This is a genomic window from Streptomyces sp. NPDC042102, from assembly GCF_055582305.1.
This window is the reverse complement of record NZ_JBVJDL010000003.1, coordinates 165570-222303: the sequence shown is the minus strand read 5'-3', so window position 1 is coordinate 222303 and position 56734 is coordinate 165570. Positions and strand designations below refer to the sequence as shown.

The 56734-nt window shown below is 70.7% G+C and carries 49 protein-coding genes, 4 tRNA genes and 1 pseudogene (2 of these 54 only partly in view); 17 read left to right on the top strand and 37 right to left on the bottom strand.

The window, feature by feature from the left end:
* The 4 genes from rplD to ACZ6KO_RS14265 form a co-directional block, all read right to left on the bottom strand.
* Positions 1-107, bottom strand: the 5' end (the start) of a protein-coding gene (rplD, locus tag ACZ6KO_RS14280; protein WP_469304289.1) for a 50S ribosomal protein L4. It extends 544 nt beyond the left edge of the window; only the first 107 of its 651 coding nucleotides appear in the window; the start codon lies at positions 105-107; the stop codon falls past the left edge of the window.
* A gap of 5 nt (positions 108-112) precedes the next feature.
* Complete coding sequence (gene rplC, locus ACZ6KO_RS14275) at positions 113-757, bottom strand: 50S ribosomal protein L3 (RefSeq protein ID WP_150209236.1); 645 nt, start codon at positions 755-757, stop codon at positions 113-115.
* A 14-nt stretch (positions 758-771) separates the two neighbouring features.
* Positions 772-1080, bottom strand: coding sequence for a 30S ribosomal protein S10 (gene rpsJ / locus ACZ6KO_RS14270; protein ID WP_003948644.1), 309 nt, complete (start codon positions 1078-1080; stop codon positions 772-774).
* Positions 1081-1611: 531 nt separating this feature from the next.
* On the bottom strand, positions 1612-3429 hold the full coding sequence (locus ACZ6KO_RS14265; protein WP_469304288.1) for a hypothetical protein: 1818 nt from the start codon (positions 3427-3429) through the stop codon (positions 1612-1614).
* A 416-nt stretch (positions 3430-3845) separates the two neighbouring features.
* Between ACZ6KO_RS14265 and ACZ6KO_RS14260 the strand changes: the two genes are divergently transcribed.
* Positions 3846-5552 carry a hypothetical protein gene (locus tag ACZ6KO_RS14260; RefSeq protein WP_469304287.1) on the top strand — a complete coding sequence of 569 codons (1707 nt, stop codon included), beginning with the start codon at positions 3846-3848 and terminating at the stop codon, positions 5550-5552.
* Positions 5553-5630: 78 nt separating this feature from the next.
* Here the strand turns inward: ACZ6KO_RS14260 and ACZ6KO_RS14255 are convergent, their stop codons facing one another.
* The 6 genes from ACZ6KO_RS14255 to rfbB form a co-directional block, all read right to left on the bottom strand.
* Positions 5631-6530: a glycosyltransferase family 2 protein gene (locus tag ACZ6KO_RS14255; RefSeq protein ID WP_469304286.1), complete on the bottom strand. Its 900-nt coding sequence runs from the start codon at positions 6528-6530 to the stop codon at positions 5631-5633.
* 6 nt (positions 6531-6536) lie between these two features.
* Positions 6537-6950 (bottom strand): DUF2304 domain-containing protein, encoded by a 414-nt coding sequence (locus tag ACZ6KO_RS14250; protein WP_401452365.1) that lies wholly within the window; start codon positions 6948-6950, stop codon positions 6537-6539.
* A complete protein-coding gene (locus tag ACZ6KO_RS14245) occupies positions 6950-7636 on the bottom strand; it encodes a glycosyltransferase family 2 protein (protein ID WP_469304285.1) in 687 nt (228 codons plus the stop codon). Before ACZ6KO_RS14245 ends, ACZ6KO_RS14250 begins: the two co-directional genes overlap by 1 nt.
* A 68-nt stretch (positions 7637-7704) precedes the next feature.
* Positions 7705-9036 (bottom strand): lipopolysaccharide biosynthesis protein, encoded by a 1332-nt coding sequence (locus ACZ6KO_RS14240; protein WP_469304284.1) that lies wholly within the window; start codon positions 9034-9036, stop codon positions 7705-7707.
* The gene (gene rfbD, locus ACZ6KO_RS14235; protein ID WP_469304971.1) at positions 9033-9902 is read right to left on the bottom strand and encodes a dTDP-4-dehydrorhamnose reductase; all 870 of its coding nucleotides are present in this window, start codon (positions 9900-9902) and stop codon (positions 9033-9035) included. Before rfbD ends, ACZ6KO_RS14240 begins: the two co-directional genes overlap by 4 nt.
* 47 nt (positions 9903-9949) lie before the next feature.
* On the bottom strand, positions 9950-10927 hold the full coding sequence (gene rfbB / locus ACZ6KO_RS14230; protein WP_469304283.1) for a dTDP-glucose 4,6-dehydratase: 978 nt from the start codon (positions 10925-10927) through the stop codon (positions 9950-9952).
* An 82-nt stretch (positions 10928-11009) separates the two neighbouring features.
* On the opposite strand from rfbB, the gene rfbA reads away from it, so the two are divergent.
* Together rfbA and rfbC are read left to right on the top strand one after the other, a co-directional pair.
* Positions 11010-11885 carry a glucose-1-phosphate thymidylyltransferase RfbA gene (gene rfbA, locus ACZ6KO_RS14225; protein ID WP_469304282.1) on the top strand — a complete coding sequence of 292 codons (876 nt, stop codon included), beginning with the start codon at positions 11010-11012 and terminating at the stop codon, positions 11883-11885.
* Positions 11882-12481: a dTDP-4-dehydrorhamnose 3,5-epimerase gene (gene rfbC, locus ACZ6KO_RS14220; RefSeq protein ID WP_469304281.1), complete on the top strand. Its 600-nt coding sequence runs from the start codon at positions 11882-11884 to the stop codon at positions 12479-12481. Before rfbA ends, rfbC begins: the two co-directional genes overlap by 4 nt.
* A 72-nt stretch (positions 12482-12553) precedes the next feature.
* Here rfbC and ACZ6KO_RS14215 read toward each other — a convergent pair whose 3' ends face one another.
* Positions 12554-13726, bottom strand: a complete 1173-nt coding sequence (locus ACZ6KO_RS14215; RefSeq protein ID WP_469304280.1) for a hypothetical protein — start codon at positions 13724-13726, stop codon at positions 12554-12556.
* 131 nt (positions 13727-13857) lie between these two features.
* On the opposite strand from ACZ6KO_RS14215, the gene ACZ6KO_RS14210 reads away from it, so the two are divergent.
* Positions 13858-14370, top strand: coding sequence for a hypothetical protein (locus ACZ6KO_RS14210; protein ID WP_469304279.1), 513 nt, complete (start codon positions 13858-13860; stop codon positions 14368-14370).
* Positions 14371-14490: 120 nt separating this feature from the next.
* Here ACZ6KO_RS14210 and tuf read toward each other — a convergent pair whose 3' ends face one another.
* The 4 genes from tuf to rpsL form a co-directional block, all read right to left on the bottom strand.
* Entirely contained in the window at positions 14491-15684 is a 1194-nt protein-coding gene (gene tuf, locus ACZ6KO_RS14205) for an elongation factor Tu (protein ID WP_469304278.1), read from the bottom strand.
* Positions 15685-15834: 150 nt separating this feature from the next.
* Positions 15835-17967 (bottom strand): elongation factor G, encoded by a 2133-nt coding sequence (gene fusA / locus ACZ6KO_RS14200; protein WP_469304277.1) that lies wholly within the window; start codon positions 17965-17967, stop codon positions 15835-15837.
* 39 nt (positions 17968-18006) lie between these two features.
* On the bottom strand, positions 18007-18477 hold the full coding sequence (rpsG, locus tag ACZ6KO_RS14195; protein ID WP_109778523.1) for a 30S ribosomal protein S7: 471 nt from the start codon (positions 18475-18477) through the stop codon (positions 18007-18009).
* Between the two features lie 2 nt (positions 18478-18479).
* Positions 18480-18851 (bottom strand): 30S ribosomal protein S12, encoded by a 372-nt coding sequence (gene rpsL / locus ACZ6KO_RS14190; RefSeq protein WP_007265893.1) that lies wholly within the window; start codon positions 18849-18851, stop codon positions 18480-18482.
* A 345-nt stretch (positions 18852-19196) separates the two neighbouring features.
* Here rpsL and ACZ6KO_RS14185 point away from each other — a divergent pair, with 345 nt between their 5' ends.
* From ACZ6KO_RS14185 to ACZ6KO_RS14155, 7 genes are all read left to right on the top strand, one after another.
* On the top strand, positions 19197-21710 hold the full coding sequence (locus tag ACZ6KO_RS14185) for a YfhO family protein (protein ID WP_469304276.1): 2514 nt from the start codon (positions 19197-19199) through the stop codon (positions 21708-21710).
* Positions 21711-21794: 84 nt separating this feature from the next.
* The gene (locus ACZ6KO_RS14180) at positions 21795-22505 is read left to right on the top strand and encodes a Crp/Fnr family transcriptional regulator (RefSeq protein WP_469304275.1); all 711 of its coding nucleotides are present in this window, start codon (positions 21795-21797) and stop codon (positions 22503-22505) included.
* A 145-nt stretch (positions 22506-22650) separates the two neighbouring features.
* Entirely contained in the window at positions 22651-23472 is an 822-nt protein-coding gene (locus ACZ6KO_RS14175) for a hypothetical protein (RefSeq protein ID WP_469304274.1), read from the top strand.
* Positions 23469-25685: a hypothetical protein gene (locus ACZ6KO_RS14170; RefSeq protein ID WP_469304273.1), complete on the top strand. Its 2217-nt coding sequence runs from the start codon at positions 23469-23471 to the stop codon at positions 25683-25685. The genes ACZ6KO_RS14175 and ACZ6KO_RS14170 overlap by 4 nt, the downstream gene beginning before the upstream one ends.
* 55 nt (positions 25686-25740) lie before the next feature.
* A complete protein-coding gene (locus ACZ6KO_RS14165) occupies positions 25741-27381 on the top strand; it encodes a hypothetical protein (RefSeq protein WP_469304272.1) in 1641 nt (546 codons plus the stop codon).
* Positions 27378-27950 carry a Pycsar system effector family protein gene (locus ACZ6KO_RS14160; RefSeq protein WP_469304271.1) on the top strand — a complete coding sequence of 191 codons (573 nt, stop codon included), beginning with the start codon at positions 27378-27380 and terminating at the stop codon, positions 27948-27950. The genes ACZ6KO_RS14165 and ACZ6KO_RS14160 overlap by 4 nt, the downstream gene beginning before the upstream one ends.
* Positions 27951-27973: 23 nt before the next feature.
* Positions 27974-29620: a M48 family metalloprotease gene (locus tag ACZ6KO_RS14155; RefSeq protein WP_469304270.1), complete on the top strand. Its 1647-nt coding sequence runs from the start codon at positions 27974-27976 to the stop codon at positions 29618-29620.
* Between the two features lie 83 nt (positions 29621-29703).
* On the opposite strand, the gene ACZ6KO_RS14150 is transcribed toward ACZ6KO_RS14155, so the two are convergent.
* The 11 genes from ACZ6KO_RS14150 to ACZ6KO_RS14100 form a co-directional block, all read right to left on the bottom strand.
* Positions 29704-33603: a DNA-directed RNA polymerase subunit beta' gene (locus ACZ6KO_RS14150; RefSeq protein WP_469304269.1), complete on the bottom strand. Its 3900-nt coding sequence runs from the start codon at positions 33601-33603 to the stop codon at positions 29704-29706.
* Positions 33604-33698: 95 nt separating this feature from the next.
* The gene (gene rpoB / locus ACZ6KO_RS14145; protein WP_469304268.1) at positions 33699-37181 is read right to left on the bottom strand and encodes a DNA-directed RNA polymerase subunit beta; all 3483 of its coding nucleotides are present in this window, start codon (positions 37179-37181) and stop codon (positions 33699-33701) included.
* Positions 37182-37758: 577 nt separating this feature from the next.
* Positions 37759-38142 (bottom strand): 50S ribosomal protein L7/L12, encoded by a 384-nt coding sequence (gene rplL / locus ACZ6KO_RS14140; RefSeq protein ID WP_469304267.1) that lies wholly within the window; start codon positions 38140-38142, stop codon positions 37759-37761.
* A gap of 110 nt (positions 38143-38252) precedes the next feature.
* Positions 38253-38783 carry a 50S ribosomal protein L10 gene (gene rplJ / locus ACZ6KO_RS14135; protein WP_401452325.1) on the bottom strand — a complete coding sequence of 177 codons (531 nt, stop codon included), beginning with the start codon at positions 38781-38783 and terminating at the stop codon, positions 38253-38255.
* A 271-nt stretch (positions 38784-39054) separates the two neighbouring features.
* Positions 39055-39882 carry an SCO4651 family lipoprotein gene (locus tag ACZ6KO_RS14130; RefSeq protein WP_469304266.1) on the bottom strand — a complete coding sequence of 276 codons (828 nt, stop codon included), beginning with the start codon at positions 39880-39882 and terminating at the stop codon, positions 39055-39057.
* Positions 39883-39926: 44 nt separating this feature from the next.
* The gene (locus ACZ6KO_RS14125; RefSeq protein WP_469304265.1) at positions 39927-40823 is read right to left on the bottom strand and encodes an SCO4651 family lipoprotein; all 897 of its coding nucleotides are present in this window, start codon (positions 40821-40823) and stop codon (positions 39927-39929) included.
* A 177-nt stretch (positions 40824-41000) separates the two neighbouring features.
* Positions 41001-41729 carry a 50S ribosomal protein L1 gene (gene rplA / locus ACZ6KO_RS14120; RefSeq protein WP_469304264.1) on the bottom strand — a complete coding sequence of 243 codons (729 nt, stop codon included), beginning with the start codon at positions 41727-41729 and terminating at the stop codon, positions 41001-41003.
* Positions 41730-41841: 112 nt separating this feature from the next.
* Positions 41842-42276, bottom strand: a complete 435-nt coding sequence (gene rplK, locus ACZ6KO_RS14115) for a 50S ribosomal protein L11 (protein ID WP_469304263.1) — start codon at positions 42274-42276, stop codon at positions 41842-41844.
* A 170-nt stretch (positions 42277-42446) separates the two neighbouring features.
* The gene (nusG, locus tag ACZ6KO_RS14110; RefSeq protein ID WP_469304262.1) at positions 42447-43355 is read right to left on the bottom strand and encodes a transcription termination/antitermination protein NusG; all 909 of its coding nucleotides are present in this window, start codon (positions 43353-43355) and stop codon (positions 42447-42449) included.
* Between the two features lie 84 nt (positions 43356-43439).
* On the bottom strand, positions 43440-43721 hold the full coding sequence (secE, locus tag ACZ6KO_RS14105; protein WP_401452313.1) for a preprotein translocase subunit SecE: 282 nt from the start codon (positions 43719-43721) through the stop codon (positions 43440-43442).
* A gap of 105 nt (positions 43722-43826) precedes the next feature.
* Positions 43827-43899, bottom strand: a tRNA-Trp gene (locus ACZ6KO_RS14100).
* A gap of 192 nt (positions 43900-44091) precedes the next feature.
* Between ACZ6KO_RS14100 and ACZ6KO_RS14095 the strand changes: the two genes are divergently transcribed.
* Together ACZ6KO_RS14095 and ACZ6KO_RS14090 are read left to right on the top strand one after the other, a co-directional pair.
* Positions 44092-45318 (top strand): pyridoxal phosphate-dependent aminotransferase, encoded by a 1227-nt coding sequence (locus ACZ6KO_RS14095; protein WP_469304261.1) that lies wholly within the window; start codon positions 44092-44094, stop codon positions 45316-45318.
* Between the two features lie 156 nt (positions 45319-45474).
* The gene (locus ACZ6KO_RS14090; protein WP_469304260.1) at positions 45475-46494 is read left to right on the top strand and encodes an adenosine deaminase; all 1020 of its coding nucleotides are present in this window, start codon (positions 45475-45477) and stop codon (positions 46492-46494) included.
* 18 nt (positions 46495-46512) lie between these two features.
* On the opposite strand, the gene ACZ6KO_RS14085 is transcribed toward ACZ6KO_RS14090, so the two are convergent.
* The 9 genes and pseudogenes from ACZ6KO_RS14085 to ACZ6KO_RS14045 form a co-directional block, all read right to left on the bottom strand.
* On the bottom strand, positions 46513-46929 hold the full coding sequence (locus ACZ6KO_RS14085; RefSeq protein ID WP_469304259.1) for a hypothetical protein: 417 nt from the start codon (positions 46927-46929) through the stop codon (positions 46513-46515).
* A gap of 3 nt (positions 46930-46932) precedes the next feature.
* Positions 46933-48003 (bottom strand): annotated as a pseudogene (locus ACZ6KO_RS14080) (UDP-N-acetylmuramate dehydrogenase); the annotation flags it as partial.
* Positions 48004-48049: 46 nt separating this feature from the next.
* On the bottom strand, positions 48050-49501 hold the full coding sequence (locus ACZ6KO_RS14075; RefSeq protein ID WP_469304970.1) for an MFS transporter: 1452 nt from the start codon (positions 49499-49501) through the stop codon (positions 48050-48052).
* Between the two features lie 211 nt (positions 49502-49712).
* Positions 49713-50267, bottom strand: coding sequence for a TetR/AcrR family transcriptional regulator (locus ACZ6KO_RS14070; protein ID WP_469304258.1), 555 nt, complete (start codon positions 50265-50267; stop codon positions 49713-49715).
* Between the two features lie 118 nt (positions 50268-50385).
* On the bottom strand, positions 50386-50814 hold the full coding sequence (locus tag ACZ6KO_RS14065) for a MaoC family dehydratase (protein ID WP_469304257.1): 429 nt from the start codon (positions 50812-50814) through the stop codon (positions 50386-50388).
* Between the two features lie 3 nt (positions 50815-50817).
* Entirely contained in the window at positions 50818-51270 is a 453-nt protein-coding gene (locus tag ACZ6KO_RS14060; RefSeq protein ID WP_401452295.1) for an FAS1-like dehydratase domain-containing protein, read from the bottom strand.
* Between the two features lie 103 nt (positions 51271-51373).
* Complete coding sequence (gene rpmG, locus ACZ6KO_RS14055) at positions 51374-51538, bottom strand: 50S ribosomal protein L33 (RefSeq protein WP_003956487.1); 165 nt, start codon at positions 51536-51538, stop codon at positions 51374-51376.
* An 88-nt stretch (positions 51539-51626) separates the two neighbouring features.
* A tRNA-Met gene (locus tag ACZ6KO_RS14050) sits at positions 51627-51699 on the bottom strand.
* A gap of 48 nt (positions 51700-51747) precedes the next feature.
* Positions 51748-51820, bottom strand: a tRNA-Thr gene (locus ACZ6KO_RS14045).
* Positions 51821-52137: 317 nt separating this feature from the next.
* Between ACZ6KO_RS14045 and ACZ6KO_RS14040 the strand changes: the two genes are divergently transcribed.
* Positions 52138-53388, top strand: a complete 1251-nt coding sequence (locus tag ACZ6KO_RS14040; RefSeq protein WP_469304256.1) for an amidohydrolase family protein — start codon at positions 52138-52140, stop codon at positions 53386-53388.
* Between the two features lie 43 nt (positions 53389-53431).
* Positions 53432-54088: an SDR family oxidoreductase gene (locus ACZ6KO_RS14035; protein WP_469304255.1), complete on the top strand. Its 657-nt coding sequence runs from the start codon at positions 53432-53434 to the stop codon at positions 54086-54088.
* A 93-nt stretch (positions 54089-54181) separates the two neighbouring features.
* Here ACZ6KO_RS14035 and ACZ6KO_RS14030 read toward each other — a convergent pair whose 3' ends face one another.
* Both ACZ6KO_RS14030 and ACZ6KO_RS14025 read right to left on the bottom strand, forming a co-directional pair.
* Complete coding sequence (locus ACZ6KO_RS14030) at positions 54182-54616, bottom strand: DUF3574 domain-containing protein (RefSeq protein ID WP_469304254.1); 435 nt, start codon at positions 54614-54616, stop codon at positions 54182-54184.
* 171 nt (positions 54617-54787) lie between these two features.
* Positions 54788-54869: transfer RNA gene (locus tag ACZ6KO_RS14025), tRNA-Tyr, on the bottom strand.
* Positions 54870-55039: 170 nt separating this feature from the next.
* Here ACZ6KO_RS14025 and ACZ6KO_RS14020 point away from each other — a divergent pair.
* Together ACZ6KO_RS14020 and ACZ6KO_RS14015 are read left to right on the top strand one after the other, a co-directional pair.
* Positions 55040-55528: a YajQ family cyclic di-GMP-binding protein gene (locus ACZ6KO_RS14020; protein WP_469304253.1), complete on the top strand. Its 489-nt coding sequence runs from the start codon at positions 55040-55042 to the stop codon at positions 55526-55528.
* A gap of 137 nt (positions 55529-55665) precedes the next feature.
* Positions 55666-56734, top strand: the 5' portion of a protein-coding gene (locus tag ACZ6KO_RS14015; RefSeq protein WP_469304252.1) for a SulP family inorganic anion transporter. Its footprint extends 371 nt past the window's final position; the window shows 1069 of its 1440 coding nt (coding positions 1-1069); it begins with the start codon at positions 55666-55668; the stop codon falls past the right edge of the window.

Below are 56734 nucleotides of genomic sequence, written 5' to 3'. Positions count from 1 at the left end.
ACCTGGTGGATCAGCGGAACGCTGACCTTGGCGTCGAAGATCTCGGCCGGGAGCTCGACGGTCCCGGTCTTGTCGCCTGCGGGCGACAGAATGTCAATGGTGCTCATAGTCCTCAGGCCCCCTTGGCCGCAGTGCGGACCAGGACGAGGCCGCCGTTCGGACCAGGAACCGCGCCCTTGATGAGCAGCAGGCCCTTCTCCGCGTCAACGGCGTGAACGGTCAGGTTCTGGGTGGTGACCCGCTCGTTGCCCATGCGGCCAGCCATGCGGAGGCCCTTGAACACACGGCCCGGGGTGGCGCAGCCACCGATGGAACCGGGAGAGCGGTGCTTGCGCTGCGTACCGTGACCGGCACCCAGACCACGGAAGTTGTGGCGCTTCATGACACCGGCGAAGCCCTTGCCCTTGCTCTTGCCCGTGACGTCAACCTTGACGCCGGACTCGAACACCTCGGCAGTGATCTCCTGGCCGAGCGTGTACTCGCTGGCGTCGGAGGTACGGAGCTCCACCAGGTGGCGGCGCGGGGTCACGTCGGCCTTGGCGAAGTGGCCCTTGAGGGGCTTGTTCACCTTGCGCGGGTCGATCTCGCCGAAGGCGATCTGAACCGACTCGTAGCCGTCGATGTCGTTGGTACGGACCTGGGTCACGACACAGGGCCCGGCCTTGACGACGGTCACCGGGACGACACGGTTGTTCTCGTCCCAGACCTGGGTCATGCCGAGCTTCTCGCCCAGGACGCCCTTGATCTGCTTTGCCATCTTCTCGACGCCTCTCAGAGCTTGATCTCGATGTCGACGCCGGCCGGAAGGTCCAGGCGCATCAGCGAGTCAACGGTCTTGGGCGTCGGGTCGAGGATGTCGATCAGGCGCTTGTGCGTGCGCATCTCGAAGTGCTCGCGCGAGTCCTTGTACTTGTGCGGCGACTTGATGACGCAGTACACGTTCTTCTCAGTGGGCAGCGGCACCGGGCCCGCGACCGACGCACCAGTGCGGGTCACCGTCTCGACGATCTTCTTCGCCGAGGAGTCGATGACCTCGTGGTCGTAGGCCTTGAGCCGGATGCGGATCTTCTGTCCCGCCATGGCTACTCAGTAGTCCTTTGTCTAGTGAAAACGCTCTGGTACTCGGCCGGCTGCGCTCTCGCGCCGCTTCTCTCCGACCCACGCGGTCGGGCGTGTCGCACTCCCGCCAGAGAAAATTCCCATACGGAAATTCCCTGCTCAGAGGGGATGCGGTCCAGACCCGGTCCGCGGTTCGGGGGAGAAACACCCACCGAGTGCCTGGCGAGTACCCCGCCCACGCTTCCCGGAAGATTCCCGTACGTCCGCCCCATTGCTGCCCCGAGGGGCAGGTAAAGGCGACGAGTACTGTGGGACTCGCTTCCGGTCCTCCCGGCGGGAGGCGCGCAGCATCGGCACTCAACCGAGCAACCCCGACAGTCTGCCATACGAGACACGTACTGCGCCAATCGGGGCCCTAGACAATACCCGCCTGCGGGGACACGTCAAACCGCGCCACGCAGGGCCGCGGGGCTTCCGCCACACGGGCCGCGGCGGCCGAAACGGCGGGGGGGACCCGGTTCGTACCGCGCCCGCCCCGCCGCTCCGCCTCGGCTACTTCGGGTCCTCGAACGGCGCCCGGCGGCCGCAGACCTTCGGCCAGTCCTTGGCGGCGACGTTCGCGCACCAGATGTGGCCGTCGTCGGCGCTGGGCTTCCAGTCCTGGATGATCGGCTCGGCGCACTTCTTGACCGGGGAGAAGCGCGGGCACGTGCCGTTCGGCTTCTTGATCGTGTGGGCGCGCCAGGCGTCGATGCCCATCGTGTCCTGCGAGTTGTTCGCGGCCTCGGCCGCCGGCATGTAGCGGTTGACCGACCAGGAGGCGCCCATGGTCGCGAACAGCGCGGTCACGCAGATCAGGCCCGCCACCAGCTGCTGGACGACCCGCCGCGGCACGACCGGGGCCGCGCCCGCGTCGGCGCCGCGCCGCAGGGTGCGCTCGGCCCAGCCGGAGCCGCGCCGAACCGTGATCATCAGGCCCAGCACGGCCAGGATCATCAGGCAGTACATGATGATCCAGGTGGTCCGGGGGTAGAGCTGGACGGCCTTCTCGTGCGCCATGTGGGAGGCGAACCAGAAGCGGGCCAGCCACGCGCCGACCAGGACCGCCGCCGTCGTGCGCACGACGATGCTGCGCAGCCCCAGGCCGATGCCCAGGCCCACGCCGAGCAGCAGGAGCAGCGTGAAGGCGCTCTGGCCGGCCATCTCGCCCGCCACCGGCCAGGTCTCGTACGTCAGCGTGCCCGCGCGGTCGGAGGCCCAGCCCATGACGTACGCGGGGTCGGCGTAGACCGACAGGTAGGCGTAGCGGTCCGGGGTCTGGGAGCCCAGCCGGATCATCTGGTACAGCAGCGGGGCGCCGACGACGCCGGCCGTGACCACGGTGGCGCCGAGGTAGGCGCCGGCCCGGCCGCGGGCGGCCGCGCCACCGCGCCAGGGGAAGACGAACAGGGCCAGCAGGAACACGCCGGGAGCGGCCCAGACGTACCAGCCGGAGTACCAGAGGAAGAGGATGCCGAAGACCAGGCCCAGGCCCGCGCCGCGCAGCAGGGCCGCGCGCACGGAGCGCCCGGCGGACCGCCGGATCTCGCGCATGAAGTAGGCGAGCAGCGGCAGCAGCACGATCATGACGACGTGGCTGTACGGGCGGATCGGGTCGAGGAAGAGCACGGCCGAGGGGACCGCGATCAGCAGGGCCCAGAAGGGGCGCAGCAGCAGCCGCCAGGCCAGGTACGCCATCGGCCCGGCCAGGGCGCTGAAGAAGATCTGCATGTCGTGCAGGGCGAAGCCGGCGCTGCCGATGCCGTCGTAGCGGATCTTCGCCCAGGCGGCCATCAGGGCCGGGAAGCCGGGCGGGTAGATGCCCGACATGCCTTCGCCGTGCAGGAAGGAGTTGGCCATGGCGATCAGGACGCTCGGGTCGCCCTCCTGGCCGCCGAGCGGCCAGGGGGTGCCGCGCAGCGCGACGACGATGCCGCCGGCGATCACGCCGGTGGACAGGCCGGCCAGCGCGGCGCAGACCAGGCGCTTGACGGTCTCGTGGCGCCGCAGCGCGCCGCGGTAGGCCGTGTACAGCAGCAGCGCGAGCAGCGGCAGGGCGAGGATCGCCACGTACTGCTGGAGCTTGGCGAGGCCGCTGACCTGGCCGATGCGGTTCATCGGGTTCACGCTGATGTGCCGGGCCAGGAGCGTGTAGCCGAGGGCGGCGCCGACGCTGACCAGGATCTCGGCCAGGGCGCGCACCCAGCGCCGGGACATCCACGAGGCCGCTCGGCCGCGCGGGGCGGAGTCGGCGGGGCTGCCGTCCGCGCTCCCGGGCCGGCGCTGCGCCGTGGCGGCCTCTCCGACCGCCTCGGGGGCCAGGTTCGTCATCTCAGTCCATTTCCGTCGCGACGTCACCGCGAACAGCGTGCTGCGGCCGTATGTCTGCTGCTGGCCGCCCCGGTACGGCCGCCGTGGTGGCGGCTGGGGCGGCTGGGCGCGGTCTCGGCGCCCGCGCGCCGCGCGCGACGGGGTCGCCGGCGCAGCATGGAGCACGTGCATCCGGGAGGCGCGTGGAAGCGGCTCCCCGTGGCACGTGTGCGCACGACCTTGGCGTCCCCCCGCGGCAACCGTACCAAGTGCCGGCGGCGCTCCGGCGGCCCGTGCGTGCACGGTGGGTGCCGCCGCCCCCCGGCCGGGACCCGCCCGGACCCGCCGGGGCGGCGGCCGGCGGGGGCGGCCGTCGGGGCGGCCGGGTGCCGGGCTCGGCGCGGAACGGCCGGATACGGCCGGTAGGCTCGGGGCACATGACAGTCACCGCGCCCCCGGCAGCACCGGGCGCAGAACGCCTGGTCCCGCGCCCCGCCCCGCGCCGCGGCCGCAGCCGTTCCACCCGTACCTTCGCCGTCACCCTCGCCGAGGCGGGCACGGCGGTCTTCGCCGCCCTCCTGCTCACCTGGCTGAGCACGAGCCTGCGCGAGAACCCGATGGAGCGGATCGGGCAGGTCAGCGGCCTGGCGGCGATCCAGCTGCGGCTGCTGGCGCTGCTGACGGTGACCGTGCTGCTGTACGCGGCCCTGGCCCGGCGGATGCCGGGGGTGGCCGTCCGGCTGGGCGCGGCGGCGGTGGCCGGTCTGGCCACGGGCGTGACGGCGGCCGGCAGTGTGGTGGCCCTGCGCGGCACGGTGTGGCCGATGTACGCGAACTGGGGCGACGCCGGGACCCTGCAGGGCTGGGCGTACGACGTGATGGACGGAGTGGCGCTGCCCCCGTCGTACCCGCCGGGCCTGCCGTACCTGCTGGCGTGGACCGCCGAGCTGGCCTTCGGCGGCGATGTGGCCAAGGCCATGAAGTGGCTGATGATCGGGTTCCTGGCGCTCTGCGGGCCGGCCGCCTACCTGGCCTGGCGGATGCTGCTGCCGCCGCTGTGGGCCCTGGGCATCGGGGTGACGGCCTCGCTGCCGCTGGTCGAGCCCTACAAGCCGTACTCCCCGCTCGTCCTGATGATCGTGATCCCGGTCTTCGCCAAGCTGGTCGACACCACGCAGCGCTCGGCCCGGCTGGGGCGGCGGCGGGCGATGGTGACGGGCGGCGTGCTCGGTGCGGTGCTCGCCGTGCTGTTCCTGCTGTACGCGGGCTGGTTCGTGTGGTCCGCCGTGGGCGTGGTCGTGCTGTTCGCGGTGGTGCTCGTGGGGCTGGCGCGGTCGGGCGGGGCGCGGGCGCTGCTGGACGGGCTGCTGGTGCTGGCGTCCTCGCTGGGTGTGTTCCTGGTGCTGGCCGGGGGCTACATGACGCGGTTGCTCGGCGTGAGCGGTTCGACCAAGGACAACTTCTTCTACTTCGACACCCTCAGCGACCCGGCGTACTTCGCGATGTGGGGTGCCTCGATGCCGGGCCCGCTGCGCAGCATCGGCTGGCCGCCGCCCGGCGAGCTCGGCGGGGTCGGGCTCTTCACCCTCGTGCTGGTGGCGGGGCTGGGCGTGGCGGTGGCCCTGGGGCTGCGGCAGCCCGCCGTGCTGACGCTGGCGGCCTGCACGGCCAGCGCGTTCGCCCTGCGCTACTGGTACGCCTCGCACATGGCGCGCGACCAGGCCGTACAGCTCTATCCGCGGACCAGCCTGCAGATCGTGTACTGCCTGATCGCGCTGACCGGGCTGGCGGTGTACCTGGGGGCCGGGCGGATCCGGGACTGGCTGCGCACCCACGAGGCGCTGGTGCCGGGCCTGGGCCGGCGCGGTGCCGCCGTCCCGCGGCGGCGGGCCGGTGTGATCGGCGCGCTGTGCGCGCTGGGGCTGCTCTTCGGTACGGCGGGTTCGGCCACGGCCGACGCGTACATGCCGCGCTCCCCCGCCGAGAACTCCACCGGGCAGCTGGCGTGGACCTCGCACAACGTGCGGCAGCCCGACGGGACGTGTCCGGAGTTCGCCGTCAAGGGCGCGATCCAGGGCGACTGCGCGGTGTACATCCCGCCGGTGCGGGGCGGGAACGAGTCGTCTCCCGGGCAGCGCCGGTAGCGCAGACGCGAAAGGGGTGTGCCGCCGGTCCCGGGACCGGCGGCACACCCCTTTCCGCTGTGTCGGCGGCGCGACGGCTCAGCGCGCGCCGGGGGTGAAGGCGTGGCGGGCCAGGACCTTCACGCCGTCGCGCTGACCGCGCTTGAGCGCGCCGGGCAGCATGGTGATCGCGTGGAAGCGGGAGCCGTGGTGGATCCGGGCGGCGCGGGCCGCCTTGCGCCAGCCGCGGGCGTCCATCCGGTCGGCGACCGCGTGGAAGTAGCGCTCGGCCTCGGCGAAGCGGGTGCCGGAGAAGGCCTGCACCGAGGACTCGCTGACCGCGTGGCGGCGGTACTGGAAGACGGTGGTGGTCTGGTCGACGACCATCCGCTCGCCGGCCTCCAGCAGGTCCACCACGAGGGCGAGGTCCTGGATCACCGAGTAGTCGTCGCGGAAGTTGACGGCCCGCAGGGCCTCGCCGCGCCAGCTGATCGAGGGGAAGTACAGCCAGTTGCCGCGCAGCAGGCTGGTGGCGAGTTCCTCGCCGCCCATCACGCGGCGGCCCTTGACCTGCGGGGCGTACAGCCAGTGCTTGACGTTGTCCGCGAGGCCGGAGGTGACCTTGCCCTCGCCGTCGATCACCTCGACGCCGGGCTGGACCATGCCGATGCCCGGGTCGGCCTTGATGAGGGCGCGGACGGTCTCCAGGTAGTGCGGGTGCAGCAGGTCGTCACAGCCCATGATGACGACGTAGTCGGCCTCGGAGAGCTGGACGCACTTCTGGAAGTTCTTGGTGATGCCGAGGTTCTGCTCGTTGCGGGTGTAGTGGACCCGTTCGTCGCCGAGCTGCTCGAACCAGCCGGGGACCTCCGGCTCACGGCCGTCGTCGATCACGACGAGCCGGAAGTCGGGGTCGGTCTGCGCCAGCACGCTGCGCACGGCGTCCTGCATCATCGCCACGTCCCCGTAGTAGGGGAGCATGAAGTCGAAGGTCACCACGGGCGCTCAGGCCTTCACGGAGTCGGAGGGCTTCGCCGGGGCCGGGACGGCGGCGCCGTCCTCCGCGCCGAGGCGCTCGTCGTTGTGCCGCAGGCCCTCGTTGATGGCCACCGTCCGCGCGAGGTCGGTGATCTTCTTCTCCAGCGAGCGGAAGCGCAGGAAGGTGTTGAGGGTCAGGAAGCCCATCGCCAGCACCATGACGTACAGCACGAGGTCGGTGCCGCGGCCGACGCCGAGCTGCTGGGCGACCCAGGTGACGTCGGTCGGGCGGAGCACCGCGTACACGTTGACGACGACGAACAGCGAGAACGCGATGCGCTTCCAGGCACGGTTCTTGGCCTGGCTCCAGGTCCGTATGAAGACCAGGGCCATCGACACCGAGCCCGCGATGAGCAGCAGCTGGATCCAGAAGTACTTCATCAGCGGCCACGCTCCCGCATCGTGATGTCGAAAATGATGTTGACGCCGTTGATCAGGGACTGGCCCTTGGCGCGCGAGTACTCGGTGTAGAGGATGTCCACCGGCACCTCGGCCACCCGCAGGTCGGAGCCGGCCAGGAAGCCGACGATCTCCGAGGCGTGGGCCATGCCGTTCATGGTGATCCGCAGCTGCTCCGCCGCGTCGCGGCCCAGCACCCGCAGGCCGTTGTGCGCGTCGGTGAGCTTGAGCTTGCGCGCGGTCGGGCTGACGGCCGCGGCCGTGCGCAGCACGACCCGCTTGATCCACGGGACCTGGTCGTTCTGCACGATGAAGCGGGAGCCGAGCACCACGTCGACCTCGCCGCCGCGCAGCACCTCGACCATCTTCTCCACGTCGTGGGTCTGGTGCTGGCCGTCCGCGTCGAAGGTGGCGAAGTACTTCGCGCCGGGCTGGGCGAGCGCGTACGTCAGGCCGGTCTGCAGGGCGGCGCCCTGGCCGAGGTTGACGGGGTGGCGGACGAGGTGGGCGCCGGTGGTGGCGATGTGCTGGGCCGAGTCGTCCGTGCTGCCGTCGTCGACGACGACGATGTTCGGGAAGGTCTTGCGTGCTCCCTCCACGACGTCGGCGATCACCTGACCCTCGTTATAGGCCGGTATGACCAGCCAGACGTCGTCGTATTGGGTCACGGTAGCTCCAGCGGAATTCGGCACGTTCGTGTGCGCGGTGATCGGTGTGGCATCAAGGGCCGGCTCGGTCATCTGCCGACCGCACCGGCGCCCAGCGGGCTTGCGGCATCCCTGTGCCCGTCCCCCTGCGCGGCAGCCGCGGCCGCTCCGGGGAAGCTCAGCCTCAGCGCCGTCAGCATACCGAGGACGGTGGCGAGGGAGCCGAGAGCGTAGGCGAGGATCACCCGCAGGGCCACGTCGCCCGGCGCGAAGGTGATGCACACCAGTACTACGGTACCGATGGCCCAGCACAGCAGTTGCAGGTTGTGCCGTCTGAATACCATCAGCGCCTGTCCGAGAACCATCGCGAACATGTACGCGACGGTGCCCGCGGACAGCAGGAAGAAGTCGAAGGATCCGAGCGCCGGACGGGCGCCGAAGAGCACCTCGATGAGCCAGGGGCCCAGCGCCGTGGCGGGCACCCCGCCGGCCAGCCCCAGCAGTCCGACGACCACGCCGATCCGGCGCAGCATCGACCAGAACGCCGCCCGGTCGCCGGCCTCGAACGCGGCGCTCAGCCCGCTCAGCAGCGAGGCCTGGAGCGAGCCGAAGACGAACAGCGGCACCCGGGCCAGGACCAGCGCGCTCAGCAGCGCCGCGATCAGCGCGCTGTCGGTGGGGGCGAGCAGCTTGGTGCTCATCACCGCCGCGTTGACGACGACCTGGGCCAGCAGGGTCGAGCAGATCAGCAGGCCGAGCCCGCCGGTCAGCTCGCGCCAGCCGGCCACGTCCCCGGGTCCGCTGGCGCGCAGCAGCGCGGGCAGGGTCACGAGGACCGAGACGACCGGTGCGACGGCGAGCACCAGGCTGAAGGCGAGCGCCGAGTGCAGCCCGGCCAGCGCGCAGCCGAAGGCGAGCACGATGCGCAGGCCGCCGTCGACGGCGAGCTGGGTGCCGTACGCGCCGAAGCGGCCGAGGCCGGCGAGGACGCCGCGGGTGAGGTAGCAGACGGCCATGCCGGTGAAGGCGGCGCCGAGCGCGGCCACCAGGCCGCGGTCGCCGTGGAAGAGCAGGTCGGCGACGGGGCCCGCGGCCAGGCCCAGGGCGAGCAGGGTCGCGCCGAGGATCCCGGTGGTGAGCAGGGCGGCCCGGCGCAGTACGGGGGCGGCGCCCTGGCCGTTGACGACGCGGGCGGCGACGATCCGGGTGAGCTCCTGCTCGATGGGGAAGAAGAGGCCGATGCCGACCGACATCACGATGGTCCACAGCACGGAGACGTTCGCCATGGCGTCCGTCGAGAGGCTGTGTCCGGCGACACCGAGGTGGACGTACGAGGCGGCGCCGAGCACGACGGTGCCGCCGGCCACCGCGACGGTGCCCGGCGGCAGCGCCGCGGTGATCCTGGTCAGCAGGGACTTCATCCCGTGCTGCCGTTCCGGGCCGCTTTCGCGAGCGCGACGAAGCCGGGGGTGGCGAGCGCCTCGGCCAGCTGGTCCCGCCAGTCGGGCAGCGGAGCCAGGCCGGCCTCGGCCCAGCCGTCGTGCGCGAGCACGCTGAAGGCGGGGCGGACGGCGGGGCGGACGAACGCCTCGGAGGTGGTCGGCCGGATCCGCTCGGGGTCCAGACCGCTCAGCTGGTAGGTCTCACGGGCCAGTCCCATCCAGGTGGTCCGGCCGCTCGCGGTGCCGTGGTAGATCCCGCCCATGGCCCGGCCCTCGAGGGCGGCCAGGCCGAGCTCGACCAGGTGGCGGGCCAGGGCGCAGGACCAGGTGGGCTGGCCGTGCTGGTCGTCGACCACGTCGAGGGTGTCGCGCTGGGCGGCCAGCTTCAGCATGGTGGCGACGAAGTTCGGCCCGTGCTCGCCGTACAGCCAGGCCGTCCGTACGACGTAGCCGTCCTGCGGCAGAGTTGCGGTGACGGCCTGCTCGCCGACGAGCTTGGAACGCCCGTACGCGTTGACCGGGCCGGTCTCGGCGTCCTCGCGGTACGGCTCGGTGGCGTCGCCGGGCAGCACGTAGTCGGTGGAGACGTGGATCAGGCGCACGTGGGCGGCGGCGCAGGCCTCGGCGAGGACGCGCACGGCGGTGCCGTTGACGGCGGTGGCGGCCTCCTCGGCGGTCTCGGCGCCGTCGACGTCCGTCCAGGCGGCGCAGTTCACGACCACGGTGACGCCCTCGACCGCGGCCCGGACGGCGGCCGGGTCGGTGATGTCGAGGTCGGCGCGGCTCAGGCCGACGGCCTCGATCCCGGCGCGCTTCAGGACGGTCAGGACGTCCTGGCCGAGCATCCCGCCCGCGCCGGTGACGAGCCAGCGCCCGGCCGACGAGTTGGTCCTCACTTCTGCAGCGCCGCCTTCGCCTTCAGCGGCTCCCACCAGGCGCGGTTCTCGCGGTACCAGTCGATGGTGGCCTTGATGCCGTCCTCGAAGGTGACCTGCGGGGCGTAGCCCAGCTCGGCGCCGATCTTGCTGATGTCGATGGAGTAGCGCAGGTCGTGGCCCTTGCGGTCCTCGACGTGCTCGACCATGTCCCAGCCGAGGCCGGCGGCCTCCAGCAGGACGCCGGTGAGCTCCTTGTTGGTGAGCTCGGTGCCGCCGCCGATGTTGTAGACCTCGCCGGCCCGGCCCTTGCGCATGGCCAGGTCGATGCCGCGGCAGTGGTCGGAGACGTGCAGCCAGTCGCGGACGTTGCCGCCGTTGCCGTACAGCGGGACCTTCCTGCCGTCCATCAGGTTGGAGACGAACAGCGGGATGACCTTCTCCGGGAACTGGTAGTGCCCGTAGTTGTTGGAGCAGCGCGTGACCACCACGTCCATGCCGTGGGTGCGCGCGTACGCCAGGGCCAGCAGGTCCGAGGACGCCTTGGAGGCGGAGTACGGCGAGTTGGGGACCAGCGGCCACTCCTCGGTCCAGGAGCCCTCGCTGATCGAGCCGTACACCTCGTCGGTGGAGATGTGGACGAAGCGGCCGACGCCGTGCTTGCGGGCGGCGTCGAGGAGCACCTGGGTGCCGACGACGTTGGTCATCACGAACGGACCGGCGCCGGCGATCGAGCGGTCCACGTGGGACTCGGCGGCGAAGTGCACCACGACGTCGTGACCGGGCATGACCTGGTCGACGGCCTCGGCGTCGCAGATGTCGCCCTTGACGAAGCGGTAGCCGGGGTGGTCGGCGACCGGCGCGAGGTTGGCCTCCACGCCGGAGTAGGTCAGCTTGTCGAAGACCGTGATCCGTGCGGACGCGTCGGCACCGAGCTGCTGGCGGACGAATTCTGAACCGATGAAGCCGGCGCCGCCGGTCACGAGGATGCGCATAATACGAAGAGTCTAGCGGCCCGCTGAACGTCACACTCCGGCCCCGGCCCGCCCCCTCGCGCCCCTCGCTTAGGGTTCTCCCATGCGTGGAATTCTCTTGGCCGGTGGTACCGGATCCCGACTCTGGCCGCTGACGCGGGCAGTCTCGAAGCAGCTCCTGCCCGTCTTCGACAAGCCGATGATCTACTACCCGCTGTCCACCCTGGTCATGGCCGGGATCAGTGAAATCCTGATCATCACCACCCCCGAGGACCGCGACCAGTTCGAGCGACTGCTCGGCGACGGTTCGCAGTTCGGCCTCAAGCTGGAGTACGCCGTCCAGGAGCGCCCGGAGGGCATCGCCCAGGCGTTCGTCCTCGGCGCGGACTTCATCGGCGACGAGCACGTCGCCCTGATCCTCGGCGACAACATCTTCCACGGCAGCGGGCTCGGCACCCGGCTCGCCCAGCACACCGACGCCAAGGGCGGCCGGGTCTTCGCGTACCCGGTGGCGGACCCGACGGCGTACGGCGTCGTCGAGTTCGACGACAAGGGCCAGGCGATCTCCATCGAGGAGAAGCCGGCCAAGCCCAAGTCCCGCTACGCGGTGCCGGGTCTGTACTTCTACGACAACCAGGTCGTGGAGATCGCGCGCGGCCTGAAGCCCAGCGCCCGCGGCGAGCTGGAGATCACGGCCGTCAACGACGCCTACCTCCAGGCCGGTGAGCTCAATGTCACCATCCTCGACCGCGGTACCGCGTGGCTCGACACCGGAACGTTCGTCTCGATGGTGCAGGCCTCGGAGTTCGTGCGCGTGATCGAGGAGCGCCAGGGCTTCAAGATCGGCTGCATCGAGGAGGCGGCCTGGCGGGCCGGCCTGATCGACTCCGCGCAGCTGCGCGCCCTCGCCGAGCCGCTGGTGAAGAGCGGTTACGGCGACTACCTGCTGCGTCTGCTGGACGAGGAGAGCGCCCGATGAAGATCCGCCCCCTGTCGATCGACGGTGCCTTCGAGCTCACCCCGCAGCTGCACGGGGACCCGCGCGGCCTGTTCACCGAGTGGTACCGGCACGACAAGCTGGCCGAGGTCGTCGGCCACCCGCTGAAGCTGGCGCAGGCCAACCTCTCGGTGTCCGCGCGCGGTGTGGTCCGCGGCATCCACTTCGCCGACGTCCCGCCCGGCCAGGCCAAGTACGTGACGTGCGTGCGCGGCGCCGTGCTCGACGTCATCGTCGACCTGCGGGTGGGCTCCCCGACCTTCGGCCGCTGGGAGGGCGTCCGGCTGGACGACGTCGACCGCCGCGCGGTCTACATCTCCGAGGGCCTGGGCCACGGCTTCTGCGCGCTGAGCGACGACGCGACGCTGTCCTACCTCTGTTCGGAGACGTACAACCCGACGGGCGAGCACGCGGTGCACCCGCTGGACCCCGACCTCGGCATCGAGTGGCCGGCGGACGTCCCGCAGCTCTCGGCCCGCGACGAGGCCGCCCCGTCCCTGGCCGAGGCGATCGCGTCGGGCCTGCTGCCGGACTACGCGGCCTGCCAGGAGTTCACGGAGTCCCTGCGGACGGTCTGACACCCGCCGCCGTACGAGGAGAAGGGCCGCACCCGGCTGGGTGCGGCCCTTCTCACATGGGACCCGCGGGCCTCAGGACCGGGACAGGGCCCCGCACCCCTCCTCGGTTCCGTCGCGGGCGATGTCCTTGCTGCGGTCGTACGGGTCCACGGGCGGCCCCGACGGCTGCGGACCCGTGTTCGGGCTGTCGCTGAAGGAGGGGTGCAGGAAGCCGTCGAAGTCGGAGCAGGACGAGTTGAGGACGTCGTAGCTGTAGTCACCCAGCTGCATCGTGCCCTCCGTGACCTGCCAGCGGGCCGGGTCGGCGAACGCGAACGTCATCTGGCGGCGCACGATGGAGCGCCGGACCTCGCTCGCGCCGGCCTTCACCTGCACGAGCGGGTAGACGAACGTGTAGTCCGCCGCCACGTCGAACTGCCCGGGCTTCGGGCCGTCCTTGACCGTCATCCGGCCGCGCACCTTGACCACGTCGCCGGCGAGCCTGAGTTCGGCCGGATCGATCCGGGTGAACATCTGGAGCGGATCCGTCTCCTTGGCCGGCCGGTCCAGTGCCCGCTCCAGGCGGTCGACGGTCTCGCGCTGGCGCGGGTCGATCATCTTCAGCACGGCCTCGGGGCGGTCCCCGCGCAGGGTGGCCGGGTCCAGGTTGGACAGCACCAGGAACTGCTTGACCTGCGTCAGCCCCTGCGCGACCTGCTCCTTGGACACCCCGCCCGCGGCCTGCGCCTCGGGCACCTCGATCCCGGCGGCGCCGTCGGCCCACTGCACGGCGGGCGATCCGCGGAAAGGTTCCTTCAGCGTGGGCCGGTCCGGATCCGTCCGCTCGGGCGGCCCGGTGGGCCGTACGGACTCGGCGGGCAGCGGGCCCTGACTGCCGCTCCCCTGCCCGGCCTTCCCGGTGATCCGGTCGATGACCAGCTCCGGCCGTACGGCGATCAGCGCCAGCCCGGCGATCAGCACGATGACCACGGCCGCCTTCAGCCGCCGGCCGCCCTTCTCCCTCGGCGCCGGCCCGGTCCGCCACCCCGGCGGCTGCTCCGGCTCGTTCTTCCGCCCGAACCACGTCCGCCCGGCGGCCCGCGCCCGCTCCTCGTCCTCGCGCCGCAGCCGCTCGGTCACCATCCGCGCCCGCGCGGACGGCTCCTTGGGCGCCGCCCCCGCCCCGAGCTCGGCCTGCCGCAAGAACTTGTCCCAGTCGTCATCACTGACCGACGACCCCCCACTGCCACCCACGGTGTCCCCCACGTAGCTCATTCACCCCATGCGCTGCGCAGGATCTCACACCCCACCGACATCCCACTGAACAGACCACCCGGACGAGTGGTCATATGCCAGAGGAACGTTCCTGAACCTTCAGTCCGCCCTACCTTTCGGACATGGCCATGGGTGCCGACTCGGCAACGCACCTCTCCTACGCGGAAATGCTGGAGATCGGCCTGGGCGACTCGCCGGCCGGAGACACCTGGAGGAATCTGATGGGCGTGACCAGCTACTTCCCCGGCCGAGGGACCCTCATCGAGAAGGCCATGCTCGAAGGAGCGGCCAGGGGCATGGCCGAAGGCAAGGCCGAGGGACTCGCCGAAGGGCTCGCCGAGGGACTCGCCGCGGGCAAGGCCGCGGGGCTCGCCGAAGGCAAGGCCGAGGGACTCGCCGCGGGCAAGGCCGAGGGACTCGCCGAAGGCAAGGCCGAGGGTCAGGCGGCCGGGCTCGCCCAGGGCAAGGCCGAGGACATCCTCCGCCTGCTCGACGGTCGCGGGATCGCCGTCTCCCTCGACATCCGCGTGCTCGTCTCCGCGTGCGCCGACATCGACGTCCTCGACCACTGGTTCGACCGGGCCATCACGGCGACCACCGCCGAGGAGCTGTTCGGCGACGAGCCCGACGCCTAGTCACCGCCCGGCAACGACGAAGGGCCCCGTCCCGCCGCGTGAGCGGTGGGACGGGGCCCTTCGGTCAAACATGGTGCTCGCTCGCGCGAGCCACCAGGCCGGACCCGAAGAAGTCGGAACTTACTTCGTGATCTTGGTGACCTGGCCGGCGCCGACCGTACGACCACCCTCACGGATGGCGAACTTCAGGCCCTCCTCCATGGCGACCGGCTGGATCAGCGCGACCGTCATCTCGGTGTTGTCGCCCGGCATGACCATCTCGGTGCCCTCGGGGAGGGTCACGACGCCGGTCACGTCCGTGGTACGGAAGTAGAACTGCGGGCGGTAGTTGTTGAAGAACGGGGTGTGACGGCCACCCTCGTCCTTCGACAGGATGTAGGCCTGGGCCTCGAACTCGGTGTGCGGCGTGACCGAACCGGGCTTGATGATGACCTGGCCGCGCTCGACGTCCTCGCGCTTGATGCCACGGAGGAGCAGACCGACGTTCTCACCGGCCTGGCCCTCGTCGAGCAGCTTGCGGAACATCTCGATGCCGGTGACCGTGGTGGTGGTCTTCTGCTCCTTGATGCCGATGATGTCAACGGTCTCGTTGACCTTCAGGACACCACGCTCGATACGACCGGTGACGACGGTGCCACGACCGGTGATCGTGAAGACGTCCTCGACGGGCATGAGGAACGGCTTCTCGGTGTCACGCGGCGGGGTCGGGATCGCCTCGTCGACGGCGGCCATGAGGCCGAGGAGCTTCTCGCCCCACTCCTTGTCGCCCTCGAGCGCCTTGAGCGCGGAGACCTGGACGACCGGAACGTCGTCGCCCGGGAACTCGTACTCGGAGAGGAGCTCACGAACCTCGAGCTCGACGAGCTCCAGGATCTCCTCGTCGTCCACCATGTCGGCCTTGTTCAGGGCGACGACGATGTACGGAACGCCGACCTGGCGGGCCAGGAGCACGTGCTCCTTGGTCTGCGGCATCGGGCCGTCGGTGGCGGCGACCACGAGGATGGCGCCGTCCATCTGCGCGGCACCGGTGATCATGTTCTTGATGTAGTCCGCGTGACCCGGGCAGTCGACGTGGGCGTAGTGACGCGCCTCGGTCTGGTACTCGACGTGCGCGATGGAGATGGTGATACCGCGCTGGCGCTCCTCAGGAGCCTTGTCGATCTGGTCGAAGGCCGAGGCCTCGTTCAGGTCCGGGTACGCGTCGTGCAGCACCTTGGTAATGGCGGCCGTGAGGGTCGTCTTACCGTGGTCAATGTGACCGATGGTGCCGATGTTGACGTGCGGCTTAGTCCGCTCGAACTTCGCCTTCGCCACTGGGGTCCTCCTGGGGAGTGGTTCTGTACGCCTTACTCATCGGCGCCAGGTGATCTTTGCTGGAATGCCGGCCCCGGGGGCGGAGAGAACGGTTGTTCCCGTCCGCCCCTGGGACACCGGTGACAAGCCTAAAGCGTGTACTCGGAAGAGTTACTCGCCCTTGGCCTTCGCGATGATCTCCTCGGCGACGTTCCGGGGAACCTCGGCGTAGGAGTCGAACTGCATCGAGTAGCTTGCGCGACCCGAGGTCTTGCTGCGGAGGTCGCCGACGTAGCCGAACATCTCCGAAAGCGGCACGAGGCCCTTGACGATCTTGGCTCCGTGACGGTCCTCCATGGCCTGGATCTGGCCACGGCGGGAGTTGATGTCACCGATGACGTCACCCATGGACTCCTCCGGCGTGGTGACCTCGACGGCCATCATCGGCTCGAGGAGCACGGGAGAAGCCTTGCGCGCGGCCTCCTTGAAGGCCTGCGAACCGGCGATCTTGAACGCGAGCTCGGAGGAGTCGACCTCGTGGTAGCCACCGTCGAGAAGCGTGACGCGGACGCCCGTCATCTCGTAGCCGGCCAGGATGCCGAACTGCATGGCCTCCTGCGCACCGGCGTCGACCGAAGGGATGTACTCCTTCGGCACGCGGCCACCGGTGACCTTGTTCACGAACTCGTACGCCGGACCGTCGGCGTCCGTGATCGGCTCGATCGCGATCTGCACCTTGGCGAACTGACCGGTACCACCGGTCTGCTTCTTGTGGGTGTAGTCGTGACGCTCGACGGCCTTGCGGATCGTCTCGCGGTACGCGACCTGCGGCTTGCCGACGTTGGCCTCGACCTTGAACTCGCGCTTCATACGGTCGACCAGCACCTCGAGGTGCAGCTCGCCCATACCGCCGAGGATGGTCTGGCCCGTCTCCTCGTCCGAGTGAACGTGGAAGGAGGGGTCCTCCTCCGCGAGACGCTGGATGGCGACACCCAGCTTCTCCTGGTCACCCTTGGACTTGGGCTCGATGGCGACCTGGATGACCGGAGCCGGGAAGTCCATGGACTCCAGGATCACGGGGCTCTTGTCGTCGCACAGCGTCTCACCGGTGGTGGTCTGCTTCAGGCCCATGACGGCGACGATGTCGCCGGCGCCCACCGCGTCGATCTCCTCACGCTTGTTCGCGTGCATGCGGTAGATCTTGCCGATGCGCTCCTTCTTGCCCTTGACGGAGTTCAGCACCGAGGTGCCGGCCTCCAGGCGGCCCGAGTAGACCCGGACGAAGGTGAGCTTGCCGAGGTGCGGGTCGCTCATGATCTTGAACGCGAGCGCGGCGAGGGGCTCCTCGTCGGACGGCTTGCGCTTCACGACCACCTCGGCGTCGCGGACGTCGTGGCCCTCGATGGCCTCGATGTCCAGCGGCGACGGGAGGTAGCGGACGACGGCGTCGAGCAGGGGCTGGACGCCCTTGTTCTTGAACGCCGTGCCACAGAACACCGCGGTGATCGTGGGCTCGCCCTTGCCCTTGCCGGAGCCGAGGATGATACGGCGCACGGCGGCGTGCAGCTGCTCCTCGGTCGGCTCCTCGCCGCCCAGGTACAGCTCCATGATCTCGTCGTCGTTCTCGGCGACGGTCTCGACGAGCTTGCCGCGCCACTCCTCGGCCAGCTCGGTGTGCGTGGCCGGGATGTCGACGATGTCGTACATCTCGCCCTTGGTGGCCTCGGCGGACCACACGAGGGCCTTCATGCGGACGAGGTCGACCACGCCCTTGAAGTCCGCCTCGGCACCGATCGGCAGCTGCATCACGATCGGAACCGCACCGAGGCGGTCCTTGATCATGTCGACGCAGCGCATGAACTCGGCGCCGGTACGGTCGAGCTTGTTGACGAAGCAGATACGCGGAACGCCGTAGCGGTCCGCCTGACGCCAAACGGTCTCGGACTGCGGCTCCACACCGGCGACACCGTCGAACACGGTGACGGCACCGTCGAGGACGCGGAGCGAACGCTCCACCTCGACCGTGAAGTCGACGTGCCCCGGGGTGTCGATGATGTTGATGGTGTGGTCGACGTCCTCGAGCGGCCAGTGGCAGGTCGTCGCGGCGGACGTGATGGTGATGCCGCGCTCCTGCTCCTGCTCCATCCAGTCCATCGTGGCGGCGCCGTCGTGGACCTCACCGATCTTGTACGACACGCCGGTGTAGAACAGGATGCGCTCGGTGGTGGTCGTCTTGCCCGCGTCGATGTGCGCCATGATGCCGATGTTGCGCACCTTGGCAAGGTCAAGCGAAGTGGTAGCCATGTCGGCTCAGTCTTCTCTCGGTCTCGATGTGGGTTGCGACTACCAGCGGTAGTGCGCGAAGGCCTTGTTAGACTCGGCCATCTTGTGCGTGTCCTCACGCTTCTTGACGGCCGCACCGAGGCCGTTCGAGGCGTCGAGGAGCTCGTTCATCAGGCGCTCGGTCATGGTCTTCTCGCGGCGGGCGCGGGAGTAACCCACGAGCCAGCGCAGCGCCAGGGTCGACTGGCGACCCGGCTTGACCTCGACCGGAACCTGGTAGGTCGCGCCACCGACACGGCGGGACTTGACCTCGAGGGACGGCTTGACGTTCTCCAGCGCGCGCTTCAGCGTGATGACCGGGTCGTTGCCGGTCTTCTCGCGGAGGCCCTCCATGGCGCCGTAGACGATGCGCTCGGCGGTGGAGCGCTTGCCGTCCAGGAGGATCTTGTTGATGAGCGAGGTCACCAGAGGAGATGCGTAGACCGGGTCGATGATGACCGGGCGCTTCGGGGCGGGGCCCTTACGAGGCATTCTTACTTCTCCTTCTTGGCGCCGTAGCGGCTGCGGGCCTGCTTGCGGTTCTTGACAGCCTGGGTGTCAAGCGCACCGCGGATGATCTTGTAACGAACACCCGGCAGGTCCTTCACACGGCCACCACGCACGAGCACGATCGAGTGCTCCTGCAGGTTGTGTCCCTCACCCGGAATGTAAGCGGTGACCTCGATGCCGGAGGTCAGACGCACACGCGCGACCTTACGGAGCGCCGAGTTCGGCTTCTTCGGGGTGGTCGTGAACACACGCGTGCAGACGCCACGGCGCTGGGGCGAAGCCTCGAGCGCGGGCGTCTTCGTCTTCTCGACCTTGTCCTGCCGGCCCTTACGGACCAGCTGCTGGATCGTAGGCACTACTTCTCCGGTTTCTGTGTGCCGTTCGTAAAACTAACCTGGAACTTCTCCGACCCACGCGGTCGGGTGTGTCGGACTCGGTCGGCTCCGCGAGATGCGGGAGACGTACACGAATCGCGGTGGCCGGTCCGGCCCCCCTGCGGTTGATGGACACGCACGAGAGCCCAGGCACACCCCAGGCACAAGGTCTGAGCGTACCTACCTCACAGAGGTAGGTCAAAACAAATGCCCAGCACGAAAACACACCACGCGCAAGCCGAACGGGCGCCCGACTCCGCCCCACCTAGACTGGCCCGTTGCACCAGGTCCGCGCAACCGATCAGCAGGGAGCAGACATTGGGGACCGTGGCAGCGGAGTCGGCGGCCGTCGGCACCCCGCCCACCGACCGTGCAGCGACCACGGGCCGCGGCGGTACGCCGCCCGGCCGCCCGCGGGGGCTCGGGAGACGGTCGCGCCGGCTGTACGGACCCCTCCTCGCCGCGGTGATCACCGCGACGGCGTCCTGCGCGGCCTGGGCCTGGCGCGGCACCTATCCCTTCGGCCCCACCGGCCGGGCCATCAACGACCAGGCCAACCAGTACGTGCCCTTCCACCGGGCGCTGTGGGACCTGGCGCACGGGCAGGCCGCCGGTGACGTGCTGTTCAGCTGGCGGAGCGGCTTCGGCCAGCAGTTCCTGGCGGACTACGCCACCTACCTCGGCAGTCCGCTGTCCTGGCTGACCGTCCTGGTCCCCCGGCACCACGTGGACCTGGCCGTCTTCGCGCTGACCCCGCTGACCATGGCCCTGGCGGCCGCGCTGATGACGGTCTACCTGGGCCGGCTGGTGCCCGGGCCGTGGTGGCAGCGGGGGGTGCTCGGGGCGACGTACGGGCTGTGCGGGTGGGCGCTGAGCGACGCCTCGTACATCCCGATGTGGCTGTGGGGCCTGGCCGCGCTGCCGATGCTGGGGATCGCCGTGGAGTGGTGCCTGCGGGAGCGGCGCTGGCCGGCCGCGGCCGCGCTCGTCGCGCTCGCCTGGTCCGGCAACTTCTACACCGCGATGATGGCCACGATGGCGGCGGCCGTGCTGCTGGCCGTCCGGCTGACCGTGCTGGACCTGACCGGGCGGCAGCGGCTGCGGGCCCTGTGGCGGGCCGGTACGGCGACGGGCACCGGCATCCTCCTGACCCTGCCGCTGCTCCTGCCGTCGTTCCTGGCCAGCGGCGCCGCGCAGCCGACGAGGGCCGCCTCCTTCGACCCGGTCCGGCTGGATGCCTTCCTGACCGGCATGCTCCCGGCCACCCATCTGTGGGGCGGCCGGCCCCGGCTCTACGTCGCCTCCCTCGGTCTGATCCTGGCCGGGGCGTTCGTCCTGAACAGCGCGATCGCGGCGCGGACCCGGCTGGTGTGGGCGGCGGCGGTCGTGGCGGTCGCGGCCTCCTTACAGATCCCGGCGACCCAGTACGTCTGGCACGGCCTGGCGGTGCCGAACGGCAATCCCTACCGCGAGGCGTTCGTCTTCAGCGGGCTGCTGGTGATCGTGGCCTGGCTGGCGCTGGCGAACCGCCCGCGCCCGCTGCACGTGGCGGTCCCGGCCGCGCTGCTGGTGGTGGCGGCCTTCGTACTGCGGCACACCGACGACTTCGACGGCCACACCTGGTACGCCGTCCTGGGCGGCGGCGCCCTCTCGCTGCTGGCCCTGGTCCTGCTCGCGCTGTCCGGGCGCCGCCGCGCCCTGCTCCCGGTGGCGGCCGTGCTGATGACCGGCGTGGTCCTCGCCGAGTCCACGCTGGCCGCGGCCGGCGCGGACGCGAGGCGTTCGCGCGAGAACTGGGCGGGCACCGCGGTCACCGCGAGCGCCTCCATCACCCACCACCTCGCGGCGGTCCGGGAGGCGGGGGGCTGGCCGGCGTACCGCACCGACTCGGGCAGCCCGCAGACCTCGTACAACGACGCGCTGGCGCTGCGCGCCGAGGGCCCGCAGTACTACAGCAGCTACCTGCCGGAGGCGACCTTCCGGACCCTGGAGCCGCTGGGCTACGGCTTCAAGAACGACGGCCGGACCTTCTTCGGCGCCGACAACCCGGTGCTGGACGCCATCTTCGCCATCGGCGCCCGGGTCCGGCCCGGCACCGCCCCGGACTCCTGGACCGCCACCCGCTTCCCCGCGCCCCCGCTGGTCACGGTCCGCAGCGCGCCCTTCACCTCGGCGCTGCCGGCCGACAGCGTCTACGCCCGCCAGGAGAACGTCCTGGGCAGCGCGGTGTACCAGGTCCCGGCCGTCACCCGCGGCGGCTCCGGCACCGAGCGGACGTACGCCGCCGCGTGCACGCCCGGCTCCGAGGCGTACTGGTTCTCCCCCGCCCTGGAGGGCACCGCGCTGGCCGGCGGCAAGGAGTACCGCCTGGAGGAGCGGATGACGGGCGTGATCGCACTCGGCACCGTTCCCGCCTCCGGGCGCGTCGACGTCACGGTGCGCACCGGAAGCGCGGGCGACGCGGGCGCGCACCCGGTGGGCTGCCTGGACCGGCCGCGGCTGGACGCGGCCGTGCGGCGGCTGACCGCCACCGGCGCCACCTCCGTACGGGCCGGCGGCCACGGCATCGAGGCCACCCTGCCCGCGGGCGCGGCCGGCACCGCCGTGTTCGCGATGACCGACGTCCCGGGCTGGACGTGCTCCGCGCCCGTGAGGTCCTTCCACGGGCTGGTCGCCGTCGACCTGGCCCCCGGCACCGGGAAGGTCTCGTGCACCTTCGCGCCGCCGGGGCTGCGCGCGGGGCTGGCCGGCGGCGCCCTGGCGGCGCTGGTGCTGCTGTCGGTGACGGTCGCGGGCCGCCGCCGGAGCCGGCGCACCGAACACGCCGTGCACACCGGGTGACGGGCCGGTTCCAATTCCGGTATTCCGGTGACCGCGCGCGCCCCTCGGTCAGTACATTGACCCGCCTGATGAACGGGGGGCGGCATGGCTGCGGCAGCACATCTCCCGGGCGACGGCGGGCTGGACGACCGGGTCCCGTTCCTCGCCCGGCTCGAACACGAGGACGGCACGGCGTTACGTGAGCTCGGCCGCGAGCTCACGTTCGCACCCCGGGCTCCGCTGATCCACCAGAACGACGCTTCCAGCCACGTCCTGCTGATCCTCACCGGCTGGACCAAGGTCACCGCCTCCGCCGCCAACGGCTACCAGGCCCTGCTGGCCCTGCGCGGGCCCGGCGACATCCTCGGGGAGTCCGCCGCCCTGACCGGACGGCCGCGCTCGGCCACCGTGACCGCGCTGGAGCCCGTACGCGCCGTCGCCGTCGAGCACGAGCGCTTCCGCGACTTCCTGGCCCGCTCACCGCGGGTCTCCCTCACCCTGCTCGGCCTGGCCGCCGACCGTACCCGTGCCGCCGACCAGCGGCGGCTGGAGTTCGCCTCCATGGACGTACGCGCCCGTCTCGCCGTCCTCCTCCTCGACCTGGCCCGCACCCACGGCAGACGCACCGACGAGGGCGTGGAGCTGACGGTTCCGCTGACCAAGGAGGAGCTGGCGGGGGCCGTCGGGGCCTCCCGCGAGATGGTCCAGCGCAAGCTCAAGGAACTGCGCGACCGGGGGGTCGTGATCACCGGGCGCCGGGCGCTGGTGATCGTACGGCCGGACATCCTGCTGCGCATCGCGGGCCGCGCGCAGTGACCCGTCGGTGCGGCGGTGACCCGTCAGTGCACTCGGTCACAGTCCGAGTGCGTCATCGGTCCTTAACCGCGGACCCCTGCCGGGCGCAGGCTGTTCCCGCACCCCACGCGTCCGGCCCGGCCGACGCCCCACACGAAAGGCGATCATGACCGACCCGGTGAGCCGCAATCTGCTCCTGTTCGACATCGAGCGGTTCAGCGACCGCGACGACATCCAGCAGGGCTACTTACGGCGCATGCTCTACGGCGTCGTCGACAGCCTCCTGCGGACGGCCGGCATCGACCAGACCCAGCACCTGCGCGCCGATCGCGGCGACGGCGTCCTGGTGATGATCGACGCCAACGCCCCGCTGCCGGCGCTGCTGCGGGCCCTGCTGCACGACGCCGCGCACGAGCTGCGCGCCGTGAACCGGCTGGCCTCCAGCTCGGCCCAGATCCGCCTGCGCGCGGTGCTGGCCACCGGTTTCGTCGCCGTCGACGAGTTCGACGGCTGGGTCGGATCCGATCTGAACACGGCCTGCCGGCTCCTGGACGGCGGCCCACTGCGAGCGGCGCTGCGCGAGCGCGCGGACGACTTCGCGCTCTGCGTCTCCGACCCGGTCTACGCCGGGATCGTCCGCCACAACCACCCGGGGATCCCGGCCGAGGAGTTCTGCCCGGTCGACATTCCCAGCAAGAACGGCCGGCTGCACGCCTGGCTGTACGGACCACTGCCGACGGGGGCCCCGGCGCCGGAGCCTGAGGGGGACTCCGGCGCCGGGACGACCACGGCGGCCGCCACCGCGACCGGCACCGCCGCGACCGGCACCACCCCGCCCGGACCCGCGCCGGCCGCCGCGCCCGCGCCCGCGCAGAGCGGCGCGACCGTCCACGGCAATGTCACCGGTGGGGTGATCGGTGTGAACCAGGGCTCCATCGGGTCCATCGGCAACATCTCGGGCATCACCCTTCCGGGTGAGAAGCGGTGAGCGGCGAGGACCAGTCCCCGGCCCCGGCGGGCGGCGCCGGGGCCGGGGCCGCGGGTGCCGGCCCCGGGGCGGGAGCCGGACCCGCGGCCGCCGGCGCGGGAGGCGGGGCCGCCGGTGAGCCGGCGCCCCGGCCCGAGGGCGAGCGCGCCGACGCGGAGACCCCGCCCGAGGACGAGCCCGGCCAGGACGCCTGGCTGCTGCGCCAGGACCTGAACAACCACAGCCCCCGCGTCATGCGGATGGCCGGCGGGGTCTCCGGCGGGATACTCGGCGTCAACCAGGGCACCGTCGGCGCCATCCACGTCAGCAACTACCACCTGGGCTCGGGCACCGGCGCCCAGGTGACCGGCGAGATCCCCGAGGAGACCCTGCGGCGGCTGGCCGCCGGCTTCGTCACCGCCGGCACCCCCTTCGACGCGCTGCTGGAACGGTTGCGCAACGAACACGTGCTCGTGCTCACCGGCGTCCCCTCCACGGGCCGCCGCACCGCCGCCCTCACCCTGCTGCACCGGCTCGGCGCCGCCCCCGTCCACGCCCTGGACCGGGGCACGTCCCCCGCCGAACTCGTCGAACAGGTCGGCGCCACCTCCGACGGCAGGCCCGCGGGGGTGCGCGGCCATGTCGTCTGCGACCTGATCACCCGCCGGGACCGTCCGCTGCGCGACGTGGACGTCCTCGCGCTGCGCGCGCGGCTCGGCGAGGACGGCTACCTGGTCGTCACCGTCGGACCGGGCGCCCACCTGGACGACGTACCCACCCACGCGTGGACCCCGCCCGCCGCCCGCGCCGTCCTCGCCGAGCGGCTGCGCGCGCTGGCCGGCGAGGACGCCGCCGGGCGGCTGTCCGCGCTGCCCGCCGTCGCCGATTTCCTGGGCCGCTCCCACCAGCTGCGGGAGGTGGTCGGCTTCGCCGCCCTCCTCGTGCGGCACGAGCTCGGGCAGGCCGGCGCCGAGGATGTCGAGCGGTACTCGCTCGACACCGTCGAACGCCAGGTCCAGCAGTGGTTCGAGGAGGACCAGGCCACCCTGCACCTGCGCGAGAAGGCGTTCCTGATCGCGCTGGCCGCCTTCGACGACGGCCCGTACACCCTGACCGCCGAACTCAGCGACCTGCTGTACGGGTTCCTGCTGCACACCGACCAGCCGGACCGGCCGCCCGCCGTCCCCGTGTTCGGCACGCACATGGGCAAGCGGCTGCAACTGGCCCGCGCCCGCCTCTACGAGGAGGTGGAGGAACATTCCGAGTGGGGCCCGGTCAGCCAGGTCATGGCCGCCTTCGAGGACGAACGCGCCTGGTCGGTCCTGCTGCGCGTGGTGTGGACCGAGCACCCCTCCGCCCGGCCGGCCCTGATCGGCTGGCTCCAGGTGCTCGCCGCCGACGGCCGCCCGCTGGTGCGCACCCGGGCCGCGTCCACCGTGGCCGTCCTCGCGTACACCGACCTGCCGTCCGCGATGGCGCTGGTCATCGAGCCGTGGGCGGTGTCGGAGAACTACCGCCACCGGCTCGTGGCCGTCAGCGCCCTGTGGTTCGCGCACGGCATCGGCGTTGCCAACATCCCGCGGATCATCGACGACTGGTGCCGCCGCGGCGAGAACGCCCGCCGCAGCTGGGTCGCGATCCGCGCGCAGGGACTGATCGGCCCGGAGCGCCCGGTGGAGACCATCGCCGCGCTGCGCGGCGCGGTCCGCGCCCAGGACGAGGCGGACCACCCGCCGAACCCGCTGCTGCTGGCCGAGATCGCCATGGCGTTCGGGCTGCTCCTGCTCTCCGAGGCCGGCGATCTCGTCCTCGCGGAGCTCGCGCGCACCAAGGAGGACGACCCCGCCGTGCACGCCCTGGCCGTCAGCGGCTTCCTGGGTGCCTGCGAACGCACCGAGAAGGACACGGAGTACGGGCGTCCGCTGGTCCTGGACTGGTACGCGCGCGCCGCGGGCGACCGGTCGGAGGCCGCCGCCGGCATCGCCGGGCTCTGGCGCGACGCGCTGGGCGACCGCACGACGACCCCGCACGCCCAGCGGGTGCTGCGCCGCTGGGTGCTCAGCGCCGGCCGGGACGCGGCGGCCGAGTGGGCGCTGGCCGCGCTGCTGCCCCTGCTCGTCGGCACGTCCGAGGAGTACCGGCGGCTGGACTACCTGCTGCGCACCCTCCTGGCCGACGACGGCACCCCGGTGGCCGTCGCGGCCCGGCTGCGGACGGTCCTCCCGCAGCACTGACGACACGACAACCCGCTCCGCCCCTCCCCTCAGTACCACCAAGGAGATCCGTACCATGGCCGACTTCCGTCGCCCACCCGAGTGGGATCAACACGCTCACCGCCACAGCGCGTTGATCGACCCGGTGATCACCGTCCGGCAGCTGGGCCGGTTCGAGGTGGCCCGCAGAGCGCCGACGCGCATCGACTACGCCGCCGTGTACACGACCCCCAAGGGCACCTTCGAGGCGTACCTGCCGCCGGCCCGGCCGAGCTCCACCAAGCGCTACACGGCCGTGTACGAGGTGGACATGGGCATCCACCCGGTCCGCATGGAGATCCGGCTGCCCAGTGACAACGACGCGCTGGAGTTCGAGGCCGTCCTCGAACTCGACTGGCAGGTGGCGGACCCGGCGCAGTTCGTCCGCAGCGGCTGCCGGGACGTGCCGCGGCTGCTGCTGGGCGAGCTGGAGCAGGCGGCCCGGCCCGTGACCCGGGGTTTCGCGATCGCGGAGAGCGCGGCGGCGGAGGCGGGCCTGCTCGACGCGGTACGGGCCCGCGGGGCGCTGGGCGAGGCGGCGGGCCTGAAGGTCGCGTGGACCGTACGGCTGCGCCGCGACCAGGACAACATCGACCACCAGCGGCGCCTCCAGGCCATCGGCCACGCGGCGGACGAGGAGATCCTCACGCAGCAGCGGGGCGCGGACGTGGACGTCTCGGTGGACGCGCGCGGCCGGCAGCAGGACGTGCTGATGGCCGGGCGGGGCATGGAGTACGGCCGCCAGCAGCACGAGCTGGAGCTCCAGCGGCAGCACTGGGAGCAGGAGCAGGCGCTGCTGCGCGGGAAGTACGAGATCGAGCGGCAGCAGATCGAGGCGCAGAAGATCGCGTTCTACCAGTTCCACCTGGAGCAGGGCGGGGTGCACCAGTGGGCGCTGCACCTGGCGTCGCACCCGGAGGACTCGGCGCTGGTCATGAACAGCATGCGCGAGGACCAGCTGCGGCTGATCCAGGCCCAGATGGGCCTGGTCGGCCAGCTGCTGGGCGCGGACGGCGCGGAGAACTTCGAGCTGGAGGGCCCCAAGGCACTGGCCCTCCAGGCGGTGAACGACATCCTGACCCAGCGCCTCCCGGGGGTCACCACCGGCCAGCCCTTCGCGCTGGACCCGTCCCAGCCGCACGCCCCGGACCCGTCGCAGCCGTACGCCCCCGACCCGTCGCAGCCGCACGCCGGCCTGCCGCCTGGCCAGCCCGCCCCCGCCGACCCGGCGCAGCCGTACGGCCCGCCGCCGGCCCCCGGCCAGCCCCAGCCGTACGGCGCCCCGCCGGCCCCCGGCCAGCCGGCGGCCCCGGGCGGCGCCCCGTCCTACGGCCCGCCGCAGGCCACCGACCCGGCCCGGCCCTACGGCGGCCCACCCGCACCCGCCCCCTACGGCGGCCCGCAGGCCGCCGGTCCGGCGCAGCCGTACGCCGCTCACCCCGGCGCCCCCGCGCCGTACGCCACCCCACCGGCGGGTCAGCCGTACGGCGGCCCGGCGGCCGCCCCGCCGCGGCCGGGAACTCCCCCGGCACCGCCGCACGCCGGGCCGCCCGCCACGTTCCCGGCCTGGCAGCCGCCGCCCGGGTACGGGCAGGCGCCCGTACGCCCGGAGGGCGCCGAGCCGCAGGACGACGCGGACCGGGCCGAGGACACCGAGGCCCAGCAGGAGAACCGGTGACCGAGTCCGCCCCCGCGCCCCCGGCCACGGTCGAACCACCGTCGTCGGCCCAGCCGCCGACTCCGGCCCCGGCCCCGGCCCCCGGGACCGACGCCGCCACCCGGCTGCTCACCGACCTCCGCGCCGAGATAGCCCGCGCCGACAGCAAGGCCTCCGTGCTGGTCGGCGCCCTCGGCATGACCGCCGGGGTCGTCGGCGCCCTGCTCGCCGGCCGCGGCTGGCGGCCGGCGGTGCTCTCCACGCCCGGCACCGTCGTGTGGTGGGCCGGGATCACCGCGCTCACGCTCGCCCTGCCCGCCCTCCTGCTCGCCGTCCTGCCCCGCTACCGCGCGGCCGAGTGGCGTCCGGGCAGCCCGCTCTCCTACTTCGGCGACATCCGGTCCGCGGTCCGTCAGGGCCGCCTCGCGGAAGCGCTCGCCGCGACCGACCGCGACCCGGCCGCCTCGCTCATGGCGGCACTCGCGGAGAACAGCCGGATCGCCACCCGCAAGCACCAGTGGATCCGTGCGGGCCTGCTGGCCTTCGTCATCGGCGCGGCCCTGCTGCCCGCCGCCCTGCTCCTGGGCTGACGTCCCCACCAAGAAGGATGACCATGCAACAGCCACCCGAACCCGACCCGCAGCACCCGCAGCCGCCGGCCCGCCAGGCGCCGCCCAAGCCGCCCGAGTACCCGCAGGCCCCGTCCTACCCGGAGCAGCCGGATCCGCAGGCGTACGACGCCGCCCCGCAGCCGCCCGCGTACCCGGCCACCCCGCAGCCGCAGGCACCGCCCGCGTACCCGACGCAGCCCCACACCCAGGCACCGCCCGCGTACCCGACCCAACCCCACACCCAGGCACCGCCCGCGTACCCGACCCAACCCCACACCCAGGCACCGCCCGCTTACCCGACCCAACCCCACACCCAGGCACCGCCCGCGTACCCGACCCAGCCCCACACCCAGGCACCGCCCGCGTACCCGGCCCAACCCCACACCCAGGCACCACCGGCATACCCGACCGCGGCCCAGCCCGCCCACACCCAGGCACCGCCCGCGTACCCGGCGGCGCCCCCGGCGCAGCCGCATCCCTACCCGGCCGCACCACCGGCGTACCCCCAGGCATCGCAGGCCCCGCAGGCCTACCAGGCTCCACAGGCCCCCGTGCAGGCCCCGTACGCCTCACAGCCCCCGCAGGTCCCGCACATCCCGCCCCAGCTCCCGCCCCAGACGGCACCCCCGGCCGCGCCTCCCACCGGCGCCCCGGCGCAGCCGCACCCGCACGCCGCCGCCCCCGCCGACGACATCGACTACCAGCACACCCCCGGGACCCGGGTCCACTACAAGGCCCAGCAGCGCAGCACCGACGCCACCGCCTTCGGGCAGCTCGCCCTGCACATCCCCGGGTTCCTGATGAGCCTGTTCGTCGTGCTGCTCGCCGCCGCCATCCTGGAAGCGATCACCGGCATCCCCGCCTGGCTGCCCGCCCTCCTCTGGATCGCCTCCGGCGCCCTCGTCTTCCACCGGCCCAGCGAGGACTTCTTCGCCCGCCACCTGCTGCGCCTCCAGCGCCCGCTCCCCCAGGAGCTCGCCGCGCTGACGCCGATCTGGCACGAGGTGACCGCCCGCGCCGGCATCGACGGCCGCCGCTACGAGCTGTGGATCGAGGACAGCGAGCACGTCAACGCGTACGCCGCCGCCGGCCACATCGTCGGTGTCACCCGCTTCGCCCTGGACAAGCTCCCCCGGGGCCAGCTCGCCGCCGTCCTCGCCCATGAGCTCGGGCACCACACCGGCGGCCACGCCTGGTCCGGGCTGCTCGGCTGGTGGTACGGGCTGCCCGGCCGGGTCGCCTGGCGGATCATCACGGTCGTGACGGTCTTCGTGATCCGCTTCACCAGCTTCTTCTCCTACCTCGCGGCCGGCGTCCTGATCCTCACCGTCGGCGCGATCACCCTGGCGACCATCACCGCGACGTTCGGCCTGCCCCTGCTCCTGCTGGTCATGCCGTACTTCATGGCCGCCGTCGGCCGCCGCGCCGAGCTCCGCGCCGACGCCAACGCCGCCGGTCTCGGCTTCGCACCGGAGCTCTCCCAGATGCTCTACGACCTGATGGCCGCCGAGCAGGAGGAGAAGCGCCAGCTGATGGCCCAGACGGGCAAGGCCTTCGACGAGCCCGGCACGCTCGCCCGGATGCTCTCCACCCACCCCGACCACCGGACCCGGCTGCACCACCTCCAGCCGTACCTCCAGCCCCGCTGACGGGCCGCGGCACCCGGAAACGCCACAGGGCGGCCACCCCGTGAGGGGTGACCGCCCTGTATGCGTCTCAGCTACTGCCGACCTCAGCCGTTGTACGGGCCGTAGTCGTAGTCCTCCAGCGGGACAGCCTGGCCGGAGCCGGTGCCGAAGGGCGAGTAGTCGATGTCGTCGTAGCCGACGGCCGAGTACATCGCGGCCTTGGCCTCCTCGGTGGGCTCCACCCGGATGTTGCGGTAGCGGGACAGACCCGTACCGGCCGGGATGAGCTTACCGATGATGACGTTCTCCTTGAGGCCGATCAGGGAGTCCGACTTGGCGTTGATCGCCGCGTCGGTCAGGACCCTGGTCGTCTCCTGGAAGGACGCCGCCGACAGCCACGACTCGGTCGCCAGCGAGGCCTTGGTGATACCCATCAGCTGCGGACGGCCGGAGGCGGGGTGACCGCCCTCGGTGACCACACGACGGTTCTCGGACTCGAAGCGCGAACGCTCGACGAGCTCGCCCGGGAGCAGCTCGGCGTCGCCCGACTCGATGATCGTCACGCGGCGCAGCATCTGCCGGATGATGATCTCGATGTGCTTGTCGTGGATCGACACGCCCTGCGAGTTGTAGACCTTCTGGACTTCGCCGACCAGGTGGACCTGGACCGCGCGCTGGCCGAGGATGCGCAGCACGTCGTGCGGGTTGGTGGCACCCGCGGTGAGCTTCTGGCCCACCTCGACGTGGTCACCCTCGCCGACCTCGAGGCGCGCACGCTTCGAGATCGGGAACGCGGTCTCGTCCGAACCGTCATCGGGGGTGATGACGATCTTCTTGGTCTTCTCGGTCTCCTCGATCCGCACGCGGCCGGCGGCCTCGGAGATCGGGGCGACACCCTTCGGGGTACGGGCCTCGAAGAGCTCGACGACACGGGGCAGACCCTGGGTGATGTCGTCACCGGCCACACCACCGGTGTGGAAGGTACGCATCGTCAGCTGGGTACCGGGCTCACCGATGGACTGGGCGGCGATGATGCCGACCGCCTCACCGATGTCGACCAGCTTGCCGGTGGCGAGCGAGCGTCCGTAGCAGAAGGCACAGGTGCCGACCGCGGACTCACAGGTCAGGACCGAGCGGGTCTTGACCTCCTCGACGCCGTTGGCGACCAGCGCGTCGATCAGGACGTCACCGAGGTCCACGTTGGCCGGCGCGATGACCTTGCCGTCGATGACGACGTCCTCGGCCAGCATGCGGGCGTACACGGAGGTCTCGACGTCGTCGGCCTTGCGCAGGACGCCGTCCTCGCCGCGGACGGCGATCTTCAGCTTCAGGCCGCGCTCGGTGCCGCAGTCCTCCTCGCGGATGATCACGTCCTGCGAGACGTCCACCAGACGACGGGTCAGGTAACCCGAGTCGGCGGTACGCAGGGCGGTGTCCGCCAGACCCTTACGGGCACCGTGCGTGGAGATGAAGTACTCCAGAACGGTGAGGCCCTCACGGAAGGACGCCTTGATCGGACGCGGGATGGTCTCGTTCTTCGCGTTCGACACCAGACCACGCATACCGGCGATCTGTCGCATCTGCATCATGTTTCCTCGGGCACCCGAGTCAACCATCATGAAGATGGGGTTCGTCTTGGGGAAGTTCGCGTTCATCGCCTCGGCAACCTCGTTGGTCGCCTTGGTCCAGATCGCGATGAGCTCCTGCGTGCGCTCGTCCTTGGTGATCAGACCGCGCTCGTACTGCTTCTGGACCTTCTCGTCCTGCGCCTCGTAGCCCGCGACGATGGCCTTCTTGGCCTCGGGCACGACGACGTCGGAGATGGCCACGGTGACACCGGAACGGGTCGCCCAGTGGAAGCCGGCCGCCTTCAGGTTGTCGAGCGTCGCCGCCACGATGACCTTGGGGTAGCGCTCCGCCAGGTCGTTGACGATCTCGGAGAGCTGCTTCTTGCCCACCGAGTAGTCGACGAACGGGTAGTCCTCGGGAAGCAGCTCGTTGAAGAGCGCACGGCCCAGCGTGGTCTTCAGACGGAAGCTGTCGCCCGGCTGGAACTCCTGCTCACCCTCCTCGGCGACCGGGGCGACCCAGCCGCGCGGCGGAATGGTGCCCACGGGGAAGCGGATGTCGACCGACGACTGGAGCGCGAGCTCGCCGGCGTCGAACGCCATGATCGCCTCGGCGGTGGAGCCGAAGAACCGGCCCTCGCCCTTGGTGTCGCGCAGCTCACCGTCGGTGGTCAGGAAGAACAGACCGAGGACCATGTCCTGGGTCGGCATCGTGACCGGACGGCCGTCGGCCGGCTTGAGGATGTTGTTCGAGGACAGCATCAGGATGCGGGCCTCGGCCTGCGCCTCCGCGGAGAGCGGCAGGTGGACGGCCATCTGGTCACCGTCGAAGTCCGCGTTGAACGCGGTGCAGACGAGCGGGTGGATCTGGATGGCCTTGCCCTCGACCAGCTGCGGCTCGAAGGCCTGGATGCCGAGGCGGTGCAGCGTGGGCGCACGGTTCAGCAGCACCGGGTGCTCGGCGATGACCTCTTCGAGGACGTCGTACACGACGGTGCGGCCGCGCTCGACCATGCGCTTGGCCGACTTGATGTTCTGCGCGTGGTTCAGGTCGACCAGGCGCTTCATCACGAACGGCTTGAAGAGCTCCAGCGCCATGGCCTTGGGCAGACCGCACTGGTGCAGCTTCAGCTGCGGACCGACGACGATCACGGAACGCGCGGAGTAGTCCACACGCTTACCGAGAAGGTTCTGACGGAATCGACCCTGCTTGCCCTTCAGCATGTCGCTGAGGGACTTCAGCGGACGGTTGCCGGGGCCCGTCACCGGGCGACCACGACGGCCGTTGTCGAAGAGGGCGTCGACCGCCTCCTGGAGCATGCGCTTCTCGTTGTTCACGATGATCTCGGGGGCACCGAGGTCGAGAAGGCGCTTCAGGCGGTTGTTGCGGTTGATCACACGGCGGTACAGGTCGTTCAGGTCGGAGGTCGCGAAGCGGCCACCGTCCAGCTGCACCATCGGACGCAGGTCCGGCGGGATGACCGGCACGCAGTCGAGCACCATGCCCTTGGGGCTGTTGCTGGTCTGCAGGAACGCGGAGACGACCTTGAGGCGCTTGAGCGCACGGGTCTTCTTCTGGCCCTTGCCGGTACGGATGATCTCGCGGAGGCGCTCGGCCTCCTCCTCGAGGTCGAAGGACTCCAGGCGCTTCTGCAGCGCCGCGGCACCCATCGAGCCGTCGAAGTACGTGCCGAAGCGGTCGCGCAGCTCGCGGTAGAGCAGCTCGTCGCCCTCGAGGTCCTGGACCTTGAGGTTCTTGAAGCGGTTCCACACCTCGTCGAGACGGTCGATCTCGCGCTGGGCGCGGTCGCGCAGCTGCTTCATCTCGCGCTCGGCGCCCTCGCGCACCTTGCGGCGCACGTCGGCCTTGGCACCCTCGGCCTCGAGCTCGGCCAGGTCGCTCTCGAGCTTCTTGGCACGGCCCTCGAGGTCGGCGTCGCGGCGGTTCTCGATCTGCTGGCGCTCGACGGAGACGTGGGCCTCCAGCGACGGCAGGTCGCGCTGGCGGCGCTCGTCGTCGACGAACGTGATCATGTACGCGGCGAAGTAGATGACCTTCTCGAGGTCCTTCGGCGCGAGGTCCAGCAGGTAGCCCAGGCGCGACGGGACGCCCTTGAAGTACCAGATGTGGGTGACGGGAGCGGCGAGCTCGATGTGGCCCATCCGCTCACGGCGCACCTTGGCGCGCGTGACCTCGACGCCACAGCGCTCACAGATGATGCCCTTGAAGCGGACACGCTTGTACTTGCCGCAGTAGCACTCCCAGTCCCGGGTCGGACCGAAGATCTTCTCGCAGAAGAGTCCGTCCTTTTCGGGCTTCAGGGTGCGGTAGTTGATGGTCTCCGGCTTCTTGACCTCGCCGTGCGACCAGGTTCGGATGTCGTCCGCGGTGGCAAGGCCGATCCGCAGCTCGTCGAAGAAGTTGACGTCGAGCACTGTGCGTCAATCCCTCTTTCGGGGTCGAGTCTCAATCATGGTCTGAACGGTCCCGGGGCGGCCGGGGGATCTCCGCGATCCCCCGGCCAGGCCCGTCAGACCTCTTCGACGCTGCTCGGCTCGCGCCGGGACAGGTCGATACCGAGCTCCTCCGCCGCGCGGAAGACGTCCTCGTCGGTGTCGCGCATCTCGATGGACATGCCGTCCGAGGACAGCACCTCCACGTTGAGGCAGAGCGACTGCATTTCCTTGATGAGCACCTTGAAGGACTCGGGAATGCCCGGCTCGGGGATGTTCTCGCCCTTGACGATGGCCTCGTAGACCTTCACGCGGCCGGTCACGTCGTCGGACTTGATCGTCAGGAGTTCCTGGAGGGCGTACGCGGCGCCGTACGCCTCGAGCGCCCACACCTCCATCTCACCGAAGCGCTGACCACCGAACTGCGCCTTACCACCCAGCGGCTGCTGCGTGATCATCGAGTACGGACCGGTCGAACGGGCGTGGAGCTTGTCGTCGACCAGGTGGTGCAGCTTGAGGATGTACATGTACCCGACCGAGATCGGGTCCGGGAACGGCTCGCCGGAGCGGCCGTCGAACAGGCGCGCCTTACCGGTCGGGAGCACCATGCGCTCGCCGTCGCGGTTCGGGATCGTGTGCTGGAGCAGACCGGCCAGCTCGTCCTCGCGGGCACCGTCGAACACCGGGGTGGCGACGTTCGTACCGGGCTCGACCTTGTCGGCGCCGATCGCCTGGAGGCGCTGCGCCCACTCGTCCGCGAGGCCGGAGACGTCCCAGCCGCGGCTGGCGAGCCAGCCGAGGTGGATCTCCAGGACCTGTCCCGGGTTCATTCGGGACGGGACACCCAGCGGGTTGAGGATGATGTCGACCGGGGTTCCGTCCTCGAGGAACGGCATGTCCTCGATCGGAAGGATCTTGGAGATGACACCCTTGTTGCCGTGGCGGCCGGCGAGCTTGTCACCGTCGGTGATCTTGCGCTTCTGGGCGACGTAGACGCGGACCAGCTGGTTCACGCCCGGAGGAAGCTCGTCGCCCTCCTCGCGGTCGAAGACGCGGACGCCGATGACCTTGCCGATCTCACCGTGGGGGACCTTGAGCGAGGTGTCACGCACCTCGCGGGCCTTCTCACCGAAGATCGCGCGGAGCAGGCGCTCCTCCGGGGTCAGCTCGGTCTCACCCTTCGGGGTGACCTTGCCGACCAGGATGTCGCCGGCGACGACGTCCGCACCGATGCGGATGATGCCGCGCTCGTCGAGGTCGGCGAGGACCTCCTCGGAGACGTTCGGGATGTCCCGGGTGATCTCCTCGGGGCCGAGCTTGGTGTCACGGGCGTCGACCTCGTGCTCCTCGATGTGGATCGAGGAGAGGACGTCGTCCTGCACGAGGCGCTGCGACAGGATGATCGCGTCCTCGTAGTTGTGGCCCTCCCACGGCATGAACGCCACGAGCAGGTTCTTGCCGAGGGCCATCTCGCCCTCTTCGGTCGCCGGGCCGTCGGCGAGGACCTGCGACTCGACGATGCGGTCGCCCTCGTTGACGATCACCTTCTGGTTGACCGAGGTGCCCTGGTTGGAGCGGGAGAACTTGGCGACGCGGTACGTGGTGTACGTGCCGTCGTCGTTGGCGACGGTGATGTAGTCGGCCGAGACCTCCTGGACGACACCGTCCTTCTCCGCCTTGATCGAGTCACCGGCGTCGACCGCGCAGCGGTACTCCATGCCGGTGCCGACGAGCGGGGCCTCCGCCTTGATGAGCGGAACGGCCTGGCGCATCATGTTCGCGCCCATGAGGGCACGGTTGGCGTCGTCGTGCTCGAGGAAGGGGATCATCGCGGTCGCGACGGACACCATCTGGCGCGGGGAGACGTCCATGTAGTCGACGTCGTCGCCGGCGATGTAGTCGATCTCGCCGCCACGGCGGCGGACCAGCACGCGGTTCTCGGTGAAGCGCAGGTCCTCGGACAGGCCGGCGTTGGCCTGGGCGATGACGAAGCGGTCTTCCTCGTCCGCGGTCAGGTAGTCGACCTCGTCGGTGACCTGGCCGTCGACGACCTTGCGGTACGGCGTCTCGACGAAGCCGAACGCGTTGACGCGGCCGTAGGAGGCGAGCGAGCCGATCAGACCGATGTTCGGGCCTTCAGGGGTCTCGATCGGGCACATGCGGCCGTAGTGCGACGGGTGCACGTCACGGACCTCGAAGCCGGCCCGCTCACGGGACAGACCGCCGGGGCCCAGCGCCGACAGGCGGCGCTTGTGGGTCAGGCCCGACAGCGGGTTGTTCTGGTCCATGAACTGCGACAGCTGGCTGGTGCCGAAGAACTCCTTGATGGAGGCGACGACCGGCCGGATGTTGATCAGGGTCTGCGGCGTGATCGCCTCGACGTCCTGCGTGGTCATGCGCTCGCGCACGACGCGCTCCATACGAGCCAGACCCGTGCGGACCTGGTTCTGGATGAGCTCGCCGACGTTGCGCAGACGACGGTTGCCGAAGTGGTCGATGTCGTCGGTCTCGACGACGATCTGGTTGCCGTTCTCGCCGATCGTCTCGGTCTCGCCCGCGTGCAGCTTGACCAGGTACTTGATCGTCGCGATGACGTCGTCGGTGGTGAGCACACCGGCGTCGAGCGGCTCGTCGGCGCCGAGCTTCTTGTTCACCTTGTAGCGGCCGACCTTCGCGAGGTCGTAGCGCTTCGGGTTGAAGTAGAGGTTCTCGAGCAGCGTCTGCGCGGCCTCACGGGTCGGCGGCTCGCCCGGACGCAGCTTGCGGTAGATGTCGAGCAGCGCGTCGTCCTGGCCCTGGGTGTGGTCCTTCTCCAGGGTGGCGCGCATGGACTCGTACTCGCCGAACTCCTCGAGGATCTGCTCGGTGGTCCAGCCGAGAGCCTTCAGGAGGACGGTGACGGACTGCTTGCGCTTGCGGTCGATACGGACGCCGACCATGTCGCGCTTGTCGACCTCCATCTCCAGCCAGGCACCCCGGGACGGGATGATCTTGGCGGAGAAGATGTCCTTGTCGGACGTCTTGTCGATGGAGGAGTCGAAGTAGACACCGGGGGAGCGCACCAGCTGCGACACGACGACACGCTCGGTGCCGTTGATCACGAAGGTGCCCTTGTTGGTCATGAGCGGGAAGTCGCCCATGAAGACCGTCTGAGACTTGATCTCACCGGTCTCGTTGTTCGTGAACTCGGCCGTGACGAAGAGCGGCGCCGCGAACGTGAAGTCGCGCTCCTTGCACTCGTCGACGGAGTTCTTCGCCGGCTCGAACCGGTGGTCGCGGAAGGTCAGCGACATCGACCCGGAGAAGTCCTCGATCGGCGAGATCTCCTCGAAGATCTCTTCCAGACCGGACTTGGTGGGGACGTCCTGTCCGCTCTCGAGCGCCGACTCGACGCGAGACTTCCAGGCGGCATTGCCGAGCAGCCAGTCAAAGCTCTCGGTCTGCAGCGCCAGGAGGTTCGGAACCTCGAGGGGCTCCTTGATCTTTGCAAAGGAGATGCGCAGCGGGGCGGTGCTGGCGCCGTTGTTCGTATTGGTCGAGGCGTTGCGCGAGGCGGCCAAGAGGGGGTCCTTCCGAGGGCTCGGACTCACTACGCGCGTACCGGTCCCAGCCATTCACAGAGACAGACGGTCCCGATCTGGCTTAAAAGGCCAGGTCAGAGACGTTCGGTCCAATGTGCTTCAGCGTGGGCATGCCCCTGGCGACGGGCAGGGGGCAGCTAACAGGCAGCGCAAAGGGTCAGTGTAGCCACTTGGCTCACTGATGTCCAGACCAGGTTTCCGGAGTCCGGCAACAGGCCTTCCCCACTGTTATTCAAACCAACCCTGCGTTCCAACGCTGCGGCCCCGCGTACACGGAGCGCGTATGGATACTGCCCTCTTCGTAGTCGATCCATGCCTCGGATCCGGATCGACCTCGCCCGACCTCACGACGGGACTGAGAATTGCGCGCCGCGTGCCGTTCGTCAAGGCCCCCTGCTCCGTGCGGATCATCACCGGGACCGCCCGCAGGGGCAATGAAGATCACCCTACTCCTCAACGAGAGCAGGGCAAACCAGGCACTGCGGAGACGCCGAAGGGCGACCACCCTTACGGGTGATCGCCCTTCGTCAGAGGCCGTCAGGCGGCCTCGGAGGTGTTACTTGACCTCGACGGCCGCACCGGCAGCCTTGAGGGACTCGGCGGCCTTCTCAGCGGCCTCCTTGTTGACCTTCTCGAGGACCGGCTTCGGGGTGCCGTCGACGAGGTCCTTGGCCTCCTTCAGACCCAGGGAGGTCAGCTCGCGCACGACCTTGATGACCTGGATCTTCTTGTCGCCGGCGCCGGTGAGGATGACGTCGAACTCGTCCTTCTCCTCCTCGGGCTCGGCGGCCGGGCCACCCGCGGCGGGGCCGGCAACGGCGACGGCCGCGGCGGCGGTGACGTCGAACTTCTCCTCGAAGGCCTTCACGAACTCGGAGAGCTCGATGAGGGTCATCTCCTCGAACTGGGCGAGGAGGTCTTCCTGAGAGAGCTTCGCCATGATGGGCGATCCTTCCACTAATTCGGCAGGTGCCGGATGTATAGAGAGGCGGGCGTAACGGCCCGCTGCGACCCGCGCACTAGGCGGCGCGGATCAATGCGCGAGCCGAATTACTCGGCACCGCCCTGCTCGGCGAGCTTGACGCGAAGCGCTTCCGCGGTGCGGACGAACTTCGACGGCAGCGCCTGGAAGAGCGAGGCAGCCTGGGACTGCTTGCCCTTGAACGCGCCGGCCAGCTTGCTGAGCAGAACCTCGCGGGACTCGAGGTCCGCAAGCTTCTTGATGTCGTCGGCGGAGAGAGCCTTACCGTCAAGGACACCGGCCTTGATGATGAGGTTCGGGTTCTCCTTGGCGAAGTCACGCAGAGCCTTCGCCGACTCCACCGGGTCACCGGTGATGAAGGCGACCGCGGTCGGACCAGCGAAGTGCTCGTCCAGCGCGGTGATCCCGGCCTCATTGGCCGCGATCTTGGTCAGCGTGTTCTTCACCACGGCGTACTGGGCGTTCTCACCGAGGGAGCGACGCAGCGTCTTGAGCTGCGCGACGGTGAGACCCCGGTACTCGGTCAGCACGGCGGCGTTGGAGCTCTGGAACGCGTCCTTGAGCTCGGCCACCGATGCAGCCTTGTTGGGCGTCGGCATGGTGCGTTCGCCTCCTTCCGGGTGATGAGGACCGCTCAGAAGGGGCTGAACGAACGAAACGCCCCGGCGCAGGCGCACGGGGCGTAGCTCGACCGGATGGTGAGATCCAGGAGCTTTCCACAGTCACCTGCGCGGGTCGTCCGTCGTCAACGGATCCTTCGGCCACCGCGCCCGAGGGGGGCACAGCAACGACCAGCGGTCTTTGGCTTCCGGGGAAGCGTACGCGAACCGGCCGCGGCCGAGCAAATCGGCCGGCCGGGGCCGGGGCGCGTCAGCCGCCGAGGCCCTTCATGACCTCGTCGAAGTCGGCCACCTGGTCCGCCGGCGGGGCCTGGACGGCCGGCGGCGTACCGAACCCGGTGAACTTCGCCGTGGTCTTCGCGGTGCCCTTCTCGTCGGTCAGGGCCGTGTCGACGCGGACGGGGTAGCCGTCCTTGCCGATCCACACGTCGAAGCCGTACGTCTTGACCTGGGCCTTCTCCAGTGCGGCCTGGAGGGCCTTGCGCCGGTCGTCCGGCATGACCTTGCTCACCTGGTCGGCCTTGAGCAGCTCGTCCAGCGTGTAGGAGCCCCGGTAGTGCTCGGCTTCCACGCCTTCGGTCTTCTCGGTGCCGACGTGGCCGAGGTTGTCCTGGTCCAGCAGCATCGCCAGGTACTCGGCCGGGTCCTCGTTCAGCCGGACGCCGGGCTTGCCCCCGCTGGACAGGTCCATCTTCATCCAGGGCTTGCCGCCGACCGGCTTCTCCATCTGGGTCCAGACCAGGTCGGAGATCATGACCGAGCGGGAGTCCGGCTTCCCGGCGCTCTTCACGACCAGGTCGTGGCTGGAGGGGTACCACCCCTTGGTGCCCGACTGCGTCACGACCTTGCCGTCCGGCTCGGTGGTCGAGATCTCCGCCTTGGCGAACTTCGCCCCGACGGTCTTCAGGTAGGAGGCCTTGACGGCCTCCGAGGGCTTCTCGGCGGCGGCCGATGCCCGGCCGCCCCCGTCCGCCTTGCCCGCGCCGGCCTTGTCGCCGCCGCAGGCCGTGAGGCCGCCCACGAGCAGGGTGGCGCCGATGACGGCGGCCCCGGCTCGCGTCCAGACAGCCTGGTGCATGTACTTCTCCCCCATACGTGGAACGTCGTGCGCGGCCGGGCCTGTCAGGCCCCGGCGCCGCCTTCCTTCATCATCGCCGCGAGGTCGACGACCTGGTCGGCCGGCGGCGCGGTGATCTCGACCGGCTTGTTGTAGTCGAGGAACTTGATGGTCATGTCGAGCGGACCCTTGTTGGCGTCGCCGCGGGTGCGGACCTGCTTGGTGTGGTGGGTCTCGTCGATCCACATGTCCATGGCCAGGCTCTTGATGCCCTGGGCCTCCAGCTTGGTGATCTGGCGCTCCTGGCGCTCGCGGGCGGCCGGGGTGGCCGTGGCCAGCGAGGCGCGCATCTGCTCCAGGGTGACGGTGCCGGTCACGTGCGTGGTCTTGACCCCGTCGATGGTCTCCTCGCCGACCGTCTTGAGGTCCTGGGCCCCGAGCAGCTCGTTCGCGCGGTCTCCCGGGTTCTCGCCGTCCTTGGAGCCGCCCCCGGCGGAGTCCAGCTTCTTGAGGGCGTTCGGGTCGGCCCCCAGCGCCTTGAGGTCGAACTTGAGGTACTTGCCCTCGGAGCCGAGGTACATCGCGCCGTCGAGCATGACGATCTCGACCTGCTCGGTGGGCGTGGCCGGGTCGGCCATCTTCATGCTCATGGCGAGATCGGGCTTGATGCGCATGGCCGCCTCGCCCGTCATGGCCTGGCCCTCGGACTGGCCGCTCATGGAGTAGCGCAGCGAGGTGATCTCCTCGGAACCCTTGCGGACCTTCTCCAGGAAGGCGGCGGGGGTGGCCTGGGCCGCTCCGCCCTTGGCCGCGGCGCTCTGCGAGGGCGCGGCGGAGGCGCCCGTACCGGCGGCCTTGGCGCCCTCGGCCTTCTTGCCGTCCTCACACGCCGTGGCCCCGCCCGCGAGGAGTACGGCGGCCAGGACGGCGCCGACGGTCTTGCTCCGGATCTGCGTGCTCATGACTGAGCCCCCCCTTGATCGTTGGTCTTGGACGACCTTACGCGGGACAGGTGTGCTGCGCACATTTGTTCCTGTCGGGCAGGGTGTGAGGGGTACGTACGGAAACGGAAACGGAAACGGGCCCCCACCCCGGGAAGGGGTGAGGGCCCGTTCAGCCACTCAGTGAGCCGGTGGGGCTCAGACCGCGGCCGGGTCCTCCTCGACGAGGAGGTTCCGGGTGCGGTTCGAGTCGAGCGCGATACCGGGGCCCATCGTGGTGGTGATGGACGCCTTCTTGATGTACCGGCCCTTGGCGGCGGACGGCTTCAGACGAAGGATCTCGTCCAGGGCCGCGCCGTAGTTCTCGACCAGCTTCTCGTCGGAGAAGGAAACCTTGCCGATGATGAAGTGCAGGTTCGAGTGCTTGTCGACGCGGAACTCGATCTTGCCGCCCTTGATGTCCGTGACAGCCTTCGCCACGTCCATGGTGACGGTGCCCGTCTTCGGGTTGGGCATCAGGCCACGGGGACCGAGCACGCGACCGAGGCGGCCGACCTTGCCCATGAGGTCCGGGGTGGCGACGACCGCGTCGAACTCGTTCAGGCGGTTGCCCTTGGCGATCTCGTCGATCAGCTCGTCGTTGCCGACGATGTCGGCGCCGGCGGCCTCCGCGGCCGCAGCACGGTCACCGGTCGCGAAGACCAGGACCCGGGCGGTCTTGCCGGTGCCGTGCGGAAGGTTCACGGTGCCGCGGACCATCTGGTCGGCCTTGCGCGGGTCGACACCCAGGCGGAAGGCAACCTCGACGGTGGCGTCGAACTTGGTGGTGGAGGTCTCCTTGGCGAGACGGACGGCCTCGAGCGGGGCGTACAGCTTCTCCCGGTCGACCTTGGCGTCCGCAGCGCGGAGGTTCTTGCTGCGCTTCACTTCTGCTCCTGTGTACGTGCTTCAGGTGTGGAGTCGTGGTGCGGACCAGCGCGTGGTCCTACCACTGAGAGCGGTAACCGGTTCTCCGGCTACCACCGGATGACCGGGCTGATCAGCCCTCGACCGTGATGCCCATGGAACGGGCGGTGCCGGCGATGATCTTCGACGCGGCGTCGAGGTCATTGGCGTTCAGGTCGGGCATCTTCAGGGTGGCGATCTCGCGGACCTGGTCGCCGGTGAGCTTGGCAACCTTGGTCTTGTGCGGCTCGCCGGAGCCCTTGTCCACACCTGCGGCCTTGAGGATCAGCTTCGCGGCCGGCGGAGTCTTGGTCACGAAGGTGAAGGAACGGTCCTCGTAGACCGTGATCTCCACCGGCACGACCATGCCACGCTGCGACTCGGTCGCGGCGTTGTAGGCCTTGCAGAACTCCATGATGTTGACGCCGTGCTGACCCAGCGCGGGGCCGACCGGCGGGGCCGGGTTGGCCGCACCGGCCTTGATCTGGAGCTTGATAAGCCCCGTGACCTTCTTCTTCTTGGGAGGCATTGCTCTCTCCGGGTCCTAGTGAGAGTTTTCCAGCCGCCAACCGGTCATCCGGATGGAGGCATACCGCACCACGATAGCGGGTATGGGTGCGGGGCTGAAAACCGAGCAGGTCAGACCGCCCGCGAGGGCTGTCTGACCTGTCCGGAAACTGTAGGTCTAGAAGATCTGGATCAGTTCTTCTGGATCTGGTCGAAGCTGAGCTCGACCGGGGTCTCGCGGCCGAAGATCTCGACGAGGCCCTTGACCTTCTTCGAGTCGGGGTTGATCTCGTTGATGGTCGCCTGCAGCGTCGCGAACGGGCCGTCGGTGACGGTGACCGAGTCGCCGACCTCGAAGTCCAGGACCTCGATGGTGCGCTTGACGGCGGGCGCCGGCAGACCGGCGGCCTCGGCGGCGGCCTTCTCGGCCTTCTCCTTGGCCTCCGGGGCGAGCATCTTGACGATCTCGTCCAGGGTCAGCGGGTACGGGTCGTACGCGTTGCCCACGAAGCCGGTGACACCGGGGGTGTTGCGGACGACGCCCCAGGACTCGTTCGTCAGATCCATGCGGACGAGCACGTAGCCGGGCAGCTTGTTCTGCCGGACGTTCTTGCGCTCGCCGTTCTTGATCTGGACGATCTCTTCCTCGGGCACCTCGGCCTGGTAGATGAACTCCTCGACGTTCAGCGAGACGGCGCGCTGCTCGAGGTTCGCCTTCACGCGCTTCTCGTAGCCGGCGTAGGTGTGGATCACGTACCACTCGCCGGGGAGCAGGCGCAGCTCGTCGCGCAGGGCCTGGATCGGGTCGACGGGCTCGGCGGGCTCCTCCGGAGCCTCCTCGACCTCGGCCTCGGCGGCCTCGGCGACGACGTTCTCGTCCGCCGCGGCCTCGTCGTCGGCGTCGGCCTCGACGTCCTCGTCGGCGTCATCGACGTCGGCCTCGACGTGCAGCGCGGCTTCCTCGGCGGGGGTGCCGGCCTCGTCGGCGTCGGCGATCCCGGCCTCGTCAGGGTCCACAGCGTCCGCCGCCTCGACGATGCCGAGCTCGTCCTCGACGGACTCGACGGAGTCGTGGCTCACGTTCAGGTTCGGGTCAGACACGGTGGCTGCTTCTTCCTGGATACAAAAGGTGGTGGAACATGCGAAAACGGGCGGCACCCATCAAGGCGCCGCCCTCCGCGGGGATCAGCCGAAGACGAACTTGATGGCTTCCTGGAACCCATAGTCAATCACGGTAACCAGACCGATCATGACGAGCACGAAGACAATCACCACGGTGGTGTACGTCGTCAGCTGACTGCGAGTCGGCCAGACGACCTTGCGCAGCTCCGCCACGACCTGGCGGTAGAACAGCGCGAGACGGCCGAAGGGGCCCTTCTTGCCGCGCTTGCCGCCCTTGCGGGTCTTCTTCTCGCGGGTCTCGTCCTCGGCATCAGGCATGTCGATGGAGCCCAGGGCGTCCGTCACGTCTCTCACCTGAATCCGGGTCATGGCCGTGCCGCGCCCGGTTGAGCCGCACGGCGGTGCATCGAAGTACGTACCTGCGCACACATCCGGCGAAGGAGTGTGGAGCAGGGCCGGAGGGACTCGAACCCCCAACCGCTGGTTTTGGAGACCAGTGCTCTACCAATTGAGCTACGACCCTTTGCGTCCCCCAACCTACCGCATCCGGGCGGGTGCACTAAGTGCCCGCCATGTGGAGCGGCTGGTGAGGTCCAACGACAGGTGAGTGTACGTGTTCCGGAGCGTGACGTCGAACAGGAATGATCCGGACGAGCGCCGTCCGGTCCCTGGAACGGTGCCCCGAGGTCCCGCACGGTCTGGGACGATTGGCGGCATGACCTCTGCAACGCCTTCCTCCGAGCGCCGGGTGTCCGCCCGTATCGGCGCCATTTCCGAGTCCGCCACGCTCGCCGTGGACGCCAAGGCCAAGGCCCTCAAGGCCGCCGGGCGCCCGGTGATCGGCTTCGGCGCGGGCGAGCCCGACTTCCCGACCCCGGACTACATCGTCGAGGCGGCGGTCGCGGCCTGCCGCGACCCGAAGTTCCACCGCTACACGCCGGCGGGCGGCCTGCCCGAGCTCAAGAAGGCCATCGCCGCGAAGACGCTGCGCGACTCGGGCTACGAGGTCGACGCGTCGCAGGTCCTGGTGACCAACGGCGGCAAGCAGGCGATCTACGAGGCGTTCGCCGCCGTCCTGGACCCGGGTGACGAGGTCATCGTCCCGGCCCCGTACTGGACCACCTACCCGGAGTCGATCCGTCTCGCGGGCGGTGTCCCGGTCGAGGTCGTCGCCGACGAGACCACCGGCTACCGCGTGTCCGTCGAGCAGCTGGAGGCCGCCCGCACCGAGCGCACCAAGGTCGTCCTGTTCGTCTCCCCGTCCAACCCGACCGGCGCGGTCTACAGCGAGGCCGACGCCCGCGCGATCGGCGAGTGGGCCGCGGAGCACGGCCTGTGGGTCCTGACGGACGAGATCTACGAGCACCTGGTCTACGGCGACGCGACGTTCACCTCGCTGCCGGTCCTGGTCCCGGCCCTGCGCGACAAGTGCATCGTCGTCAACGGCGTGGCCAAGACGTACGCGATGACCGGCTGGCGCGTGGGCTGGGTCATCGCCCCGCAGGACGTGATCAAGGCCGCGACCAACCTCCAGTCGCACGCCACCTCCAACGTCTCCAACGTGGCCCAGGTCGCCGCGCTGGCCGCCGTCTCGGGCGACCTGGACGCGGTCGCGGAGATGCGCAAGGCCTTCGACCGCCGCCGCCAGACCATGGTGAAGATGCTCAACGAGATCGACGGCGTCTTCTGCCCGACGCCGGAGGGCGCGTTCTACGCGTACCCCTCGGTCAAGGAGCTCCTGGGCAAGGAGATCCGCGGCAAGCGCCCGCAGACCTCCGTCGAGCTGGCCGCGCTGATCCTGGACGAGGCCGAGGTCGCGGTCGTCCCGGGCGAGGCCTTCGGCACCCCCGGCTACCTGCGCCTGTCGTACGCCCTGGGCGACGAGGACCTGGTCGAGGGCGTCACCCGCATCCAGAACCTCCTGGCGGAGGCCAAGGCGTAACCCTCGCGCGCGGTGGGGGCGGTACCCGTTCGGGTGCCGCCCCCGACTGTTTCCCGCTCCTCCCTGTCTCCCGCTCCCCTCGGATTTCCGTACGGGCAAGCCCCCGTTCAGGCAATCCGGCTGCCAATCGAGTGACGGATGCGGCAGGATCAACCGATGGAGCACGTACGCGACCTCACGCTTCTCCCGAAGGCCCATCTCCACCTGCACTTCACCGGGTCCATGCGCCCCGCCACGCTGCTGGAGCTCGCCGACAAGTACGGCGTCCGCCTTCCGGACGCCCTCACCGCCGGTGAGCCGCCCAAGCTGCGCGCCACCGACGAGCGCGGCTGGTTCCGCTTCCAGCGCCTCTACGACGCCGCCCGCAGCTGCCTGCGCGAGCCCGACGACATCCGCCGTCTCGTCCGCGAGGCCGCCGAGGAGGACGTCCGCGACGGCAGCGGCTGGCTGGAGATCCAGGTCGACCCCACCTCGTACGCCCCGCTGCTCGGCGGGCTGATCCCGGCCGTCGAGATCATCCTCGACGCCGTGGAGTCCGCCTCCCGGGACACCGGTCTCGGGATCCGCGTGCTGATCGCCGCCAACCGCATGAAGCACCCGCTCGACGCCCGTACCCTCGCCCGCCTCGCCGTCCGCTACGCCGACCGCGGCGTCGTCGGTTTCGGGCTCTCCAACGACGAGCGCCGCGGCCTGGCCCGGGACTTCGACCGGGCCTTCGCCATCGCCCGCGAGGGCGGTCTGCTGGCCGCGCCGCACGGCGGCGAGCTGACCGGGCCGGCCTCCGTCCGCGACTGCCTCGACGACCTGCACGCCTCGCGCATCGGGCACGGCGTACGGGCCGCGGAGGACCCGCGGCTGCTGCGGCGGCTGGCCGAGCGCGGGATCACCTGTGAGGTCTGCCCGGCGTCGAACGTCGCGCTCGGCGTCTACGAGCGCCCCGAGGACGTGCCGCTGCGCACCCTGTTCGACGCGGGTGTCCCGATGGCGCTGGGCGCCGACGACCCGCTGCTGTTCGGCTCCCGCCTCGCGGCGCAGTACGAGATCGCCCGCCGCCACCACGGGTTCACCGACGCCGAGCTGGCCGAGCTCGCCCGCCAGTCCGTACGGGGCTCCGCGGCGCCCCAGGAGGACCAGGCCAAGCTCCTCGCGGGCATCGACCACTGGCTGCACGGCTGAGGTGGCTGAGGCGACGGCCTAACGCGTGAGGCGCAGGTCGCCCGCCCAGCAGTCGGCCCGGATCCGGTCGCCGTCGGCGAAGCCGATCTCCAGCCGTATCCGGCCGGTCCGGGGGTGGTCGAACTCCTCGACCGTGGCGACGGTGTCGCCTATGTGCCGCAGGAAAGGGTGGTCGCCGAGGTCCTCGCCGACCTCGACGTGGCCCCACTCCCCCATGTCGTACGGCTCGTCGGGCTCGGCGCACTCCACGATCAGGCACCGGTCGGAGCCGGTGGTGATGAGGGTGGACTCGCCGTCGCTGTCGATCAGCCAGATGTCGAGCGGTGCCTCGGAGCGTTCGCCGTCACTGACGTGCCAGGACGCGACAACCCGTTCGATCGTGCGCCCCACCAGCCGGGACGGGTCCGTACCGGACCCGTGCAGGGGACACCGCATCGCTCAGAGGGTGACGCCGATGGTGACCGGCTCGTTGACGAGCGTCACCCCGAAGGCCGCGTGCACGCCGGCCACGACCTCGCGGGCCAGGGCGAGGAGGTCCTCGGTGGTGGCCTCGCCGCGGTTGGTGAGGGCGAGGGTGTGCTTGGTGGAGATCCGCGCGGGGCCGTCGCCGTAGCCCTTGGTGAAGCCCGCCTTGTCGATCAGCCAGGCGGCACTGGTCTTCGTACGGCCCTCGCCGGCCGGGTAGGCGGGCGGCGTGGTGTCGGGGCCGAGCCGGTCCTGGGCGCGGACGAGAAAGGCGGCGTAGTCGGCGTCGGTCAGGATCGGGTTCTGGAAGAAGGAGCCGGCCGACCAGGTGTCGTGGTCGGCGGGGTCCAGCACCATGCCCTTGCCGGCGCGCAGCCGCAGGACGGTCTCGCGGGCGGTGGCGGCCGGGACCCGGTCGCCGGCCTCGACGCCGAGGGCGCGGGCGGTCTCGGGGTACTTGACCGGCGCCGACAGGCCGCCGGCGTCCTCCAGCTGGAAGCGGACGCACAGGACGACGTACCGGTCCGGCTGGTCCTTGAAGGTGCTGTGCCGGTACGCGAACGCGCACTCGGCGTTGGTGAGGGTGACCGTGTCGCCGGTGCGGCGGTCGTAGGCGACCACCTCGGTGATCGTGTCGCGGACCTCCTGGCCGTACGCGCCGACGTTCTGGATCGGCGTCGCGCCGGCGGAGCCGGGGATTCCGGCGAGGCACTCGATGCCCGCGAGGCCCGCTTCGACGGTGCGGGCGACGGCGTCGGACCAGTTCTCGCCGGCGGCGAGCTCCAGGGTGGTGCCGCGCAGCTCGAAGCCCCGGGTGGCGATGCGCAGGGCGGTGCCCTCGAAGCCGTTGTCGCCGATGACCAGGTTGCTGCCGCCGCCGATGAGCAGCAGCGGCGTACCGGCCGCGTCGGCGGCGCGGACGGCGTCGACGACCTCGGCGTCGGTGGTCGCGGTGATCAGCCGGGCCGCGGGGCCGCCGAGGCGGAAGGTGGTCAGCGGGGCGAGGGGGGCGTCGTGGAGTTCCTGCACGTGGACAAGAGTACGGTCCGCGGCACCCGCTTCCCGGCGGGGCCACGGACCGTCGGCTCTGTCAGACGCGGGCCGTGTCCGGGGCGCCGGTCTTGGTCACGCCGGTGGCCTCTGCGGCTCCTGCGGCTTCCGTGACCTCTGTGCCCTTGCCTGTGACCTTGCCCATGCCCATGCCCATGCCCTTGTCCTTGCCCATGTCCTTGCCCTTGTCCTTGCCCGGCAGCAGCAGGGCGAGCAGGGCCGCCAGGGCGACCGCGCCGGCGCCGATCCACAGGGCGGGGACGGTGCCGTCGGTGAAGGCCTGCGGGGACTCGTAGCCGCCCTGCGCGGAGAAGACCGAGGCCAGGACCGCGACGCCGAGGGCCCCACCGACCTCGCGCATGGCGCTGTTGGTGCCGGCGGCCCGGCCCTGGTCGGCCGGGGCGACGGTGGACATGAGGACGTTGGCGGCGGGCGCGAAGTACAGGGCCATGCCGATGCCGCTGAGGACCAGGGCCGGGAGCTGGGCCGCGTACCCCACGCCGGGGTCGAGGACGAGCGCGAACCAGGCGAGGCCCACGGCCTGGAAGGCGAGGCCGGCGGCGACGACCGGGCGGCCGCCGATCCGGTCGGAGAGGATGCCGGCCAGCGGCGCGACGACCATCGGCATGGCGGTCCAGGGCAGCATGCGCAGGCCGGACTCGGTGGGCGAGTAGCCGGCGACCCCCTGGAGGAACTGGCTGAGCAGGAAGATCGAGCCGAACATGCCGACGAACATCAGCAGGCCGGCCATGTTGATCCCGAAGAAGCCGGGGCTGCGGAAGAGGCGCATGGGGAGCATCGCGTCGGCGTTGCGCGCGCCGTGGAGGACGAAGCCGCCGACGAGTGCGCCGCCCGCGATCAGGCCGGTGAGGACGGGCGGGCTGGTCCAGCCGTCCCCGTGGGCGCTGACCAGCGCGTAGACGATCCCGAAGAGGCCGCCGCTGATCAGCAGGGTGCCGGGGATGTCGAGCCGGGCGCCGGGGGCGGTGGACTCGGCGAGGCGCAGCCGGGCGAGCGGGATGAGGGCGAGGCCTATGGGGACGTTCAGCCAGAAGATCCACTGCCAGGAGATGTGCTCGGTGAGGCTGCCGCCGATGAGCGGGCCGCTGGCGACGGCGAGGCCGGTGACGGCGCCGTAGATCCCGAGGGCGGTGCCGCGGCGGGCGGCCGGGACGGCGGCGGTGAGCAGGGTGAGGGTGAGCGGCATCATGACCGCGGCGCCGACGCCCTGGACGGCGCGGGCGGCGATCAGGGCGTCGATGCCGGGCGAGAGGGCGGCCGCGGCGGAGGCGCCGGTGAAGACGGCGAGGCCGGCGACGAAGAGCCGGCGGCGGCCGAAGCGGTCGCCGAGGGCGGAGCCGAACATGAGGAGGACGGCGAAGGTGAGCGTGTAGGCGTTCACCGTCCACTCCAGGTCCTCCAGCTTCCCGCCGAGGTCGGCGCGCAGGGCGGGGAGGGCGGTGGTGACGACGAGGTTGTCCAGGGCCGCCATGAAGCCGGCGACGGAGGTGAGGACCAGGGCCCAGACGGCGGGCCCGCGGAGCCCGGTGTCCTGGGCGGCCCGTGGGTCCTGGGCGAGGGCGGTGTCTTGCTCGTTCACGATTTCCCCCTGAGGGCTGTTAGTTATTGCTGACTAACTTTCGTGGGCATACCCATGCGCGGTGGTGGTGCTGCTGCGTGAGGTGAGGCTCGCCGTGCGGCGCTCACTTCTCGTGGTGGGTGCCGGGGTAGATGTCGCCCCAGATCCGATGGCCGGGCGTGAAGCCCATGGCGGCGAGCGTGTTGAGGAGCATGCCGTGGGCCATGAAGGGGGTGACGCCCTCCCCGCCGCCGAGCGCCGCGGCGACGGTGTCCCACAGTTCCATCCAGCCGGCACGGACGAGCTCGCCGAGCTCGCGGTCACCGGCCGCCTCGGCGGCGGCGACGGCGACGTACATCTGGAGCTGCATCTGCAGCATGTGCGGCTCTTCGGCGATCAGCCGCAGGTACGCGTCGGCCATGGCCTTCTCGGCGTCCTCGCCCCGCAGCCCCTCCGCCGCGGAGGTGAACACCTTGCACGTGTCCTGCATGCAACGGCCGGCGGCCGCGAGGAAGATGGCCTGCTTGTTCGGGAAGAGGCGGAAGAGGTACGGCTGCGAGACCCCGACGCGCTTGGCGATCGCCTCGGTGGACGTCCCGTAGTACCCGCCCCGGGCGAACTCGCGCAGGGCGGCCCGGATGACGCTCTCGCGCCGCTCCTCCGCACTCATCCTGACCATGAGAGCTAAGTTAGTACGCAATCACTAACTAGGTCAATGCAGCAGAAGGGGCACCCGGCGGCCCTCACCCCGGATGCCCCTCACCGGCCTCGGTGACGTGGCCGGCCTCGGCGACCGCTCAGCCGAGCTGGACGACGGCCCGGGACATGCCCAGGACCTTCTGCCCCTCGCTGACCGCGGTCAGGTCGACCCGCACCCGGTTGCCGTCGAGCTTGGCGGCGACCTTGGCGCTGACCTCGACCAGCGCGCCGACACCGTCGTTCGGCACCACGACGGGCCGCGTGAAGCGGACGCCGTACTCGACGACCGCGCCCGGGTCCCCGGTCCAGTCGGTGACGACGCGGATCGCCTCGGCCATGGTGAACATGCCGTGCGCGATGACGTCCGGCAGCCCGACCTCCTTGGCGAACTTCTCGTTCCAGTGGATCGGGTTGAAGTCGCCGGAGGCGCCCGCGTACCGCACGAGGGTGTCGCGCGTCACGGGGAAGGACTGGGCCGGCAGCTCGGTGCCGACCTCGACGTCCGCGTAGTTGATCCTGGCGGTCATCCCTCAGCCCTCCTCGGCGGCGCGGGACACGAGCTTGGTCCAGGCCGTCACCACGTGTTCGCCGGTCGCGTCGTGCACCTCACCCCGGATGTCCAGGATGTCGTTCCCCGCGAGCGACTTGATCGCCTCGATGGTCGAGGTGACCGACAGGCGGTCACCGGCGCGCACCGGGCGCGTGTACGCGAACTTCTGGTCGCCGTGCACGACGCGGTCGTAGTTCAGGCCCAGCTGCGGGTCCTCGATGACGGCGCCCGCGGCCTTGAAGGTGATCGCGAAGACGAACGTCGGAGGGGCGATCACATCGGAGTGGCCGAGCTCCTTGGCGGCGTCCGGATCGGTGTAAGCGGGGTTGGCATCGCCCACCGCCTCCGCGAATTCGCGGATCTTCTCCCGGCCGACCTCGTACGGCTCGGTGGGCGGGTACGTCCGCCCCACGAAGGACTGGTCGAGCGCCATGCCTCACTTACCTCCTGGTAATAACTGCGGAAACGACATGAGGCCGCCCCCCGTAAAGGGGACGACCTCATGACTGTGCCTGTGGTGCGAAGGCTCGCTAGGGTCAGCGGGTCTCGCGGTGCGCGGTGTGCGAGTTGCAGCGCGGGCAGTGCTTCTTCATCTCAAGACGGTCCGGGTTGTTACGCCGGTTCTTCTTGGTGATGTAGTTCCGCTCCTTGCACTCCACGCAGGCCAGCGTGATCTTCGGGCGGACGTCGGTGGCAGCCACGTGAGTGCTCCTTGACGGACGGATGGACGGATGAACGCATAAAAGAGTAGCCGATCGGGAGACCGACCCCACAATCGGCTACTGTGTGTAGCGGCGACCGGACTTGAACCGGTGACACAGCGATTATGAGCCGCTTGCTCTACCGACTGAGCTACGCCGCTTTGATGTGATCCGTTCCCCGCCCGGAAGCGGGGAACTTCACTCACCAGAGCCCCAATACGGAATCGAACCGTAGACCTTCTCCTTACCATGGAGACGCTCTACCGACTGAGCTATTGGGGCGAGCAGGGAAGACATTACACGGCCTCCGGCCGATCGCCCAAATCCTTTGCCGCAGGCCCTCCCAACGGCCCTCCCCAGGCGCCGCCCGACCCGGACGCGCCCCCCAGCAGGCACCCCAGCACGCACCCCCGACCGCTCACCGACCGCTCACCGAACACTCCCCGACCACTCCGCTGACCGGGCACCACACCGGTACGACTATTGCGCTCTTCCGCGAAGCGGGCAGTCGCGCGCCCTAGGCTCTGAGCACGCTGCGTGATCTTGGGCCGTGGCTGCGGCCAGGGCCCGGGATGCGCCCGAGCCACCGCGGGAGCGCGATGCCCGACAGTCACGCACACGGACACGGTGCCGCGCACGGTTCGGCCGCCGACGCCACGACCCTGCTGCTCGCCGGTGCCCGGCTCACGGACGGCCGGACCGTCGACGTCCGCCTGAGCGCGGGCCGGATCCAGGCCGTCGGCACCGCCGGCAGCCTCCAGGCCCCCGCCCCCTCCCGCGTCGACCTGAGCGGCTACCTGCTGCTGCCCGCCCCGGCCGAGCCGCACGCCCACGGCGACACCGCGCTCACCGCCGACGGCGAGGGGCCCGTCTCGTACACGACCGACGAGGTGCAGCGCAGGGCCACCGAGGCGGCGCTGCTCCAACTCGGCCACGGCGCCACGGCCGTCCGCTCGCACATCCGCATCGGCGACGTGCACGGGCTCGGCCCGATGGAGGCGGTGCTCCAGGCCCGGCGCTCGCTGCGCGGCCTGACCGACCTGACGGCCGTCGCCGTGCCCCGGCTGCTGACCGGGGTGGCCGGCGCCGACGGGCTCGCGATGCTGCGGGACGCGCTGAAGATGGGCGCGGCGGTCGTCGGCGGCTGCCCCGACCTGGACCCCGACCCCACCGGCTTCCTGGAGGCCGTACTGGAACTGGCCGCCGAGCACGGCTGCCCCGTCGACCTGCACACCGACGGTGACGATCCGGCCCGGCTGGCCCGGCTCGCCGCGATGGCCGGCGGACTGCGGCCCGGGGTGACCATCGGGCCCTGCGGGGGCCTGGCCCGGCTGCCGCTGGACGTCGCGACCCGGGCCGCCGACCAGCTCGCCGCCGCCGGCGTACGGGTGACCTGCCTGCCCCAGGGCGACTGCGCGGCGCTGGAGCGCCGGAGCCTGCGCACGGCGCCGGTACGGCTGCTGCGCGCGGCCGGCGTCCGGGTGGCGGCCGGCTCCGGCGCGCTGCGGGACGCCGGGAACCCGGTGGGGCGCGGCGATCCGCTGGAGGCGGCCTACCTGCTGGCCTCGCAGGGCGGGCTGCGGGCGGCGGAGGCGTACGCGTGCGTGGGCGCGGCGGCGCGGGAGGCGATGGGGCTGCCGGAGGTGCGGGTCGAGGCGGGCTTCCCGGCGGAACTGCTCGCGGTGCGCGGCGACCGGATCAGCGCGGTGCTGTCGCTGGCCTACAGCCGGATCGTGATCCACCGGGGCCGGGTGGTGGCCCGGACCAGCGCGGTGCGCGAGTACTGCGACTCGGCGGTGGCCGTGGCCCTCGACCTGCCCCGGCAGGGCCGTATGGAGCCAGGTCCCTGAGCGTTCCCGGGCGGGAGCGGGCCGGGCGTCGTACGGTCGGGACATGCGCATCGTCATCGCGGGTGGACACGGTCAGATCGCGCTGCGGCTGGAGCGGCTGCTCAGCGTGCGCGGCTACGAGGTCGCGGGCATCATCCGCGACCTCGGGCAGGGCGACGACCTGAGGGAGGCGGGGGCCGAACCGGTCCTGTGCGACCTGGAGTCGGCCTCTCTGGAGCAGGTGGCCGCCGTGCTGCAGGGCGCGGACGTCGCGGTGTTCGCGGCAGGCGCCGGGCCGGGCAGCGGCCTCGCACGCAAGGACTCGGTGGACCGGGGTGCGGCGGTGCTCTTCGCGGACGCGGCCGAACGGGCGCGCGTACGGCGCTTCCTGATGGTGTCTTCGATGGGCGCGGACCCCTGGCACCCGGGCGACGAGGTCTTCGACGTGTACCTCCGCGCCAAGGGCGAGGCGGACGAGTACGTCCGCACCCGGCTGGGCCTGGAGTGGACGGTCCTGCGCCCGGGCGCGCTGACGGACGAGCCGGGCACGGGCCTGGTCCGCATGGAGGCCCGTACCGGGCGCGGCAGTGTCACGCGCGACGACGTGGCGGCGGTGCTGGCCGAGCTGGTCGAGACCCCGGCGACGGCGGGCCTGACGCTGGAACTGGTCGCGGGCTCGACCCCGATCCCGGTGGCGGTCAAGGACGTGGCGGGCAACTGACCCACCCCGCCCCACCCGCCGGCCGGGCCCCTCGGCAGCCCGGCCCGAGAACCCCGACGCGGGAACCTCCGACGCGGGAACGAACCTCCGGCCCTAGAAATCCACCGTCACCTCGTCGTCCGACCGCCCGACGGAGTCCTGGTCGAAGGTTTCCATGTAAGCCCGGCGGATCCGCTCGATGCGCACGCCGCGCTCCTCGGCGTCCTTCTCCGGGTACAGCAGCACGAGTTCGTACGACTGCTCGCGCACGATGTCGCCGTCGGCCTCCCGCCACTGCCCGCGCCCCTCCTGGAGGGTCAGCCCCTCGGGGAACGCGGGGGTCACCTCGCGGTCGAGGAAGCGCAGGAAGTCCTGCTCGCCCACCTCGCCGCCGTGCGCCTTCTGGGTCCCGAAATAGAGCCGGGTCTCCTTGTACTGCTCTCCGGCGTTCCCGTGCAGCGCCCCGACCAACGCCGGGATCCCTGCCCCGATCAGCGCGAGCAGTACCCCGCCGCCGGCCTTCCTGCGCGCCTCAGTAGTCCATGTCACGCGTGATCAACGATCCGCCCCCACCCACGATGCGCCCCGCCCCCCGCCACGGCGGCCATACGGGTGCGTTTTCGCCAGCGGGACAGCGCACGTCGCCGGACATTCCGCGTGCAAAGAACGAGGAAGCCCCTCTGGTCTACGTTTCCGCAGATCAGAGGGGCTTTCTTCGCGTGGCGGCGCCAGGATTCGAACCTGGGTAGGCTAAGCCGACGGATTTACAGTCCGCTCCCATTGGCCACTCGGGCACACCGCCATGGGATGTCGCCCGTGAGGTCCGCGTTTCTGCGGTGCTCTGTGGCAACGACGTAAACGATACCCGATGCTCGGGGATGCTTCGCCACCGGATTGATCAGCGCTTCGGCCGGGTGCGGTGGCTAGGCTTTGGCCTCAGTAATCGCAGCCGACTTCAAGGAGCCACAGCACATGGCCGACTCCAGTTTCGACATCGTCTCGAAGGTCGAGCGGCAGGAGGTCGACAACGCCCTCAACCAGGCCGCCAAGGAGCTCTCGCAGCGCTATGACTTCAAGGGGACCGGGGCCTCGATCGCCTGGTCCGGCGACAAGATCCTCATGGAGGCGAACTCCGAGGAGCGCGTCAAGGCCGTCCTCGACGTGTTCGAGACCAAGCTGGTCAAGCGCCAGATCTCCCTCAAGGCGCTGGACGCGGGTGAGCCGCAGCTGTCCGGCAAGGAGTACAAGATCTTCGCGTCGATCCAGGAGGGCATCTCCCAGGAGAACGCCAAGAAGGTCGCCAAGATCATCCGGGACGAGGGCCCCAAGGGCGTCAAGGCCCAGGTGCAGGGCGACGAGCTGCGCGTCAGCTCCAAGAGCCGTGACGACCTGCAGGCCGTGCAGCAGCTCCTCAAGGGCAAGGACCTGGACTTCGCGATCCAGTTCGTGAACTACCGCTAAAGGTCGGCGCTCGCCGATCGCGTGCGGCGCGCGTGCGGCGCGCGCCCCTTCGTGGACCCCCTGTGGTCACTTGGCGTGGGCGGAATGCGCCCACCACGCTGGGTGACATCCATCACCACGTGGCAGGGGGTTCTCGCATGCCTGGGGCCGACACGTTCCGCGACGACTTCGGGGCGTCCGTCGTCGTCGCGCTGGTCGCCCTCCCGCTCTGTGTGGGGGTGGCCGTCGCCTCCGGTGTGCCGGCCGAGCTGGGGATCGTCACGGGGGTGGTGGGCGGACTGGTGACGGGCTGGTTCCGCGGCAGCTCGTTGCAGGTCAGCGGGCCCGCTGCCGGGCTCACCGTGCTCGTCTACGAGGCCGTGCGGACGTACGGCCTGCCCGCCCTCGGCGTTCTGGTGCTGGCCGCCGGGGTGCTGCAGCTGGGCATGGGGGTACTGCGGCTCGGGCGGTGGTTCCGGGCGATCTCCGTCGCCGTGGTGCAGGGAATGCTGGCCGGTATCGGCCTCGTGCTGATCGCCGGGCAGCTCTACGCGGTGGGTGACGTCGACGCGCCCGCGGGAACCCTGGAGAAGGCCGCCGGCCTGGTCCGGCTCACCGCGCGGGCCGACTGGGCCGCCGTGGCGCTGGGGCTGGGGACCGTGCTCGTCATGGTGGCCTGGCAGCGCCTGCCCGCCCGCGTCCGGATCGTGCCGGGGGCCCTCGTCGGGGTGGCGGCCGCCACCGCCGTCGCGGTCCTGCTGCGGCTGCCCGTGGAGAAGGTGACGGTCACGGGCGTACTGGATGCCATCGCGCCGCCCGCGGGCGAGCGGTTCGCCGTCCTGATGTCGGTCGGGGCGGTCGGGACCGTGATCGCGCTCGCGCTGATCGCTTCCGCCGAGACCCTCTTCAGCGCGGCCGCCGTGGACCGGATGCACGACGGACCGCGGACCGACTACGACCGAGAACTGGTGGCGCAAGGGGTCGGCAACACCCTCTGCGGGCTGCTCGGCGCGCTGCCCATGACGGCCGTGATCGTGCGGAGTTCGGCCAACGTCGCGGCCGGGGCCCGGACCCGGGCGGCTCGCGTCATGCACGGCGCATGGCTGCTGCTCTTCGCGGTGCTCCTGCCGCGGGCCCTGACGGTGGTGCCGCTCGCCGCGCTGGCGGGCGTGCTGCTGCACGCGGGCTGGAAGCTGCTGCCCGCCCGTGCGGTGGCCGCCCTGTGGC

Coding starts and splice junctions, on each gene's coding strand:
- ACZ6KO_RS14260 (WP_469304287.1), top strand. CDS start 3,846: ATGACAGTCACCGCGCCCCCGGCAGCACCGGGCGCAGAACGCCTGGTC.
- fusA (WP_469304277.1), bottom strand. CDS start 17,967: ATGGCTACCACTTCGCTTGACCTTGCCAAGGTGCGCAACATCGGCATC.
- ACZ6KO_RS14035 (WP_469304255.1), top strand. CDS start 53,432: ATGCGCATCGTCATCGCGGGTGGACACGGTCAGATCGCGCTGCGGCTG.
- ACZ6KO_RS14085 (WP_469304259.1), bottom strand. CDS start 46,929: ATGCGGTGTCCCCTGCACGGGTCCGGTACGGACCCGTCCCGGCTGGTG.
- ACZ6KO_RS14065 (WP_469304257.1), bottom strand. CDS start 50,814: ATGACCGCCAGGATCAACTACGCGGACGTCGAGGTCGGCACCGAGCTG.
- ACZ6KO_RS14095 (WP_469304261.1), top strand. CDS start 44,092: ATGACCTCTGCAACGCCTTCCTCCGAGCGCCGGGTGTCCGCCCGTATC.
- rpsG (WP_109778523.1), bottom strand. CDS start 18,477: ATGCCTCGTAAGGGCCCCGCCCCGAAGCGCCCGGTCATCATCGACCCG.
- rplC (WP_150209236.1), bottom strand. CDS start 757: ATGGCAAAGCAGATCAAGGGCGTCCTGGGCGAGAAGCTCGGCATGACC.
- ACZ6KO_RS14090 (WP_469304260.1), top strand. CDS start 45,475: ATGGAGCACGTACGCGACCTCACGCTTCTCCCGAAGGCCCATCTCCAC.
- ACZ6KO_RS14165 (WP_469304272.1), top strand. CDS start 25,741: ATGGCCGACTTCCGTCGCCCACCCGAGTGGGATCAACACGCTCACCGC.
- rpsJ (WP_003948644.1), bottom strand. CDS start 1,080: ATGGCGGGACAGAAGATCCGCATCCGGCTCAAGGCCTACGACCACGAG.
- ACZ6KO_RS14180 (WP_469304275.1), top strand. CDS start 21,795: ATGGCTGCGGCAGCACATCTCCCGGGCGACGGCGGGCTGGACGACCGG.
- rfbA (WP_469304282.1), top strand. CDS start 11,010: ATGCGTGGAATTCTCTTGGCCGGTGGTACCGGATCCCGACTCTGGCCG.
- ACZ6KO_RS14210 (WP_469304279.1), top strand. CDS start 13,858: ATGGCCATGGGTGCCGACTCGGCAACGCACCTCTCCTACGCGGAAATG.
- rfbC (WP_469304281.1), top strand. CDS start 11,882: ATGAAGATCCGCCCCCTGTCGATCGACGGTGCCTTCGAGCTCACCCCG.
- rplK (WP_469304263.1), bottom strand. CDS start 42,276: ATGCCTCCCAAGAAGAAGAAGGTCACGGGGCTTATCAAGCTCCAGATC.
- ACZ6KO_RS14130 (WP_469304266.1), bottom strand. CDS start 39,882: ATGCACCAGGCTGTCTGGACGCGAGCCGGGGCCGCCGTCATCGGCGCC.
- rfbB (WP_469304283.1), bottom strand. CDS start 10,927: ATGCGCATCCTCGTGACCGGCGGCGCCGGCTTCATCGGTTCAGAATTC.
- rfbD (WP_469304971.1), bottom strand. CDS start 9,902: ATGCTCGGCCAGGACGTCCTGACCGTCCTGAAGCGCGCCGGGATCGAG.
- ACZ6KO_RS14060 (WP_401452295.1), bottom strand. CDS start 51,270: ATGGCGCTCGACCAGTCCTTCGTGGGGCGGACGTACCCGCCCACCGAG.
- rplL (WP_469304267.1), bottom strand. CDS start 38,142: ATGGCGAAGCTCTCTCAGGAAGACCTCCTCGCCCAGTTCGAGGAGATG.
- rplJ (WP_401452325.1), bottom strand. CDS start 38,783: ATGCCGACGCCCAACAAGGCTGCATCGGTGGCCGAGCTCAAGGACGCG.
- ACZ6KO_RS14240 (WP_469304284.1), bottom strand. CDS start 9,036: ATGAAGTCCCTGCTGACCAGGATCACCGCGGCGCTGCCGCCGGGCACC.
- ACZ6KO_RS14040 (WP_469304256.1), top strand. CDS start 52,138: ATGCCCGACAGTCACGCACACGGACACGGTGCCGCGCACGGTTCGGCC.
- ACZ6KO_RS14070 (WP_469304258.1), bottom strand. CDS start 50,267: ATGGTCAGGATGAGTGCGGAGGAGCGGCGCGAGAGCGTCATCCGGGCC.
- ACZ6KO_RS14265 (WP_469304288.1), bottom strand. CDS start 3,429: ATGACGAACCTGGCCCCCGAGGCGGTCGGAGAGGCCGCCACGGCGCAG.
- ACZ6KO_RS14020 (WP_469304253.1), top strand. CDS start 55,040: ATGGCCGACTCCAGTTTCGACATCGTCTCGAAGGTCGAGCGGCAGGAG.
- ACZ6KO_RS14075 (WP_469304970.1), bottom strand. CDS start 49,501: ATGGCGGCCCTGGACAACCTCGTCGTCACCACCGCCCTCCCCGCCCTG.
- ACZ6KO_RS14155 (WP_469304270.1), top strand. CDS start 27,974: ATGCAACAGCCACCCGAACCCGACCCGCAGCACCCGCAGCCGCCGGCC.
- ACZ6KO_RS14250 (WP_401452365.1), bottom strand. CDS start 6,950: ATGAAGTACTTCTGGATCCAGCTGCTGCTCATCGCGGGCTCGGTGTCG.
- ACZ6KO_RS14175 (WP_469304274.1), top strand. CDS start 22,651: ATGACCGACCCGGTGAGCCGCAATCTGCTCCTGTTCGACATCGAGCGG.
- ACZ6KO_RS14125 (WP_469304265.1), bottom strand. CDS start 40,823: ATGAGCACGCAGATCCGGAGCAAGACCGTCGGCGCCGTCCTGGCCGCC.